Origin of the sequence: Rhodopseudomonas sp. AAP120, from assembly GCF_001295845.1 — a bacterium.
GTDB lineage: Bacteria > Pseudomonadota > Alphaproteobacteria > Rhizobiales > Xanthobacteraceae > Rhodopseudomonas.
Genome location: NZ_LJIC01000173.1, coordinates 1 through 45106 on the forward strand (window position 1 = coordinate 1; position 45106 = coordinate 45106).

Annotated in this window: 38 protein-coding genes; 30 read left to right on the forward strand and 8 right to left on the reverse strand. The window is 64.5% G+C overall.

All coding sequences use genetic code 11. The features are described from left to right. The first annotated feature begins 190 nt into the window (after positions 1–190). Both IP86_RS24100 and IP86_RS24105 read left to right on the forward strand, forming a co-directional pair. Complete coding sequence (locus IP86_RS24100; protein WP_054164974.1) at positions 191–658, forward strand: TspO/MBR family protein; 468 nt, start codon at positions 191–193, stop codon at positions 656–658. 40 nt (positions 659–698) lie between these two features. Next, entirely contained in the window at positions 699–974 is a 276-nt protein-coding gene (locus IP86_RS24105; RefSeq protein WP_054164975.1) for a hypothetical protein, read from the forward strand. Between the two features lie 108 nt (positions 975–1082). On the opposite strand, the gene IP86_RS24110 is transcribed toward IP86_RS24105, so the two are convergent. Beyond that, positions 1083–1508, reverse strand: a complete 426-nt coding sequence (locus IP86_RS24110; protein WP_054164976.1) for a c-type cytochrome — start codon at positions 1506–1508, stop codon at positions 1083–1085. 315 nt (positions 1509–1823) lie between these two features. Between IP86_RS24110 and ppsR the strand changes: the two genes are divergently transcribed. Then, complete coding sequence (gene ppsR / locus IP86_RS24115) at positions 1824–3203, forward strand: transcriptional regulator PpsR (RefSeq protein ID WP_054164977.1); 1380 nt, start codon at positions 1824–1826, stop codon at positions 3201–3203. Beyond that, positions 3204–5402 (forward strand): GAF domain-containing protein, encoded by a 2199-nt coding sequence (locus tag IP86_RS24120; protein ID WP_054164978.1) that lies wholly within the window; start codon positions 3204–3206, stop codon positions 5400–5402. Here the strand turns inward: IP86_RS24120 and IP86_RS24125 are convergent, their stop codons facing one another. Continuing rightward, positions 5403–6080 carry a biliverdin-producing heme oxygenase gene (locus IP86_RS24125; RefSeq protein ID WP_054164979.1) on the reverse strand — a complete coding sequence of 226 codons (678 nt, stop codon included), beginning with the start codon at positions 6078–6080 and terminating at the stop codon, positions 5403–5405. Between the two features lie 66 nt (positions 6081–6146). Further along, a complete protein-coding gene (locus tag IP86_RS24130) occupies positions 6147–7034 on the reverse strand; it encodes a cobalamin B12-binding domain-containing protein (RefSeq protein WP_054164980.1) in 888 nt (295 codons plus the stop codon). A 234-nt stretch (positions 7035–7268) separates the two neighbouring features. Here IP86_RS24130 and bchF point away from each other — a divergent pair, with 234 nt between their 5' ends. From bchF to hemA, 14 genes are read left to right on the forward strand one after another with little or no spacing between them, the layout of a single operon-like run. Continuing rightward, a complete protein-coding gene (bchF, locus tag IP86_RS24135) occupies positions 7269–7859 on the forward strand; it encodes a 2-vinyl bacteriochlorophyllide hydratase (RefSeq protein WP_245290727.1) in 591 nt (196 codons plus the stop codon). Beyond that, positions 7856–9142: a ferredoxin:protochlorophyllide reductase (ATP-dependent) subunit N gene (locus tag IP86_RS24140; RefSeq protein WP_054164982.1), complete on the forward strand. Its 1287-nt coding sequence runs from the start codon at positions 7856–7858 to the stop codon at positions 9140–9142. The genes bchF and IP86_RS24140 overlap by 4 nt, the downstream gene beginning before the upstream one ends. A gap of 1 nt (position 9143) precedes the next feature. Continuing rightward, on the forward strand, positions 9144–10766 hold the full coding sequence (bchB, locus tag IP86_RS24145; protein WP_054164983.1) for a ferredoxin:protochlorophyllide reductase (ATP-dependent) subunit B: 1623 nt from the start codon (positions 9144–9146) through the stop codon (positions 10764–10766). Next, the gene (locus IP86_RS24150; protein ID WP_054164984.1) at positions 10741–14487 is read left to right on the forward strand and encodes a magnesium chelatase subunit H; all 3747 of its coding nucleotides are present in this window, start codon (positions 10741–10743) and stop codon (positions 14485–14487) included. The genes bchB and IP86_RS24150 overlap by 26 nt, the downstream gene beginning before the upstream one ends. After that, positions 14484–15422, forward strand: a complete 939-nt coding sequence (gene bchL, locus IP86_RS24155; RefSeq protein ID WP_054164985.1) for a ferredoxin:protochlorophyllide reductase (ATP-dependent) iron-sulfur ATP-binding protein — start codon at positions 14484–14486, stop codon at positions 15420–15422. Before IP86_RS24150 ends, bchL begins: the two co-directional genes overlap by 4 nt. Next, complete coding sequence (gene bchM / locus IP86_RS24160) at positions 15422–16123, forward strand: magnesium protoporphyrin IX methyltransferase (protein ID WP_054164986.1); 702 nt, start codon at positions 15422–15424, stop codon at positions 16121–16123. Before bchL ends, bchM begins: the two co-directional genes overlap by 1 nt. Continuing rightward, a complete protein-coding gene (locus tag IP86_RS24165) occupies positions 16120–17553 on the forward strand; it encodes an MFS transporter (protein WP_054164987.1) in 1434 nt (477 codons plus the stop codon). The genes bchM and IP86_RS24165 overlap by 4 nt, the downstream gene beginning before the upstream one ends. 21 nt (positions 17554–17574) lie before the next feature. After that, the gene (gene puhA / locus IP86_RS24170; protein WP_054164988.1) at positions 17575–18342 is read left to right on the forward strand and encodes a photosynthetic reaction center subunit H; all 768 of its coding nucleotides are present in this window, start codon (positions 17575–17577) and stop codon (positions 18340–18342) included. Beyond that, positions 18339–19001, forward strand: coding sequence for a photosynthetic complex putative assembly protein PuhB (puhB, locus tag IP86_RS24175; RefSeq protein ID WP_054164989.1), 663 nt, complete (start codon positions 18339–18341; stop codon positions 18999–19001). The genes puhA and puhB overlap by 4 nt, the downstream gene beginning before the upstream one ends. Positions 19002–19014: 13 nt before the next feature. Then, positions 19015–19518: a photosynthetic complex assembly protein PuhC gene (gene puhC, locus IP86_RS24180; protein WP_054164990.1), complete on the forward strand. Its 504-nt coding sequence runs from the start codon at positions 19015–19017 to the stop codon at positions 19516–19518. Continuing rightward, the gene (locus IP86_RS24185) at positions 19515–19820 is read left to right on the forward strand and encodes an O2-dependent cyclase accessory protein (protein ID WP_054164991.1); all 306 of its coding nucleotides are present in this window, start codon (positions 19515–19517) and stop codon (positions 19818–19820) included. Before puhC ends, IP86_RS24185 begins: the two co-directional genes overlap by 4 nt. Beyond that, the gene (gene acsF / locus IP86_RS24190) at positions 19817–20920 is read left to right on the forward strand and encodes a magnesium-protoporphyrin IX monomethyl ester (oxidative) cyclase (RefSeq protein ID WP_054164992.1); all 1104 of its coding nucleotides are present in this window, start codon (positions 19817–19819) and stop codon (positions 20918–20920) included. The genes IP86_RS24185 and acsF overlap by 4 nt, the downstream gene beginning before the upstream one ends. A gap of 13 nt (positions 20921–20933) precedes the next feature. Continuing rightward, complete coding sequence (gene puhE, locus IP86_RS24195; RefSeq protein ID WP_054164993.1) at positions 20934–22004, forward strand: putative photosynthetic complex assembly protein PuhE; 1071 nt, start codon at positions 20934–20936, stop codon at positions 22002–22004. Next, positions 22001–23212: a 5-aminolevulinate synthase gene (gene hemA / locus IP86_RS24200; RefSeq protein ID WP_054164994.1), complete on the forward strand. Its 1212-nt coding sequence runs from the start codon at positions 22001–22003 to the stop codon at positions 23210–23212. Before puhE ends, hemA begins: the two co-directional genes overlap by 4 nt. Positions 23213–23490: 278 nt before the next feature. Here hemA and IP86_RS24205 read toward each other — a convergent pair whose 3' ends face one another. Then, complete coding sequence (locus IP86_RS24205; protein ID WP_054164995.1) at positions 23491–24462, reverse strand: LysR family transcriptional regulator; 972 nt, start codon at positions 24460–24462, stop codon at positions 23491–23493. Between the two features lie 507 nt (positions 24463–24969). Between IP86_RS24205 and IP86_RS24210 the strand changes: the two genes are divergently transcribed. The 6 genes from IP86_RS24210 (at position 24970) to cbbX (ending at position 32401) form a co-directional block, all read left to right on the forward strand. Then, the gene (locus tag IP86_RS24210; protein WP_054164996.1) at positions 24970–25656 is read left to right on the forward strand and encodes a response regulator; all 687 of its coding nucleotides are present in this window, start codon (positions 24970–24972) and stop codon (positions 25654–25656) included. A 23-nt stretch (positions 25657–25679) separates the two neighbouring features. Further along, on the forward strand, positions 25680–26534 hold the full coding sequence (locus IP86_RS24215) for a response regulator (RefSeq protein WP_054164997.1): 855 nt from the start codon (positions 25680–25682) through the stop codon (positions 26532–26534). Positions 26535–26635: 101 nt separating this feature from the next. Next, complete coding sequence (locus IP86_RS24220; RefSeq protein ID WP_245290725.1) at positions 26636–29251, forward strand: PAS domain-containing hybrid sensor histidine kinase/response regulator; 2616 nt, start codon at positions 26636–26638, stop codon at positions 29249–29251. 191 nt (positions 29252–29442) lie between these two features. Further along, positions 29443–30900, forward strand: a complete 1458-nt coding sequence (locus IP86_RS24225; RefSeq protein ID WP_054164999.1) for a form I ribulose bisphosphate carboxylase large subunit — start codon at positions 29443–29445, stop codon at positions 30898–30900. Positions 30901–31058: 158 nt separating this feature from the next. Then, on the forward strand, positions 31059–31481 hold the full coding sequence (locus tag IP86_RS24230) for a ribulose bisphosphate carboxylase small subunit (protein ID WP_054165000.1): 423 nt from the start codon (positions 31059–31061) through the stop codon (positions 31479–31481). A gap of 2 nt (positions 31482–31483) precedes the next feature. After that, complete coding sequence (gene cbbX, locus IP86_RS24235) at positions 31484–32401, forward strand: CbbX protein (RefSeq protein ID WP_054165001.1); 918 nt, start codon at positions 31484–31486, stop codon at positions 32399–32401. Here cbbX and IP86_RS24240 read toward each other — a convergent pair. Beyond that, a complete protein-coding gene (locus IP86_RS24240; RefSeq protein ID WP_245290726.1) occupies positions 32343–33497 on the reverse strand; it encodes a LysR family transcriptional regulator in 1155 nt (384 codons plus the stop codon). The two genes, cbbX and IP86_RS24240, sit on opposite strands and share 59 nt — an antisense overlap. A gap of 136 nt (positions 33498–33633) precedes the next feature. Between IP86_RS24240 and IP86_RS24245 the strand changes: the two genes are divergently transcribed. The 5 genes from IP86_RS24245 (at position 33634) to IP86_RS24265 (ending at position 39507) form a co-directional block, all read left to right on the forward strand. After that, the gene (locus tag IP86_RS24245; RefSeq protein ID WP_054165009.1) at positions 33634–34680 is read left to right on the forward strand and encodes a carbon-nitrogen hydrolase family protein; all 1047 of its coding nucleotides are present in this window, start codon (positions 33634–33636) and stop codon (positions 34678–34680) included. Between the two features lie 73 nt (positions 34681–34753). Then, positions 34754–36070 (forward strand): ABC transporter substrate-binding protein, encoded by a 1317-nt coding sequence (locus tag IP86_RS24250; RefSeq protein ID WP_054165002.1) that lies wholly within the window; start codon positions 34754–34756, stop codon positions 36068–36070. Positions 36071–36078: 8 nt separating this feature from the next. Continuing rightward, positions 36079–36954, forward strand: coding sequence for a branched-chain amino acid ABC transporter permease (locus IP86_RS24255; RefSeq protein ID WP_054165003.1), 876 nt, complete (start codon positions 36079–36081; stop codon positions 36952–36954). Next, positions 36951–38816: a branched-chain amino acid ABC transporter ATP-binding protein/permease gene (locus IP86_RS24260; protein ID WP_054165004.1), complete on the forward strand. Its 1866-nt coding sequence runs from the start codon at positions 36951–36953 to the stop codon at positions 38814–38816. Before IP86_RS24255 ends, IP86_RS24260 begins: the two co-directional genes overlap by 4 nt. Further along, a complete protein-coding gene (locus tag IP86_RS24265; RefSeq protein WP_054165005.1) occupies positions 38803–39507 on the forward strand; it encodes an ABC transporter ATP-binding protein in 705 nt (234 codons plus the stop codon). The genes IP86_RS24260 and IP86_RS24265 overlap by 14 nt, the downstream gene beginning before the upstream one ends. A 38-nt stretch (positions 39508–39545) precedes the next feature. Here IP86_RS24265 and IP86_RS24270 read toward each other — a convergent pair whose 3' ends face one another. The 3 genes from IP86_RS24270 to IP86_RS24280 all read right to left on the reverse strand — a co-directional run bounded on the left by IP86_RS24270 (position 39546) and on the right by IP86_RS24280 (position 43899). Then, complete coding sequence (locus IP86_RS24270) at positions 39546–40331, reverse strand: alpha/beta fold hydrolase (protein WP_054165006.1); 786 nt, start codon at positions 40329–40331, stop codon at positions 39546–39548. 3 nt (positions 40332–40334) lie between these two features. Next, a complete protein-coding gene (locus tag IP86_RS24275) occupies positions 40335–41630 on the reverse strand; it encodes an O-acetylhomoserine aminocarboxypropyltransferase (protein WP_054165007.1) in 1296 nt (431 codons plus the stop codon). A gap of 160 nt (positions 41631–41790) precedes the next feature. Next, on the reverse strand, positions 41791–43899 hold the full coding sequence (locus IP86_RS24280; RefSeq protein WP_054165008.1) for a S9 family peptidase: 2109 nt from the start codon (positions 43897–43899) through the stop codon (positions 41791–41793). A gap of 164 nt (positions 43900–44063) precedes the next feature. On the opposite strand from IP86_RS24280, the gene IP86_RS24285 reads away from it, so the two are divergent. Next, positions 44064–44939 (forward strand): dihydrodipicolinate synthase family protein, encoded by an 876-nt coding sequence (locus IP86_RS24285; protein ID WP_054165010.1) that lies wholly within the window; start codon positions 44064–44066, stop codon positions 44937–44939. Positions 44940–45106: the final 167 nt, after the last annotated feature.

Here is a 45106-nt window from a genome sequence, read left to right on the forward strand (position 1 = left end):
CATCCTTCGAGACGCCCGGCTTCGCCGGGCTCCTCAGGATGAGGACTCAGTGCAATGTGGAGCGGGCCATAGCGCTTCAATCGATCGATGAACCGCTCTAGTCTGAACGTCCGTTTCCGATTCTCATCTCTGCTTCTACGCATGTCGCCGTGCGAGGCGCGTGAAGCCTTCAAGTCCCTGCAGGTCCGCCGTGAACCCGATCCTCGTCGCCTTCGCCGTCGCCATCCTGGTCGGGTTGCTCGGCGGATCGCTCACCGACACCGGCGCCTGGTATCAAAGCCTCAGCAAGCCGTCCTGGCAGCCGCCGGACTGGGCGTTCGGGCCGGCCTGGACGGTGATCTTCGCGCTTGCCGCGATGTCGGCGGTCTATGCCTGGCGCGGTGCGGCGACCCGGGCACAGCGCGAGGCGGTGATCGGCATCTTCGCCGCCAACGGCTTCTTCAACGTGTTGTGGAGCATGTTGTTCTTCACCATCCAGCGGCCCGACTGGGCGCTGCTAGAGGTGCCGCTGCTGTGGCTGTCGGTGCTGGTCGGGATCGTGGCGTTCTGGCGCAGGTCGCGCGCCGCGAGCTACTACCTCGTGCCGTATCTGCTGTGGGTGAGCTTCGCGGCGTATCTCAATTGGACGGTGGTCCGGCTCAACGCGCCGTTCTCATGACCCTTGGCCGTCCGCGGTCACGCATTCCGGGATGCCCGCTATGTCGATGATGTCCGAACTGTTCGCCAGAGGCGTGCTGGTCGATGTCGTGCTGGCGTTCCTGGTGGTCGAGGCGGTCGCGATCGTCGGCTACTGGCTGTGGCGCAAACGGGGGATCGCCCCGGCCGACTTCCTGCCGGGCCTGTGCTCCGGTGCCCTAATGCTGTTGGCGCTGCGAATGGTTATCGCTGGCACCTCGTGGGTGCTGCCTTCAGTTTGCCTCATGGTTGCGGGGCTCGCTCATCTCGTCGACGTCCGGCGGCGCTGGCGGAATTGACCGCGGCCGGCATGGTGCCTTCCGCCCGGTAGTCCCCCGAATCGAAGGGCCCCGATCTGATTGCTCAGACCGGGGCCCGGGTCGATGCAGTCGCTGTGCAGGGAACGCTTAGTTCGCCTTCAGGGTCGCCAGATAGGCCGCGACGTCCTTGCGCTGCTGCTCGTTGGCGAGCTTGAAGGTCATCTTGGTCGAGCCGGTCGCCTTGTCGGCCTGGCCCTTGTCGGTCAGGAACTTCTTCAGGAACGAGTTCGGATCGGCCAGATACTCGACGACGTTTTCCTGCGACCAGACCAGACCGGCTTCGCCGGCAGCGTGGTTGAGCGGCGAATAGGTGAAGCCGGCCGCGGTGCCGGTCTTGCGGCCGATCACGCCGCCGAGCGCCGGACCGACCATGTTCTTGTCGGCGCGGTGGCAGGTCTGGCACTGCTTGAACACCGCCTCGCCCTTCGCGGCGTCCTGCGCCGAGGCGATGCCCGTCGACAGAGATCCGGCGGCAGCGGTGATAGTGATGATTGCGAGAAGTTTACGGACCACGTCTCTCTCCTAGATCTCGTCGTTTGCGCCCATGGAATGGGGGCCCTCTTGGGGCCTGGACCAACGCGCTATCCAAACTCTTTCTAAGGTAATCTGTAAAGCTGTTCTGACACTAAGTGTTCCGTCCGACTGGACGATTTTGGAAGGTATCGCCTTGATTTCGCGCAATAAAGTTACGGAATAGGCAATTTGGCGAATTTCCTTGAATATTCAGCGACGCTTCCACTTGTCATTGGCATAATGTCTGCATAATTCGTTTGGGCGCGACCGTTCGATTGCCGTCTCCCGACGCCGGAACCGCCTGCGAGTGGAGCGATGTCTGCCAAACCAGTACAGCCTGACATCACGCTGTTGCTCGATATGGACGGCGTGATCCGCGACGCGAGCCTGTCGCCAGCGCTGTCCGAGGAGAGCGTCGAGGCGTGGCTTGGTCGCGCCTGGACCGATATTGCCGGTGAAGAGGGCGGCGACAAGGTGCGCCGCATGGTCGAGGATGCGCGCACCAGCGGCATCTCGGCGTTTCGCCAGATCAATCAGCGCTTTCCTTCCGGCACCGAAATCCCGATCGAATTCACCACCATGCTGCTGGGCGATCGCACCGGCATGCTGGCGGTTGGAAAGAATCTCCAGGCGGTCACCGAACTACATTCGCGGCTGATTGCGGCGCAGCAGACCATCGAGCGCGATTACTGGCGCCTGCGCGAAATGGAGACGCGCTATCGGCTGGTGTTCGACGCCGCCACCGAAGCCGTCCTGATCGTCTCCGCCAATGATCTGAAGATCGTCGAAGCCAACCGGGCTGCGGTTCAGGCGCTGAGCGGGATCGATCGCGGCAATGAGGATGTCACCGGCCGTGATCTCTTGCTGGAGATCGCCGAAGTGGATCGCGAGGCGGTGCGCGAGATGCTGGTGCGCGTGCGCGACCGCGGCAAGGCGTTGAGTATTCTCGTTCACCTCGGCCGCGACGTGCGGCCCTGGATGGTCCGCGGTTCGCTGGTGTCGTCGGAGCGCGGCCAGGTGTTCCTACTGCAGTTCGCACCGGTGGCGACAACGTCGCGCGGTGACGACCGCTCCGAGCCGACAGTCTTGAAGACGCTGATCGACCGGGTGCCCGATGGCTTCGTGGCGCTCGATTCGGCTGGCGTAATCCGCCATGCCAATCAGGCGTTTCTCGATCTCGTGCAGATCGGCTCCAAGGGCTCGGCAATCGGCGAGTCGCTCGGGCGTTGGCTGACGCAGCCGGGCGCCGATCTCTCGGCATTGCTGTCGCATCTGCAGCGCTACAAGACGGTCCGGCTGTTCCAGACCACCATCCGTGGCGAGCTCGGCAGCGAAACCGAAGTCGAGATCTCCGCCGTCGATGGCGACGACCACAACTATGTCGGCGTGCTGATCCGCAACGTGTCGCGCCGTCTCACCGGCGGCGAAACCGACGCGCTGCGTGCGGCGCTCGGGCCGATCAGCAAGCAACTCGGCCGCTCGTCGCTGCGCAAGCTGGTCAAGAATACGGTCGGCATCGTCGAGCGCCACTACGTCAAGGAAGCGCTCGAACTGACCAAAGGCAATCGTACCGCTACCGCCGAATTGCTCGGCTTGAGCCGGCAAAGCCTCTATGCCAAGCTTGCCCGCTACGGACTCGACGACAAGGGGTCCCTGTCTCAGGACGATTTACCCGACGACGACTCTGAGGACTAATTGGCCGTTCAACCGACCAGCTTGCCCGCATTTGGAACCGCCGACCTTTCGAACTGCGAGCAGGAGCAAATCCACCTCGCGGCCTCGATCCAGCCGCACGGTGCGCTGTTGGCCGTCAGCGAGCCGGATCATCGCGTCATCCAGGCCAGCGCCAACGCGGCAGAATTCCTCAACATCGCGAACGTCCTCGGGCTGCCACTCGCGGAGCTCGAAGGCGATCTGCTGATCCGGATCCTGCCGCATCTCGATCCGAAGCTCGACGGAATGCCGGTGGCCGTGCGTTGCCGGATCGGCAAACCGAGCGTCGAATTCGACGTGCTGATCCATCGTCCTCCGGAAGGCGGACTGATCATCGAGCTGGAGCGCGCCGGCCCGCCCTTGGATTTGCAGACGACGGTCGGGCAGGCGCTCGACAAGATCCGAACATCGAATTCCATCCGCGCGTTGTGCGATGAAGCCGCGCTGCTGTTGCAGGAGCGTACCGGCTACGATCGGGTGATGGTTTACCGGTTCGATGAAGAGGGCCACGGCGAGGTCTTCTCCGAGCGCCATGCGGCCGGCCTGGAATCCTATCTCGGCAACCGCTATCCGGCGTCCGACATCCCCCAGATCGCCCGGCGGCTCTACGAGCGCCAGCGCGTGCGGGTCCTGGTCGATGTCGGCTACGAGCCGGTGCCGCTGCGACCGCGACTGTCGCCTTTGACCGGACGCGACCTCGACATGTCGAGCTGTTTCTTGCGCTCGATGTCGCCGATCCATCTTCAGTATCTGCAGAACATGGGCGTGCGCGCGACGCTGGTCGTCTCGCTGATGGTCGGCGGCAAGCTTTGGGGGCTCGTCGCCTGCCATCACTATCAGCCGCGCTTCATCCATTTCGAACTACGCGCGGTGTGCGAGCTGCTGGCCGAGGCGATCGCGACGCGCATCACCGCGCTGGAGAGCTTCGCCCAGAGTCAGTCCGAGCTGTTCGTGCAGCGACTCGAGCAGCGTATGATCGAGGCGATTTCGCGGGAAGGCGACTGGCGCGCGGCGATCTTCGATGCGTCGCAGTCGATTCTGCAGCCGGTTCGAGCCAGTGGCGCTGCGCTGGTCTACGAAGGGCAGGTGGCCACGATCGGCGAAGTTCCCGGTACGCACGACATTCGCGAGATTGCCGCCTGGCTCACCAAGCAGCCGCGCGCCTCGGTGATCGCGACCTCGTCGCTCGGCCTCGACGTCCGCGATTTTTCGCCGTTGACCGCGGTCGCCAGCGGCCTGGCCGCGGCGCCTGTCTCGAACCACCCGGGCGAGTTCCTGATGTGGTTCAGGCCGGAGCGCGTCCGCACCGTCACCTGGGGCGGCGATCCGAAAAAGCCGTTCGTGATCGGCAACACGCCGGCCGATCTGTCGCCGCGTCGATCCTTCGCCAAATGGAATCAGGTCGTAGAAGGCACGTCCGATCCATGGACGCCGGCTGATCTCGCGGCGGCGCGGACCATCGGTCAGTCCGTGGCGGACATCGTGCTGCAGTTCCGCGCGGTGCGAACCCTGATTGCACAGGAGCAGCTCGATCAGTTCTCGCGCCAGGTCGCGACGTCGGATCATCCGGTGGTGATCGCCGATATCGAAGGCAAGATCCTGTTGATCAACGACGCTTTCATCTCGATGCTGCCGCAGGGCTATCCGCCCGTGCATCGGCTCGAGGATCTGGCGCTGGCGTTTCTCGATCCGTTCGACTTCAGGCGTAATGTCGGTGAACTGATCGAACGTCAGCGCGGCTGGCGCGGCGAATTGCTGCTCAGGGGGGCCGGTGGCGAAACGAAGTCGCTCGTGGTGCGGGCCGACCCGGTGGTGCCGTCGCGTGACCGCGCGCTCGGCTTCGTGCTGATCTTCAACGACAACGCCGACCGCAGGGCCGCCGAAGCAGCCCGCGGCCGCTTTCAGGAAGGTATCCTCGAGAGCAGCCGGACCACTGGGTTGCGGCTCGATTCGCAATCAGGCCTCGTCTACCAGAACCTGCTGTCTTCGGTCGTCGAGAACGCGCAGCTCGCGGCCCTGGAAATCACCTATGGGGTCGAGACCGGGCGGATCGCCGACATGCTCGAGGGCGTCCGCGATTCCACGTTGCGCACCGCTGAAGTGCTGCAGCACCTGATGCTGCATGCTTCGCGCACCTCGGCGAATCAAAATTCTACCAAGCCCGGAAAGACCAAGAGCTGACTAAGATGGCGCAGCCTCGCCGGCGAGGCTGCGCTGAACCGCGATCGAGAGCGCGATGTTGCACTCGAATGCCAGCGCGCCTTCCGCGATGATCGCATCCGGATCGGGCGCCGCGGCGCCTGCCAATTCCAACGCTTGGCGATAGCCGGCCTTCAATGCCGCCGGCTCGGCGATCGCCGAGAAATCGTAATGCGTCAGTTCGGGCTCACCGAGCCCGAGCGATTTCTCCAGCAGACGCTTCACGATCTGCCCGCCATTCAAATCGCCGAGATAGCGCGTATAAGCGTGTGCAATGAGCCGGCTGCCGTCGCCGCCCGCGGCTTGCGCGATGGTGCGCGCATAAGCCTCACCCTCCGGCAAAAGCGGCGGCTGATCGTCGCTGTCCGGCCCGGTCAGCGCTGCCAGATCGGCTGCGATCGCGGCAGCCCGCGCCAGGCGATAGCGCGCCAGCGGTGCTAGGATTGGATTGTGGCGATGGCGTTCGAGCCCGTCTTCAATCTCGCGATAGGCGGGCTGCAGATTGCGCAGCAGCAGCGCATAACCCCGCCGGCTGGCAGCGCCGCGCAGCATGTCGGCGATGAACCCGGTGCGCTCCGCTTCGAGATGCAGTGCTTTGGTACTAACGTAAAGTGCGGTCACGACGCTGGGTGCGCCGCTCTCCGCGGTAACTGCGGCCATTTCACCTTCCCCGGCTAGACACAGCCTTATAGCAGAGCCGAGTCCGGACGGCGAATACGGGAAGCATCACCTGCGTCCCTTCAGCATTGGCAGAAGCGCACGGGCGAGCTGGGGCGCGTGCGCGCCGTCGGTGGCGCTCATATCTGCGCCGAGAGCGTTCGCAAGCTCTGGCCGGTCGACCAGGATCGGGCCGCCAACGATCACGCCGATCCGGCGATTGCGGGAATCTCGGCGCACGTCCTGGATCAGGCGCTTCAATTCGTCGAGCCGCCGATCACTGGTGACCGAGAAGCCGATCAGGTCGAACCAGCGCTCCGTCACCAGCGATGCAAGCTCGCGGCGCGAACCGAAAGGTCCGGTGCAGATATCCCAGCCGTCGTGCCGGAAGAATTCCGCCACCATCGCCAGGCCGAAACTGTGCTGCTCGCCCGGGATCGTCGTGAGCAACACCGCGCCGATGCGCTGAAGGTTGTTCGCTTCCAAATGGCTCTCGCCGACGTGGCGAAGGATTCGATGCAGCCTGCTCACGCCAAGCGTGACGTTCGCGAAGTCGGTGGTGTCCTCCTCCCACATCTCGCCGAGGCGACGCGCCACCGGGGCGAGCAGGTTGAGGAAGATCAAATCAGTTGGTGTGCCGCGCGAGATAAGATTCTCGACATAGGCGAAGGCGGCACGTTCGTCCGAGCCGAGGATCAGAAGTGTGAACTGCTGCACCTCGAACGGCGCGGCCGGATCGGCCGGAGCCGGAGTGTTCGGGAAGGACATGGAGCGCAGCGCGAGGCCAACCTGGGGGAGTATCTGAGTGTGGATCGAGCGCGCGATACCATCGCCGACCATCGGCGGCCGATATCGCCAGATCGGTTCGGGGGGCGAAAAATCCAGAGGCACCACAGGTAGCCGGGGCCGAGCGGGAGCGGTGACGTACGAGATCGAGAGCTCTTTCCGGTTGGTCATTAGATACCCCCTTCTCACCAGATAACCCGACCGGCCTCACGACCGTCAAGTTTAATTTACGTATGGTTTGGTTGACAGTCTCATCGTCGGGGACTAGCCTTTGTCGATCAGCCGCACTTAGGGAGTAGCGCGGTGCCCAGCAGAACAGCATCAGATCAAGAAAATGAGGGTCTTGGTGCGATGGTGCCTGCCTCTTCCGCGTGTCCGTCGGTATCGCATCACCGCAATGAGGATGTGTCAAACATTCTTTACATCGACAGCGTCAAAACATCTGCTGCAGCGCCGCATGGTTCGGTCGGTGCCGGAAGTGCCATTTCGGAGCCTCGGCAAGGCCTTAGGATGCTGTACACGCCCGAAGAGCGGGTTCGCCGCGACGCAACAAAATGGACCCTGGTGCAGGGCATCCTGGCGCCGGTGCAGTTTCTGGTCTTCCTGATCAGTCTCGGACTCGTACTGCGCTATCTTTGGACGGGCGACGGTTACACCGTTGCGACAGCCTCGGTCGTGATCAAGACTCTGGTGCTCTACACCATCATGATCACCGGCGCGATCTGGGAGAAAGAGGTCTTCGGCTGCTATCTGTTCGCGCCGGCCTTCTTCTGGGAAGACGTCTTCAGCTTCCTCGTGCTCGCTCTGCATACCGCTTATTTGGTGATGCTGTTCGCCGGTCTCGGCGATCCGCGTCAGCAGATGCTGGTCGCGCTCGCCGCCTACGCGACCTACGTCGTCAACGCCACCCAATTTGTCCTCAAGCTGCGCGCCGCGCGTCGCGACGAGCGGATCGCCGCGCAGGGCGCTGCTCATATCTCCGGTAGCCGCGCATGACCGTGCATGTCTCCCCTTGCGCCGCGCCTGCGGTGGATCCTGTCACGCGCGAGGTTCGCACCGAGAGCGGCCAGCGCGAAGTCTTCTGCGGTCTCACCGGCATTGTTTGGCTGCATCGCAAGATACAGGATGCGTTCTTCCTCGTGGTTGGCTCGCGGACCTGCGCGCACCTGATTCAGTCGGCCGCCGGCGTGATGATTTTTGCCGAGCCGCGGTTCGGCACCGCGATCATGGAAGAGAAGGATCTCGCCGGTCTCACCGACGCGAACGACGAACTCGACCGCGTCGTGACCCAGTTGTTGGCCCGCCGCCCCGATATCAAGCTGCTGTTCCTGGTCGGCTCGTGCCCGTCGGAAGTGATCAAGCTCGACCTGTCGCGCGCGGCGCTGCGGCTGTCGCAGCGATTCTCGCCCGGCGTACGCATCCTCAATTACTCGGGCAGCGGCATCGAAACCACGTTTACGCAAGGCGAAGACGCTTGCCTTGCCTCGCTAGTGCCGGTGCTGCCGGCCGCGGAGGATGAGGCGGCGTCGCTGCTGGTCGTCGGCTCGCTTGCCGACGTGGTCGAAGATCAATTCAAGCGGATGTTCGACGCGCTCGGCGTCGGCCCGGTGGCGTTCTTCCCGCCGCGCAAATCGACCGCGTTGCCGAGCGTCGGCCCGAACACCAAGATTCTGATGGCACAGCCGTTCCTGCCGGATACGGTGCGGGCGCTGCAGGAGCGCGGCGCCAAGCGGCTGGCCGCGCCGTTCCCGTTCGGCGTCGAAGGCACGACCGCATGGCTACGCGCTGCGGCCGATGCATTCGGCGTTGCGCCCGCGCATTTCGACAAGGTCACCGAGCCGAACCGCGCTCGCGCCGAGCGCGCGCTCACGGCCTACAAGTCCGAGCTTGCCGGCCGGCGCATCTTCTTCTTCCCCGACTCGCAGCTCGAGATTCCGCTGGCGCGTTTCCTGGCGCGCGAGCTGTCGATGCAGCTGGTCGAAGTCGCCACGCCTTATCTGCATCGCGAGCATCTCGCCGAAGAGTTGAAATTGCTGCCGCTCGATGTCGCACTGACGGAAGGTCAGGACGTCGACCATCAGCTCGATCGCTGCCGCGCGGCGCGTCCCGACATCGTGGTGTGCGGGCTCGGTCTCGCCAATCCGCTCGAGGCCGAAGGCATCACCACGAAATGGTCGATCGAACTCGTGTTCACCCCGATCCAGGGCTACGAGCAGGCGGCCGACCTCGCTGAACTATTCGCGCGGCCGCTGGTGCGCCGCGCCAAACTGGTGGCCTGACATGCAGCTCACCGTCTGGACTTATGAAGGGCCTCCTCACGTCGGCGCGATGCGCGTCGCAACCGGCATGGACGGACTGCACTATGTGCTGCACGCCCCGCAGGGCGACACCTACGCCGATCTGCTGTTCACCATGATCGAGCGCCGCGCCAAGCGGCCGCCGGTGACCTACACGACGTTCGCGGCGCGCGATCTCGGCAAGGACACCGCGGAACTGTTCATGACCGCGGCGCGCGACGCCTATGCGCGCTTTCAGCCGCAGGCGATGATCGTCGGCGCGTCCTGCACCGGTTCGCTGATCCAGGACGATCCGGGCGGACTCGCCAAGTCGCTCGGCTTTCCGATCCCGGTGATCCCGATCGATCTGCCGGCGTATCAGCGCAAGGAAAACTGGGGCGCGTCCGAGACCTTCTATCAGCTCGTCCGCGCCATCGCCGGTCCGAAGGCGCCGCCGCCCGGCACCAAGCGAGCGGAGCGCGCGCCGGGCGTGCGCGCCATCTGCAATCTGCTCGGCCCGACCGCACTCGGCTTCCGCCACCGCGACGACGTCGCCGAAATCACCAAGCTGCTCGGCCAACTCGGCATCGACGTCAACGTCACCGCGCCGATGGGCGCGACGCCGGCGGATCTCGCGCGCCTCGGCGACGCCGATTTCAACGTCGTGCTGTATCCGGAGATCGCCGGGCAGGCGGCGTCGTGGCTGCACCGTATCTTCCACCAGCCGTTCACCAAGACGATCCCGATCGGCGTCTCCGCGACGCGCGAATTCATCCGTGAAGTCGCTGCTCTTGCCGGAGTCGATCCCGCGCCAGTGCTTGCCGAGGCGGCGACGCGGCTGCCTTGGTACTCACATTCGGTCGACAGCACCTACCTCACCAACAAGCGCGTCTTCATCTTCGGCGACGCGACCCACGCGATCGCCGCGGCACGGATCGCGTCCGAAGAACTGGGCTTCAAGGTGGTCGGACTGGGCACTTACAGCCGCGAATTCGGCCGCGACCTGCGCGAGGCGGCGGCCAAATACGGCGTCGAGGCGCTGATCACCGACGATTATCTCGAAGTCGAAGCCAAGGTGGCGGAGCTGCATCCCGAGCTGGTGCTCGGCACGCAAATGGAGCGTCATATCGCCAAGCGGCTCGGCGTGCCCTGCGCGGTGATCTCGGCGCCGGTCCACGTCCAGGATTTCCCGGCGCGCTACGCACCGCAGATGGGATTCGAAGGCGCCAATGTGATCTTCGACACCTGGGTCCATCCGCTGATGATGGGCCTCGAAGAACATCTGCTGGCGATGTTCAAGGACGATTTCGAGTTCAAGGACGGCGCGTTGCCGTCTCACCTCGGCACCGGGCATGCGCCACAGACCGCGCCCGACGTGCCAGAGGTAGTAATTGCGCTGCCGCAAGGCGCGCCGACTCTCGACGATGCAGCATCCGCTCCGGCTGCTGCGAACGGTGCGGCCGCAGGGGCCGTCTGGGCTCCTGAAGCAGAAAAGGAACTGCAGAAGATCCCATTCTTCGTTCGCGGGAAAGCCCGCCGGAACACCGAGCGATTCGCCAACGAAAATGGCGTCGCAACCATTACTGTCGAGACCTTGTACGATGCCAAAGCGCACTTCGCCCGCTGACAAGACCCCGGTTCGGGTCGTCATCGTCACGCTGGACAGCCATCTGTCCGGCGCCGCCGCGCGTGCACGCAACGTGCTGCGTAAGGATTACCCTGGACTCGAACTGACCGTGCACTCCGCCGACGAGTGGGGCAGCGACGGTCCCGCGCTCGAGCGCTGTCTCGCCGATATCGCCACCGGCGATATCATCATCGCCACCATGCTGTTCATGGACGATCACGTCCGCGCAGTAATGCCGGCGCTGGTGGCGCGCCGCACGCAGTGCGACGCGATGGTGTGCTGCATGTCGGCCGCCGAGGTGGTGAAGCTCACGCATATCGGCAAGTTCGATATGAGCGCCGAAGCGCTCGGCATGATCAACTGGCTGAAGAAGCTGCGCGGCAAGAAGCACGAAGGCAGTGCCGGCAAGGGCGAGATGAAGATGCTGCGGCAGCTGCCGAAGCTGCTGCGCTTCATCCCCGGCACCGCGCAGGACATGCGCGCCTATTTCCTGACGCTGCAATACTGGCTCGCCGGCTGCGAGCAGAACATCGCCAACATGGTGCGGCTGCTGATCGATCGCTATGCGAACGGCCCGCGCAAGGCGCTGCGCGGCGTCGCCAAGGTCGAGCCGCCGATCGACTACGCGGATATCGGTGTCTATCACCCGAAGATGAAGGGGCGCATCGCCGAGACGGCCGACAAGCTGCCGGCAGGCCCCACCGACGCCAAGGGCACGGTCGGCGTGCTGCTGCTGCGCTCGTATCTGTTGGCCGGCAATGCCGGCCACTACGACGGCATGCTGGAAGCGTTCGAGGCCAAGGGGCTCCGAGTCGTCCCGGTGTTCGCATCGGGCCTCGACCAACGCCCGGCGATCGAGAAATTCTTCATACATAACGGCCGTCCGGTGGTCGACGCCGTGGTGTCGCTCACCGGCTTCTCGCTCGTCGGCGGCCCGGCCTATAACGACTCCAAGGCGGCGGAGGACGTTCTGGCCGCGCTCGACGTGCCCTATCTGTCGGCGCATCCGGTCGAATTCCAGACGCTCGAGCAATGGGCCGCGTCCGATCGTGGGCTGATGCCGGTGGAAAGCACCATCATGGTGGCGATCCCCGAGCTCGACGGCTCGTCCGGCCCGATGGTCTATGGCGGCCGCTCCGACGGCGGCGATATCGCCTGCCCGGGCTGCGACAAGTTCTGCAAGTTCGAGCGCAGCGAAACCGGCGGCGACATGCACGTCTGCGGCGAGCGCGCCGAAATGCTGGCCTCGCGCACCGCGCGGCTGATCGCCCTGCGTCGGAGCGAACGCAAGGATCGCAAGGTTGCGGTCGTGCTGTTCAACTTCCCGCCGAACGCCGGCAACACCGGCACGGCCGCGTTTCTCGGCGTGTTCGAGTCGCTGTTCAACACGCTGACGGCGATGAAGCGTGAGGGCTACACCGTCGACGTGCCCGACAGTGTCGACGCGCTCCGTGAAGCGATCATCAACGGTAATGCGTCGCGGTTCGGCGCGGCCGCCAACGTCCACGCCCGTGTCACCGCCGGCGATCACGTCAAGTCGGAGCGCTGGCTGCGCGAGATCGAAGGGCAGTGGGGGCCGGCGCCTGGCAAACATCAGAGCGATGGTTCGTCGATCTTCGTACTCGGTGAGCGCTTCGGCAACGTCTTCGTCGGCGTGCAGCCGGCGTTCGGCTACGAAGGCGATCCGATGCGCCTGTTGTTCGAGAAGGGCTTTGCGCCGACGCATGCCTTCTCGGCGTTCTATCGCTGGCTGAAGCAGGATTTCGGCGCCCACGCCGTGCTGCATTTCGGCACCCACGGCGCATTGGAATTCATGCCCGGCAAGCAGACCGGCCTGTCCGGCACCTGCTGGCCGGATCGCATGATCGGCGATCTGCCGAACATGTACATCTACGCGTCCAACAACCCGTCGGAAGGCGCGATCGCGAAGCGCCGCTCGGCGGCGACACTGATCAGCTATCTGACGCCGCCGGTCGCGCATGCTGGCCTGTATCGTGGCCTGCTCGAGCTGAAGTCATCGATCGAGCGCTGGCGCGGGCTGACGCCGGAGGAAGAAACCGAGCGCGACAATCTCGCGGTGCTGGTGCAGGCGCAGGCCGCCGGACTTGATCTTGTGCCGGCGGAGCCGGCCTGGACCGCCGAAGATGCGGGCGCCGCCATCGCCAAGCTCGCCGATGCGGTGCTCGAAATGGAGTACGCGCTGATCCCGCATGGCCTGCACGTCGTCGGCAACGTGCCGTCCGAAGAGGAGCGCGTCGAGACGCTGGAAGCGATCGCCGATGCGATGCACGGCAAGCGCCCCGACAAGGCGCTGCTCGAGGCACTGGTCCGCGGGGGGCATCCCGAACATCTGTCCGGCAACGGTCCCGAAGCACAGGCCAATCTCGACATGCTCAAAGAGCTGGCCGGGATGGACAAGCTGCTGGCCGAGGACCACGAGCTCGCCGCGATCCTGCGCGCGCTCGACGGCAAGTTTATCCGGCCTGCGCCGGGCGGCGATCTGTTGCGTACGCCTCAGGTGCTGCCGACCGGACGCAACCTGCACGGCTTCGATCCGTTCCGCATTCCGTCGGCCTACGCGCTGCAGGACGGCGCCAAGCAGGCGCAGCGGCTGATCGACAAGCATGTCACCGAAGGCAATCCGCTGCCCGAGACCGTCGCCATCGTGCTGTGGGGCACCGACAACCTCAAGAACGAAGGCGCGCCGATCGGCCAGGCGCTGGCGCTGATGGGCGCACGTCCGCGGTTCGATGGCTACGGCCGTCTCGCTGGCGCGGATCTGATCCCGCTTGCAGAGTTGGGGCGGCCGCGGATCGACGTGATCATTACCATGTCGGGCATCTTCCGCGACCTGCTGCCGCTGCAGATCAAGCTGCTCGCCGAAGCCGCCTTCATGGCGGCGAGCGCTGACGAACCGGCGGAGCAGAACTTCATCCGCAAGCATTCGCTGGCCTATCAGGCCCAGCACAAATGCGACATGGAGACCGCGTCGCTCCGCGTGTTCGGAAATGCCGACGGCGCCTACGGCTCCAACGTCAACCATCTGGTCGAGAACAGCCGCTGGGAAGACGAGGACGAACTCGCCGAGACCTACACCAAACGCAAGAGCTTCGCCTACGGCCTCAAGGGGCAGCCGGTGCAGCACGCTGACCTCCTGAAGAGCGCGCTCGCCGACGTCGATCTCGCGTACCAGAACCTCGATTCGGTCGAACTCGGCGTCACCACGGTCGATCATTACTTCGACACGCTGGGCGGCATCAGCCGGGCGGTGCGGAAAGCCAAAGGCGGGCAGGCGGCTCCGGTGTACATCGGCGACCAGACCCGCGGCGCCGGTACGGTGCGGACCCTGTCCGAACAGGTCGCGCTCGAGACCCGCACCCGGATGCTCAATCCGAAGTGGTACGAGGGCATGCTCAAGCACGGCTACGAGGGCGTGCGCCAGATCGAAGAGCACGTCACCAACACGATGGGATGGTCGGCCACCACCGGCGAAGTCGCGCCGTGGGTTTACAAGCAGCTCACCGAGACTTTCGTGCTCGATCCCGAGATGCGCGCGCGTCTCGCCGCGCTCAACCCGGTCGCCTCGGCCAAGGTCGCCCACCGGCTGATCGAAGCCCACGAACGTAACTACTGGTCTCCGGACCCGGAAATGCTCGAGGTCCTGCGCAAGGCAGGCGAAGAGCTCGAGGATCGCCTTGAAGGCGTAGGAGTGGCCGCATGAACATCCTGACTGATCCCCTCAAGCTGAAGACCTCGGGCTGCGCCGACCCCAATGCGTCGAAATGCGCCGAAGGCGACGGCGAGGGCAGCGTCCAGGTGCAGCTCGACCCCAACGTCAAGATCGGCAGCGCCAAGGTTTTCTCGATCTACGGCAAGGGCGGCATCGGCAAGAGCACGACCTCGTCCAACCTGTCGGTGGCGTTCTCGAAGCTCGGCAAGCGCGTGCTGCAGATCGGCTGCGACCCCAAGCACGACTCGACCTTCACGCTGACCAAGCGGCTGATCCCGACGGTGATCGACGTGCTCGAGGAGGTGAACTTCCACTCCGAAGAGCTGCGTCCCGAAGACTTCGTGTTCGAGGGCTACAACGGCGTGATGTGTCTCGAGGCCGGCGGCCCGCCGGCCGGCACCGGCTGCGGCGGCTACGTCGTCGGCCAGACCGTCAAGCTGCTGAAAGAGCATCATCTGCTCGAAGACACCGACGTGGTGATCTTCGACGTGCTCGGCGACGTGGTCTGTGGCGGTTTCGCAGCGCCGCTGCAGCACTCCGAGCGGGCAATGATTGTCGCCGCCAACGACTTCGACTCGATCTTCGCCGCCAACCGCATCGCCGCGGCGATCCAGGCGAAGTCGAAGAACTACGCTGTCCGGCTGGCGGGAGTGATTGCCAATCGCAGCCGCGAGACCGACCAGATCGACAAGTTCGGCGAACGCACCGGCATCAAGCGCGTCGCGCATCTGCCGGACCTCGATGTCATCCGGAAGAGCCGTCTGAAAAAAATGACACTTTTTGAGATGGATCACACCGACGAAATTCTGGCCGTGCAAAATGAGTATCTTCGGCTCGCGACCGAATTGTGGGACGCGAAGGAGCCCCCGGTCCAGGGCAAGCCGCTGAAGGATCGCGACATCTTTGATCTCCTGGGATTTGATTGATGGCGTTGGGCAGCTACATCGAGCGACGTGGAGAGCTTGAAACCTATTTCGACCGCACCGCGGCCGATACGTGGGCCAAGCTGACCTCCGATGCTCCGGTCAGCGGCATCCGCGCCACCGTGCGCGCCGGCCGCGACGAGATGCGCAACACGCTGCTGTCGTGGCTTCCGGCCGACATGACCGGCACCCGGCTGCTCGACGCCGGCTGCGGCACCGGTGCGCTGTCGATCGCAGCGGCGCGTCGCGGCGCGCAGGTGCTGGCGATCGACCTGTCGCCGACGCTGGTCGGCGTCGCGCGGGAGCGTCTGCCGGAAGACATCGATCCGGCCGCGATCGACTTCCGCTCCGGCGACATGCTCGATCCGGCGCTCGGCGAGTTCGACTTCGTCGTCGCGATGGACTCGCTGATCCACTATCTGCCGCACGACATCTGCCGCATCCTGGCCACGCTGGCGGCGCGGACGCGGCAGTCGATGGCGGTGACGTTTGCGCCGAAGACGCCGGCGCTGGCGCTGATGCATTTCGTCGGCGGCTTCTTCCCGCGCGCCGATCGCGCGCCAGCGATCGAGCCGGTCAGCGAAAAGAAGCTACTCAAGCTGATTTCGGAAGAGCCGGCGCTGCAGCAATGGCAGCCCGGCCGGACGCATCGCGTGTCGTCCGGGTTCTACACCTCGCAGGCACTGGAGATGGTTCGACGATGAGCCAGATGGCGGCAACACTGGCGAAGGGCTGGATGCGTCTCGGCACGCGCTTCCTGCCGTTTGCCGATGCCGCCACCAAGGAGCTTCCGCTCGGCCGCTTGCTGCGGCTGTCGCTGTTCCAGGTCTCGGTCGGCGCTTCGGTGGTGCTGCTCAACGGCACGCTCAATCGCGTGATGATCGTCGAGCTCGGCGTCTCGACGCTGCTGGTCTCGCTGATGGTGTCGCTGCCGCTGGTATTCGCGCCGTTCCGCGTGCTGATCGGATTCAAGTCGGATAGTCACCGCTCGGTGCTCGGCTGGCGCCGCGTGCCCTATATCTGGATGGGCACGCTGCTGCAGTTCGGCGGCTTCGCCATCATGCCGTTCGCGCTGCTGGTGCTGTCGGGCGGTGGCGAGTATCCGGCGGTCTATGGCCAGATCGGCGCCGCATTGGCATTCCTGCTGGTCGGCGCCGGGATGCACACCACGCAGACCGCGGGTCTTGCGCTCGCCACCGATCTGGCACCGGAAGAGTCGCGCCCGCGCGTCGTCGCGTTTCTGTACGTCATGCTGCTGGTCGGGATGACGGGCAGCGCGCTGATCTTCAGCGAGCTGCTGCGCAATTTCAGCGAGCTGCAACTGATCCAGGTGATTCAGGGCGTCGCCGTCGCGCAGCTGCTGCTCAACATCGTGGCGCTGTGGAAGCAGGAAGCGCGCAACCCTGCGCTGACCTCCGCAAGTCGGGAGCGGCCGCAGTTCAATCAGTCGTGGGCACGGTTCCGTGCTGCCGGCGGATCATCGCGGATGCTCGTTGCAGTCGCGCTCGGCACCGCCGGCTTCTCGATGCAGGACATCCTGCTGGAGCCGTATGGCGCCGAAGTGCTGCGGTTGTCGGTCGGCCAGACTACGGCGCTCACCGCGTTCTTCGCGCTCGGCACGTTGGTCGGCTTCGGTCTCGCTGCGCGCACGCTCGGGCGCGGCGGCGATCCGTACCGGCTGGCCGGTTTCGGGGCGCTGATCGGCATCTTTGCCTTTGCTGCCGTAGTGCTCGCGGCGCCGGCGCAATCGGCTGCGCTGTTCCGTGCCGGTACGGCACTGATTGGCCTTGGCGGCGGGCTGTTCGCAGCTGGCACGCTGACCGCCGCGATGGCGGTGGCATCGGAAAGCGATCCTGGGCTGGCGCTCGGGACGTGGGGGGCCGTGCAGGCAACGGCAGCCGGTGGCGGCATTCTGCTCGGCGGCGGTATCCGTGATCTGGTCGCTTCGCTCGCCGACAGCGGGGCGCTCGGCAGCGTGCTGTCGGGGCCGGCGATCGGCTACGGCTTTGTCTACAACATCGAGATCGCGTTGCTGTTCGCAACGTTGGTTGCGGTTGGTCCGCTCGTGCGAACGGCACGGTCGGCCGGTACGCAGCCTGCTACCAAGTTCGGCCTCGCCGAATTTCCAGGTTAACAAAGAGGAAGGGGTCCGCTCATGCAACCCGGAGCGTATTTGGACTTAGCACAGGTTACCCTGTACGTATTTTGGATCTTCTTCGCCGGCTTGCTCTTCTATCTTCGCCGCGAAGACAAGCGCGAGGGCTATCCGCTGGTCGCCGATGCAGGCAGCGGTACCCGGCTCGCGAAGATCGGCGTTCCGGCTCCGCCGGATCCGAAGACCTACCTGCTGCGCGGCGGTGCCACCAAGACCGTGCCGTCGACCAGCAACGACCGCCCGAACGTGGCGCTCGCTCCGACCGCGCCGTGGCCGGGTTCGCCGTTCGTCCCGACCGGCAACCCGTTCGCCGATGGCGTCGGGCCGGGCTCGTACGCGCAGCGTGCCGATGTGCCGGAGCTCGGCCTCGACAACCTGCCGATCATCGCGCCCCTGCGGGCCGCCAAGGGCATGTTCCTCGATCCGCGTGACCCGAACCCGGTCGGTTTCCCGGTGGTCGGCTGTGACGGCCAGGTCGGCGGCACAGTGACCGAAGTCTGGGTCGACCGCGCTGAAGTGCTCGCCCGCTATCTCGAAGTCGAAGTCGCCAAGACCAAGAAGAAGGTGCTGCTGCCGGTGCCGTTCGCGCTGATCAACAGCCCGGTCGGCAAGGTCTCGGTCGACGCGATCCGCGGCGATCAGTTCGCAGGCGTGCCTGCGCTGGCCAAGGCCGATCAAGTCACCAAGCTCGAGGAAGACAAGGTCTGTGCGTATTACGGCGCCGGCACGCTCTACGCCACGCCGCTGCGTCAGGAGCCCATCGTATGACCGACTCCCCCAGCCAGTTTCGTGAGCTTCCGTCGCCACTGCCGGAGGGAGAGCGCGTTCTCTGGCAGGGGAAGCCGACCTTCAAGGGTCTGGCGTTCCGGACCTTCCACATGCGGGCCGTGGCGATCTATTTCGTCCTGCTGATCGTGTGGAAGGCCTGGTCGAACTGGTCGCACGGTCAATCAATCGGAGAAGCGTCGGCGTCCGCGGCGACGCTTCTCGTTCCGGCGTTCGGCGGCCTCGCGCTGCTGACGCTACTCACCTATCTGTTCCGCCGCGCGAGCTGCTACACCATCACCTCCAAGCGCGTGCTACTGCAGACCGGTGTGGCGCTGCCGATCACGCTGAACATCCCGCTCAGCAAGATCGCCAATGCGGATGTCAACGTCCTTCGCGATGGCAGCGGCGATATTCCGCTGCGCATCATCGATAGCAAACGGACGTCCTATGTCCTGCTGTGGCCGCACATCCGGCCGTGGCGCCTGCGCGAGCCCGAGCCGATGCTGACGTCGATCCCCGACGTCGCCAAGGTGGCAGCCACCCTCACCGAAGCGGTCAAGGCACAGCTCGATCCCGCCGCAGTCTCTCTTGTTCAAACGGCTACCAGCGGACCGTCCCAAGGCCCGTTGTCCAATCCGGCGGCGCCTGCCGTCGCTTGAACCGGAGATCGATATGAGTGAGGCCGCCGAAAATTTCTCCGTCCCCAAGGGCGCGTTGATCGGCGCCGCCGCGATCGTACTGTTTGCGATCGGCGCCGGTGCGACCGTCCGCCTGACCGGCTACGGACATTCTCACATGACGCCGCCGGCCGTCGTGGAGAGCGTCGACTTGACGTTCGAAGATAGTCCCGACGGGCTGGTCAACATCTATCGTGCGAGCGATCACAGCCTGGTTCGTTCGATTCACCCGGGCGAATCCGGCTTCGTTCGCGTGGCGATGCGCGGGCTGGCGCGCGAGCGGATGCTCGCTGGCGTCGGCGCGGCGCCGCCTTTCGTGCTCGCCCGCCACAGCAACGGCCAGTACACGCTGACCGACACGGCCACCCGCAAGGTGCTCGACCTCAACGCTTTCGGTGCGGACAACCTCCGCGCCTTCTCCCAGCTGATGCCCGGCCCGACGGTCGGGACAGCCAACGACAAACAAACCAACGACAAGCACAAGGACGGCTCGCAATGAGCACGTTCGGGATCGGGAAACGCACAAGCTTCGACGTCCCCTGCACGGTGGAAATCGAGCAGACGTCGGAAACTCTCCATGCCCACGTGATCCTCGATGGCGACATCGAGATCGGCCCCGGCGACGAAGTGATGGTCCACGACGCGCCGACCCACGTCGAATTCGGCGAACGGCTGGTCGTTCGCCGCACCGCGACGGTGGTGCGGGCCGGCTGGCTCGACAAGATCCGCGCGCGGCTGGAAGGTTATCGCGAACTGACCGAACTCTACGAAGTCAGCTTCTCAGATGGGAGGGTTTCATGATTCCAATGGAGGGTGGCGCGCAGGGCGCGCTTCGACCGACGTCTCGGCCCGCGATCAAGGGCAGCGTCGACAGCCTCAACATCGCCAAAGAGGACACCATCCTGACGCCGCGGTTCTACACCACGGATTACGCGGCGATGGACAAGCTCGACGTCACGCTGGTGCGGTCCGAATGGAACGCGATGATGAACGAGCTGCGTGCCGACTACAACAAGTCGCACTTCAAGAAGACCGATGAGTTTCTCGAAAGCAGCCTCGACAAGCTGCCGCCGGAACTGCGCGCCGAGTTCAAGGACTTCCTGGTCTCGTCGCTGACCGCAGAGTTCTCCGGCTGCGTGCTGTACGCCGAGATCAAGAAGCGGATCAAGAATCCCGAAATCCGCGAACTGTTCGGCCTGCTCAGCCGCGACGAAGCGCGGCACGCCGGCTTCATCAACGAAATCCTCAAGGATCACGGCATCGGCGTCGATCTGTCGTTCCTGACCAAGGTAAAAAAGTACACTTACTTCCGGCCGAAGTTCATCTTCTACGCGACCTATCTGTCGGAGAAGATCGGCTACGCCCGCTACATCACGATCTACCGCCAGATGGAGCGGCATCCGGAGCGTCGCTTCCATCCGATCTTCAAATGGTTCGAGCGCTGGTGCAACGACGAGTTCCGCCACGGCGAGGCGTTCGCGCTGCTGATGCGCGCCGATCCGTCGCTGCTGTCCGGCGTCAACAAGCTGTGGATCCGTTTCTTCCTGCTCGCGGTGTTCGCCACGATGTATGTGCGCGACCACATGCGCCCCGCGTTCTACGAGGCGCTCGGCGTCGACGCCACCGATTACGGCATGCAGGTGTTCCGCATCACCACCGAGATCTCCAAGCAGGTCTTTCCGGTGATGATTAATCTCGACGATCCGCGTTTCCTCGCCAATTTGGAGCGCCTCCGGAAAGCCGCGGACAAGATCGCCGAAACCCGCAGCCAGGGTTTCGTCGGCCGGCTGAAGCGGCCGTTCTATGCGTTGTCGGCCGCCGTTGCTTTCGGCCGGCTGTTCTTGCTGCCGGCAAAACGCAACGAACTGCCCCGCGTCATCGGCCTGCGGCCGGCGTGGTGAGGAGACTGGCGCGATGGTGTCCTATCTCGGTCCACCGATCTTCGCGGCCTTCGTCTGGTGGTTCTCCACCGGCGCGGTGCTGCTGCTGGTCGGCAGCGTCGGCCGCTCGGAGCTGCTTCGGGCGGTCTGCGCGGGCGGGATGGTCACGATCGCGCTGTGCGGCCTGTCGGTCACCGCGAACGACACCAGCGTCGGCGCGGCCTATATGGCGTTCAGTTGCATCATCTTCCTGTGGGGCGCCCAGGAGATCGCGTTTCTCTCGGGCTGGCTGACCGGGCCTCGCGCCGAGCCGTGCCCGCCAGACGCGAAGGGCTTCGCGCGCTTCAGCTACGCGCTGCAGGCGATCATCTATCACGAGATCTGCCTGCTCGCTTGCGGCGCGGTGGTGGTCTGGGTCACCCTCGGCGCCGAGAACGAGGTCGGCCGCTGGACCTATCTGGCGCTGTGGGTGCTGCGGCAGAGCGCCAAGATCAATCTGTTTCTTGGCGTGCCCGTCACCAATGACGAGCTGATGCCGGACGCCGTTCAGTTCCTGAAGACCTATTTCGCGCGCAAACCGGTCAGCGCTTTTTTCCCCATCTCGGTAACTGCGGCGACGGCAGTGCTGGTGGTGATGATCCAGCGCATCGTCGAAGTCGCGGATACGCCGTTCGAAGTGGTCGGCCTGACGCTGGTATCGACTTTGTTCGCACTTGGCGTCGTCGAGCATTGGTTCATGCTGCTACCGCTGCCTGCCATCACACTTTGGAGCTGGGGCATTCGTCCAGGTTTCTCGCCGGAGAGCATCATCATGGAACAGAATCCGTCCACCATCGCCGCTGCGTCCGTGCATGCCGCGCCGACGCAGATTTCAGAGACGCCGGCCGGCGCCGAGGCCCGGACCGCTGCCGGACCGCAGCTGGTGGTCGTTCCGACCGCCCGTAACGACGAAGCGCCGAAGGCGCGGTCGAGCTGTGCCCGCCAGCGCCTCGAAGATCAATTCCGTCAGACTTTCCTCGAACAGCATCCGCGCAGCGGACTGGCCTCGGCCCGGGTCGGCATCGCTGCCGAGCCGGCCGCAACGATCAACGGGAGGACGTCATGAACTACGAAGCCTATTTCCGCAGGCAGCTCGAAGGCCTCCATCGTGAAGGCCGGTATCGCGTCTTCGCCGATCTCGAACGCCATGCCGGCGCTTTCCCGCGCGCCACGCACTACAAGCCGGACGGCACCGGCGAAGTCACGGTGTGGTGCTCAAACGACTATCTCGGCATGGGCCAGCACCCGGCGGTGCTGAAGGCGATGCACGAAGCGCTCGACAGCTGCGGCGCCGGTGCCGGCGGCACCCGCAACATCGCAGGCACGAATCACTACCACGTTCTGCTCGAGCAGGAACTCGCCGCGCTGCACGTCAAAGAATCCGCGCTGCTGTTCACCTCCGGCTACGTCTCGAACTGGGCCTCGCTATCGACGCTGGCGTCGCGAATGCCGGGATGCGTGATTCTGTCGGACGAGCTCAATCACGCGTCGATGATCGAAGGCATCCGCCACAGCCGCAGCGAAACCCGCATTTTCGCCCACAACGACCCGCGCGACCTCGAGCGCAAGCTCGCCGATCTCGACCCGCATGCGCCGAAGCTGGTGGCGTTCGAATCGGTCTACTCGATGGACGGCGACATCGCGCCGATCGCCGAGATCTGCGACGTCGCCGACGCGGCCAACGCGATGACCTATCTGGACGAAGTCCACGGCGTCGGCCTGTACGGCCCGAACGGCGGCGGCATTGCCGACCGCGAGGGGCTCAGCCATCGCCTGACCATCATCGAAGGCACGCTGGCCAAGGCGTTCGGCGTGGTCGGCGGCTATATCGCCGGCTCGGCCGCGGTGTGCGATTTCGTCCGCAGCTTCGCATCCGGCTTCATCTTCTCGACCTCGCCGCCGCCTGCAGTCGCAGCTGGCGCGCTGGCCAGCATCCGGCATCTGCGCGCCAGCTCGGTCGAGCGCGAGCGTCACCAGGATCGCGTGGCGCGACTGCGCGCCCGCCTCGATCAGGCCGGCGTCGCCCACATGGCGAACCCGAGCCACATCGTGCCGGTGATGGTCGGCGATGCCACCCTGTGCAAGCAGATCAGCGACGAGCTGATCAGCCGCTACGGCATCTATGTGCAGCCGATCAACTACCCGACGGTGCCGCGCGGCACTGAGCGCCTGCGTATCACCCCGTCGCCCCAGCACACCGACGCCGACATCGAGCATCTGGTGCAAGCCCTCAGCGAAATCTGGGCGCGGGTCGGGTTGGCTAAGGCCGCCTGAGCCCCCTCAGCGCGGTCGCTGGACGGTCGCAATCGAGCCAGAACTGCAACGCGCGCCGCGAGGCGCGCGTTGGGCGTTTTTCGTCATTGCGCGGAGTACCCGGATCGGCACTCCGCGCCGCCCGCGTACAGGCTCCGTGACGATGCAGTCCACCGCCGTATACTGCGCAGCTGGATTGCTTCGCTGCGCTCGCAATGACGTGAGACGGAGATCGCTTCAGTGACGGCGCCGGGCGGTGCCGTCCATGCAAGACGTGGCGCCAGCACTGACGGACGTTGTCAGCCTCGCTTCCCTGCCGCGGTCGATGGCCGGGTCAGCCGCAGTCGTCGGTCGGTGCGCGGCAGAAAATGCGGGCCTTCGATCTTGAGGAAGTCGAGCATCGCCCGCGCCGGCGGCAGCAGGACTTTGTCGTTGCGCGTCACCACGAACCACTGCCGCACCACCGGCAGCCCGACCACGTCCAGGATCACCAGCCGCCGCTCGTCGAGCTCGGTCGCGACCGTGTGGGCCGACAGGAAGGCGATGCCGAGGCCGGCGATCACCGCCTGCTTGATGGTCTCGTTGCTGCCCATCTCCATGCCGATGGTCGGCCGGATGCCCGCATTGCCGAACAGCTGCTCCATCAGGCTCCGCGTGCCCGAGCCGGGCTCGCGGGTCAGAAACGTCTCGCCGGCGAGTTCGGTGAGCGCGATGTCGGATTTGCGCGCCAGCCGATGCGCGGTCGGCGCGATGATGACATGGGGGTGATCGCCGATCAGGTGGGTTTCGACCTCGATGTCGACCGGCGGCCGCCCCATGATGGCGATGTCGAGCTCGTAGCCGCGCAGCGCGGCGCCGATATCCTGGCGATTGCCGATGAATAGCCGCACGTCGATCTTCGGGTTCTGTTTCAGAAATCCCGAGATCGCGAACGGCACGAAGTACTTTGCCGTCGACACCGCGCCGATCGAGATGCGCCCCGCGGTTTTGCCAGCGATCATTTCCAACGAGGTGTCGCAGGCCGCGATCGCGGCCTCGATGCGTTCGCTGAGCGCCAACACCTCGAGGCCCGCGTCCGTGAGCTGCATGCCGTCGTTGCGACGCTGGATCAGTGGGACGCCCGCCAGAGCCTGCAGGTTGCGGAGCTGCAGCGTCACGGCCGGCTGAGTCAGATGCAGCTTGTTTGCCGCCGCCGTGATGCTGCCGGTCTCGGCCAGCGCCGCGAGCGCGCGGAGTTGGCGGATCGAGACGGTTCGAAATTGACGGCTCATCGAACGAATACTGCGTGCGGGGACTTTCGTGAAGTGTCGGCTATTCCCCCAAGGCGGTCAACATTGAACAGCGCGGCGAAGCATTCGCGCCGGCGCTAGCGGCAGGCCGGTCTGGTTTTGCAACCGGACTAGGTCGCCGGCCGTCGTGAGCCGGGATGGGGCGCCCGGAACGGCGGCCAGCTACTTACCAAGTCGCCTTGCATCACCCTCCACTCCGTCAGTCGACAAGGCGCTTCCGCGACGGGGGCGCGAGCTGCAAAACGCCAATACGTAGTTCATCGTAGCCTGACCTCGTACAAATTCAGGAAATGCATCGATTGCGACGTATCCCCGTTCAATGACGAGTAACAGGCCAAATGCCTTTGTTTCCGGGGAGAATCAGCCTCATTTAAACGGTATATTAGCGTGCAAACGATCAGAGTTCGCGTAGCAGATGTATTTCTCAAACTAATCGAATTGTTTCCATCGTGCCAACCGACAGCTTCGTTGCGGACAGGGGGCTTGCCTGTGAGGAGTCGTATTCTGCATATCGATGACGACCCGGCGATGTTGAAGATCGTCGCTGCAGTGCTCTCTGTCGATCCGACTCTCGAAACAAAAGGCTGCCTCTCCGGCGAAGAAGGTGTGCGCACCGCGGCTGAATGGCTTCCGGACCTGATCCTGAGTGACGTCTCGATGCCGGGAGTCGACGGCCTCGAATTGCTCGAACGCCTACGAAACCGGGCGAGTACCATGGGCATTCCCGTGGTCTTCACCACCTCCCGCAGCCGATTGGATCATATCGATCGGTTCGTCTCGCGCGGCGCCTCGGGCGTGATCGCCAAGCCGTTCAATCTGCGCGAACTCGTCAGTAGTGTCCGCGGATATCTCGATCTTGCCGCGGCAGATCAAGAGAAAGTGGAGCCTCCGGATATCGCAATCGGCCGTCGGCTCGACGACGACCGAGCTGCTCTTTGCGAGCTACGGCGCACGTTCGCTGCGGGAGACACGGCGACGTCGATGCGCGAACTCGTGCACAAGCTCGTCGGCGTCGCGGGGCTCTACGGATACGAGGCGATCAGCGAAGCGGCGGCCCGTCTGGAGCTGGAACTCCATGGCTTCGCTTGCGGCATTGCGGCCCGTGCCGACGTTCTGTGCCGTCTCGACGAACTGCTGGAGCAGCTCGATCAACACAAAGAGGGACGGCCGGCATGATCGCACAATCTGGAGAGAGCCGAATGGATGCGCGCAGAATTCTGATTGCGGATGACGACCCGGCGATTCTCGCAGCATTGTCGGCGCGCTGTCGAAAAATGGGGTTTCAGGTCGATACCGCGGCGAACGGCCTGCAGATGCTGCTGAAGGCGCGCAGGACCTCGCCGGATCTGATCATCGTCGACGTCAACATGCCTGAGCTGGATGGGCTCACAGCCTCGTTTCACCTGCTCGAACCGGGAGGGCCACCGGTTGACGTCATCGTGGTGACAGGCATCTCGAACCTCGAGACTCTGGAGCGCTGCGAGGCGATGGGGATGTTCTACGCGTGTAAGCGAACGGCGTTCTGGCATGACATCGGCCGTGCGCTCATCCAGATTTTCCCGCAGATGGCCGAAGCGATTGCGGCCGAGACCGGGCCGCAGACAAAGACGTCCGTCGAAGTGCCGACCCGTCCTCGGGTGCTGGTCGTCGACGACGACGAGCAGATCGGCGAATTTCTCACCAGCCGACTGAGAAAACTCGGCATCGAAGTTCTATATGCGCCCAACGCGGCGCGGGCGGTGCGGCTGGCGGCGGGGCAATATCCGAGCGTGGTCGTGACGGACTATCACATGCCGGAAGGCGACGCCGGCTTTCTGATCACCCGGCTGCGCAGCAACCCGGCCACCGCGCAGACTCCGGTGATCGTCCTCAGCGGCAGAGACATCGACGAGCCGACCGAAAAGCTGCTGAAGCGCGACGTGCTGGGCTATCCCGGTGCCATCGGCATCTTCAAGAAGTCGTTCGACGTCAGCGGATTGTTCGAGACCATTCAGCATTATTGCTGCCCGGGTCCCAGGATGGAGTCGGTCGTCGAGGACAGGTCGCAGCCGTGATCCGACTGGACCCTACAAAACGCAAGTTCGAGGGCGCTCCGATGCCGAGCCGGCGACTGCCGGAGCGCAGAGGCGGGCGCTCCGTCGCACGTCTTGGCGGCGTGGCCGTCATCGTTGCGTTGAGCGTCGTGGCAGGCCGGGTCGCTTCGGAAGACGCGCCGTCGTGGGAGACGTTCGGCAGCTGGGCGCTGGACATTCCGTGGTGGATCCTCGGCAGTTCGCTGGCCGTCGGTCTGCTGATCGCCGGGCTGATCGAGCTGCATGTGACCCGGCTCGAGCGTCGCGATGTGCGAATGCGTCATTACGCGCATCTGGCCGCGATCGTCGAAAGCTCCAATTATGCGATCGTCGGCAAGGGGATGGACGGCGCTGTTCTGAGCTGGAACAAGGCGGCCGAGCGGTTGTTCGGCTATACCGCCGAACAGGCGATCGGCCGCAATGCGAGCGACCTCATCGTGCCGGAGGATCTGCGGGAGGAGGAGCAGCAGATTCTCGCCGGTATCCGAGGCGGGACATCCTTCGCCTATCTCTGGACCAAGCGGAAGAAGGCGAGCGGCGATCTGGTCGACGTCGCTCTGAGCATTTCGCCGGTCAGAGCCGACGACGGCACGTTGATCGGGCTGGCGGCCTCTGCGCGGGACATTACCGATCTGGTCCAGGCCGAGCGGGAAATTCACAATCTCAACGCCTCGCTCGAGCGGCAGGTCGCCGAGCGAACGGCGCAGCTCGAAAAGACGCTGACGCTGCAGACCGCCATCCTCGAACGCGCGGCCTATGCGGTGATCGCCACCGACGTTTCAGGCACGATCACGTTGTTCAACCCGGCCGCCGAACGGATGCTGGGCTACAGGGCGGAGGAACTGATCGGGCGGGCGACGGCGATGCTGTTTCACGATCCGGACGAACTCGCCGAACGAGCCGAGGCGATGAGGAAGGAGGGCGTCTATGTCGCCTCCAATCTCGGTGTTCTTCGCGCGCGGCTCGCCCGAAGCGATCCGGACACGGCCGTCTGGACCTACATCGACAGATACGGCAACCGCATCCCCACGCGGCTGACGCTCAGCCTGCTGCGCACGAAAGACGGCACCAATCTCGGGGTTCTGGGGATTGCTGTCGACCTGACGGAGCAGCTCAAATACGAGAACGAGCTCAAGGCCGCGCGCGCAAGCGCGGAGCAAGCCAGCGCCGCCAAAGCCGATTTCCTGGCGAATATGAGCCATGAAATCCGCACCCCATTGAACGGCATCATCGGCTATGCGGATCTCGTGCTCGAAGATCAGACGCTGGCTCCGGACACGCGCCGACAGGTGTCTCGTATCTTCGAGGCCAGCGACTCGCTGCGCGTGATCATCGACGACATTCTCGACTTCTCGAAGATCGAGGCCTGCGGCATCAAGCTGGAGAGTAAGCCGCTCTACCTCGAGGAGCTTATCGCCAATTGCGCCTCCATCATCGAGCCCAAGGCGGATGAGAAGGGCCTTCAATTGATCGCAACGGCGCGCGCGACGCCGTCGGTGCTGATCGGAGATGCCGCGCGGCTGCGTCAGGTGTTGCTGAATCTGATGAACAACGCGGTGAAGTTCACCGCGACCGGCTCGGTCGAGCTGGTCGTGTCCTGCTTGTCGCGCGCCGGCAACATTGCCCGGCTGCGGATTGCAGTGACCGACACCGGCATCGGCATTTCCGAGGAGGAGCAGAAGGGACTGTTCAGGCGATTCAGCCAGGCCGACGAGACGATCTCACGGAAATACGGCGGCACGGGTCTCGGTCTGGCGATCTCGCAACGCATCGTGCACGCGATGCAGGGGGAACTGAAGATCGAGAGCAAGCCGGGCGTCGGCAGTACCTTCTATTTCGACATCGATCTGCCGGTCGCCGACCAGATGGATATCGACCGGCACGATGCGCCGGTGGCGTGCAGCCGGAGTGCGCGGATTCTCGTCGTCGACGACGTCGAGATGAACCGCGATCTTTGCCAAACGATGCTCGGCAGGGCCGGACACGAAGTCGATCTGGCGGACAGCGGCAGCAGGGCGATCGCGATGACCGGCAGCCGCACTTACGACCTCATCTTTATGGACGTCCAGATGGGCGAGATGGACGGCTTGGAAGCGACCCGGCGCATCCGCGCGCTGGGCGATGGCCGCAGCGTGGTGCCGATCATCGCGCTCACGGCGAACGTGCTTCCCGAACAGGTCGCGCGCTACAAGGCTGCCGGGATGGACGATCATCTCGGCAAGCCGATCAATCGGGCCGAACTGCTCGCCTGCGTCGCCCGCTGGATCGACGGAGCGATCACGGATGTCCCATCGGCACCATTGGCACCCACCGGCGTCGAGGTGGCGCTGCCGGTGTGCGATCAGGATGCGCTCGACGATCTCCGGCTGTTTGCAAACGAGCAGGTGATCGCCGGCTTTGCGGCGCAGCTCTCCGAGACGATCGCCTGCATCAGGGCCCAATGGCCTCGCGATATCGACGCCAGCCGCGTCGATCACGAGGCGGCCGATCAGACGGCACGAGAGGCGCTCGGCGCCATCGCCCACAAGGCGATATCGCTGGCCGGGCAGCTCGGCTTCAGTCAGCTCGCGGAGGCTTGCCGCCGGATGGAGACGGCCAGTTGTGGTCGCGCGCAGGACTTCGCCGACGCTCACACCGCGCTCCACGCTGCGATCGACAATGCGCTGGTCGAACTCGAAGCTCTCCAGGAAATCGCCTGAGTCCAGGTTATAAGATTTACTTTGACGATATCGAAGATAATGAAATTTCTCTTATTATTGCCGTTGTGATCAAAGTCCCTCCGAACGCATTTGCGATGCCGACTGGATCTGCGGCGGCCATCTCGCCAGCCTCCGAACGGCGTCCGACCAACCTGCGGCCCTTCGCCCGTTAGGCTTTCAAGGAGGACGACATGAACGAGTCAGTCACCATCCGCGGCAAGGACCGCTATCGGTCCGGCGTGATGGAATACAAGAAGATGGGCTATTGGGAGCCCGACTACGAGCCGAAGGACACCGACGTCATCGCGCTGTTCCGGGTCACGCCGCAGGACGGCGTCGATCCGATCGAAGCCTGCGCGGCGGTCGCCGGAGAAAGCTCGACCGCGACCTGGACGGTGGTGTGGACCGACCGGCTGACCGCGGCCGAGAAATATCGCGCCAAGTGCTATCGTGTCGATCCGGTGCCGAACGGCCCCGGCCAGTACTTCGCCTACATCGCGTACGATCTCGATCTGTTCGAGCCGGGCTCGATCGCCAACCTCACCGCGTCGATCATCGGCAACGTGTTCGGCTTCAAGCCGCTCAAGGCGCTGCGCCTCGAGGACATGCGGCTGCCGATCGCTTATGTGAAGACCTTCCAGGGCCCGGCGACCGGCATCGTGGTCGAGCGCGAGCGCATGGACAAGTTCGGCCGGCCGCTGCTCGGCGCCACCGTCAAGCCGAAGCTCGGCCTGTCGGGCCGCAACTACGGCCGCGTCGTCTACGAAGCGCTCAAGGGCGGGCTCGACTTCACCAAGGACGACGAGAACATCAACTCGCAGCCGTTCATGCATTGGCGCGAACGCTTCCAGTACTGCATGGAGGCGGTCAACAAGGCGCAGGCGGCGAGCGGCGAGATCAAGGGCACCTATCTCAACGTCACCGCGGCGACCATGGAGGACATGTACGAGCGTGCCGAGTTCGCCAAGGAGATCGGGTCGATCATCGTGATGATCGACCTGGTGATCGGCTACACGGCGATCCAGTCGATGGCCAAGTGGGCGCGCAAGAACGACATGATCCTGCATCTGCACCGCGCCGGTCACTCGACCTATACGCGGCAGCGCAATCACGGCGTGTCGTTCCGCGTGATCGCCAAGTGGATGCGGCTGGCTGGCGTCGACCACATCCATGCCGGTACCGTGGTCGGCAAGCTCGAAGGCGATCCGGCGACCACCAAGGGCTACTACGACATCTGTCGCGATGATTACAATCCGATGAAGTTGGAGAACGGCGTGTTCTTCGAGCAGCATTGGGCCAGCCTCAACAAGCTGATGCCGGTGGCGTCGGGCGGCATTCACGCCGGCCAGATGCACCAGCTGCTCGACCTGCTCGGCGAAGACGTCGTGCTGCAGTTCGGCGGCGGCACCATCGGCCATCCGATGGGCATCGCGGCCGGCGCCACCGCCAACCGAGTCGCGCTGGAGGCGATGATCCTCGCCCGCAACGAAGGTCGCGACTACGTGCACGAAGGCCCGGAAATTCTCGCCAAGGCGGCGCAGACCTGCACGCCGCTGAAGGCCGCGCTCGACACCTGGAAGAACGTGACCTTCAACTACGAATCCACCGATACCCCCGACTACGCGCCGACTCCGTCGGTGTCGGTCTAACAACCTCAACAGACGCCGGCCGATCGGCCTTGACGCGTCATTGCGAGGAGCGAAGCGACGAAGCAATCCAGAGGCCTAGTGCACTGCGCTGGATTGCTTCGCTTCGCTCGCAATGACGGAGGCTTTCGGTGCACGGCGAAAATCAAGGAGCCATTTCCATGAGACTGACACAAGGCTGTTTCTCGTTCCTGCCCGATCTCACCGACGAGCAGATCTCCGCACAGGTGCAATATGCGCTCGGCAAGGGCTGGGCTGTGAACCTCGAATTCACCGATGACCCGCATCCCCGCAATACTTATTGGGAGATGTGGGGCCTGCCGATGTTCGACCTGCAGGACGCCGCCGGCGTGATGATGGAATTGAACGAATGCCGCAAGGTTTACGGCGACCGCTACATCCGGCTGTCGGCGTTCGACTCCAGCCACGGCTGGGAGTCGGTGCGGCTGTCGTTCATCGTCAACCGGCCGAAGGACGAGCCCGGCTTCCGGCTCGATCGTCAGGAGGTCGACGGCCGCAACATGCGCTACACCACGCGCGCCTATTCGGCCGACAAGCCTGAAGGCCGTCGCTACGGAGGCTGATCGTGGACACGACGACTCCCGCAGCCAGCAACGAGAGCGACGCGCCGCCGGAGCGCGTCGACCTCCGCGCCGAGTTCGATGCCGTCGGCATTGGCGAGGTGCTGGATCAGCTCGATCGCGAGCTGATCGGGCTGAAGCCGGTGAAGACCCGCATCCGCGAGATCGCGGCGCTGCTATTGGTCGAACGCCTGCGCAAGCGGATGGGGCTCGCCACCGGCAATCCGACGCTGCACATGTCGTTCACCGGCAACCCCGGCACCGGCAAGACCACGGTGGCGCTGCGCATCGCCTCGATCCTGCACAAGCTCGGCTTCGTGCGCCGCGGCCACGTCGTCTCGGTGACGCGCGACGAACTGGTCGGCCAATATATCGGCCACACCGCGCCGAAGACCAAGGAAGTGCTGAAGAAGGCGATGGGCGGCGTGCTGTTCATCGACGAGGCCTACTATCTGTATCGTCCCGAGAACGAACGCGACTACGGCCAGGAGGCGATCGAGATCCTGCTGCAGGTGATGGAGAACCAGCGCGACGATCTGGTGGTGATCCTGGCTGGTTATGCCGACCGGATGGAGAAGTTCTTCGCGTCCAATCCCGGCTTCCGCTCGCGCATCGCCCACCACATCGACTTCCCCGACTACACCGATGGCGAGCTGCTCGGCATCGCCGAGGGGATGTTGAGCGAACAGAACTATCGCTTTGACGCGGACGCGAAGGCCGCGTTCGAACGCTACATCGCGGTGCGCAAGACCCAGCCTTTGTTCGCCAACGCCCGCTCGATCCGCAATGCGCTGGACCGCATCCGCCTCCGCCAAGCCAACCGCCTGATCGCCGACCTCGACCGCTCGCTGAGCGCCGAGGATATCATGACGATTGAGGCCGGCGACGTACTGGCGAGCCGAGTGTTCGGCAAGGAAGGGTAGAATCCGGATCCATGGATAGCGAAGCCAGGTCGTGTGAGGCCGTTCCCGAAGCGCGGGCAGTGGTGCTCATGGAGATCAGGGCTAGTGCGGAATCGACACATGGTTCGGTCAATTCGCTGATCACGGCTTCCGGCCGGCGTTCATCGCGAGGTCTGCTACCATCTGAGGGTGCCGTAGATAGCCCCGCCGGCGGGGCAGCCTGCATGATCGAGTCGGATTTGAAGGTCGCTTTCAAGAAACTCGACACCGCGCGAATACGCGGCACGAACTGCAGATCGGTGTGGACATTGATCCAGACGTCTCGCGACGTCCACATTCGGTCGTGCAGCACCGGCACTAGATCGTCGCGATCCTTGGCGGCGAAGCTCGGTAGCAAGACCAGGCCGAGACCGCCGGCGGCGGCGTTCATCTGCGCAATCATGCTGTTGGAGTGAAAACTGACAGTAGGATTCTTGATGATGTCGTCCAGCCATCGAATCGAGTCGAGCTGGATGAGATCGTCGATGTAGGTGATGAACTGATGCCGAGCGAGATCCGTCGCCGACTGCGGTGTGCCGTGCTGATCGAGATAGTCCTGTGAGGCGTAGAGACCCAGCTCGAAGCATCCGATGCGCTCCGAAACCATGCCCTGGCCACGGGGCCGGAAAAAGCTGAGGAAGAGGTCGGCCTCTCGGCGATTGACCCAAACGGTCTGCGGCGATGTCAACAACTCCACCGTCAGATTGGGATGCTGCCGGCGAAGCCGCGAGAAGCGCGCGGCTAGGTAGAGCGATGCAATGCCTTCCATCGTCGCTAGACGAACGCGCCCGGCCGTTCGGCTGCTGCCGCATTGCACGTCCTCGCGCATCGCGATGACTGCGCTCTCGATCCGTTCGGTATGGCACAGCAAGCGGTCGCCGACCTCTGTTACCCGTAGTCCGGACGGAAGTCGCTCGAATAGCGCGATGCCCAGCGCGCTCTCAAGATGCGCGATCTTACGGCTGATGGTGGATTGATCGACCTTCAGGCGTTTGGCCGCACTGCCGAGACTGCCGCCGCGGGCCGCATGCAAGAACACTTTGAGGTCGTCCCAGTCGAGCGAGTTGAAGTCTTTCATGGGGTGACATTGGCAAAAGCCGTGCCAGTGGACGCCGCCGAGACGCATTGTCGCTGCATGCAAGGCGGCTTGCAGGATTGCCTCTACCCGCCGCGATCAGAAGCGACCTAGCCTGTTGCAAACAAAGGACGATGACATGCTTCCTCGATTCAAGGCGGCCGCGGTCCACGCAGCACCGGTGTTTCTCGATAAGGCTGCGACTACAAAAAAGGCGCTGTGGCTCATCCGTGAGGCAGCCGCCCAAGGTGCTGCTCTGGTTGCATTCCCCGAGACTTTCATCCCTGCGTTTCCGATGTGGGCTGCCCTCTGGGCGCCAATCGACAACCACGACCTGTTCGTGCGGATGGCCGAACAGTCGGTGCTCGTCGATGGACCGGAGATCAAAGCCATTCGCGATGAAGCGCGAACTCTCGGCATCATCGTATCGATCGGGATCAGCGAGAAATCCTCGGCCAGCGTCGGCGGCATCTGGAACAGCAATCTGCTGATCGGCGAGGATGGAGAGATTCTCAATCACCACCGCAAGCTGGTGCCGACGTTCTATGAGAAATTGATCTGGAGCGGCGGCGACGGTGCCGGCCTGCGCGTGGTCGACACGCGGATCGGAAAAATCGGCCAGCTGATCTGCGGTGAGAACACCAACCCGTTGGCGCGCTATGCGCTGATGGCGCAGGGCGAGCAGTTTCATATCTCGAGCTGGCCGCCGATCTGGCCGACGCGGCGTCCTGCCGATGGTGTCAACTATCAGATCGCCACCGCGACGCGCATTCGCGCGAGTGCGCATTGCTTCGAGGCGAAGGTCTTCGGTTTGGCCACCGCCGGGATGCTCGACAAGGCTGCGCGCGACATGCTGGTGGCGCGCGATCCGTCGATCGCTGCGGTGCTCGACGGCACGCCGCGCGCGGCGACGTTCTTTTTGGATCCGACCGGCGAGCAGATTGGGGACGCGCTCTGCGAGGACGAGGGCATCCTGTATGCCGACATCGACCTCAACCAATGTGTCGAGCCGAAACAGTTTCACGACGTCGTCGGCTACTACAATCGCTTCGATATTTTCGAGCTCGCCGTCAATCGCCGACGCCTGGTGCCGGCGACCTTCAATCACGACGAGATGCCGGCCGCTGCCGACGGAGTCGAGGCGGATGCGGTCCGCGCACCGCAGGCCTCGCGGATCGGTTTCTAGCTTCCCTGGGCCCCTTTCCATAACCCTGTTCACCGCCAATGGTGGTGGTGATCGAACTCGATGAGGTTGTGACATGCAGTGTGATCGCAGGCAGCTTTTGCTCGGAGGAGTCGGCGCTGCAACCGGCCTGCTGCTACCAGGGCGTGGATTTGCTCAGTCGCCGGCGACCATCGGCACGTTCCCGGACGGGGTCTTCGCGGACTCGGTCTTCGTCGGCCTGACCATCCCGCTAACCGGTGTGTTCTCCGGCGACGGCAGCGATCTCAAGCTCGGCTACGATCTGGCCATCGCGCAGATCAATGCGGGCGGTGATATCGCCCAGAGCTGGGGACTCAAAGGGAAGGGCGTGCTCGGCCGGCAGATCCGCTACAAGATCTCGGACACCGAGGGCAAGCCGAACCTCGACGTGCAGAGCGCCACGCAGTTCATCCAACGCGACAAGGCCATCATGGTGGCTGGCTCGGTGTCGAGCTCGAGCGCGATCGCGCTCGAAGAACTCGGCTCGCGCGAGAAGGTGCTCTACATGGTCGGCATTGCCGGCTCCAACGACATCACCGGCAAGAACTGTCAGCGCTACGGCTTCCGTTCTCAGCAGAATGCCTATATGGCCGCCAAGGGCCTCGCGCCGGTCGTCGCCAAGGCGCTCGGCAAGAACATCAAGATGGCGTTCCTTGTGCCGGACTACAGCTACGGCCACAGCGTCTACGACAGCTTCTCCAAGTTTGCGACGGAGCAGGGCTGGAAGCAGGTCGCCAAGGAAGTGGTGCCGCTCGGGACAACCGACTACTCTTCGGCGCTGCTCAACATCGCCAACAGCGGCGCCGACGTATTCGTCAATATTGCCTTCGGCACCGACTCGGTCGCGTCGACCAAGCAGGCCGAGCAATTCGGCGTGCTCAAGCGCATGAAGCTCGTCGTGCCCAATCTGTCGTCCTTCCAGGACAAGGAGCTCGGCGCCGAGCTGATGCAGGGCGTCTACGGCAGCTGCGATTTCTGGTTCGGACTGCAGGACACCTTCCCGCTCGCCAAGACCTTCGTCGAGAGCTTCGTCGCACAGAACAAGTACCACCCGCGCTGGGGCGCCCATATCGGCTACATGCAGACCTATCTGTGGGCGTTGTCGATCGAGCGCGCCAACACCTTCAATCCGGTCGAAGTCATCAAGGTGATGGAAAGCTCCAAGTCGCAGCCTTATAACACGACGATCGGCAAGGTGTATTATCGCGCCGAAGATCATCAGATGGTTCGGCCGATCCCGATCCTGCGCGGCAAGAAGCCCGCGGAGATGAAGCACAAGGAAGACTTCTTCGACATCGTCGAGATCGTCGATGGTGAAAGCGTGATGAATTCACCCGACTTCTTCGGCTGTAAGCTCGGCCCCTACACCTGAGGATCGTCATGCCGAGTTGGCCCGTTCTCGTTTCGCAGGCCTTCAACGGCTTGGCTCTCGGCACGCTGCTGGCGCTGGTCAGTAGCGGGCTGACGATCATCCTTGGCACGCTCGGCGTGCTCAACTTCGCCCACGGTGCGCTATTCGCCGTGGGTGCCTACGCGGTCTTCCTGCTGCTGCAATACACCTCGTCTTTCGTGCTGGCGATCGTGCTCGGTTGCGGCTTCATGCTGGTGCTCGGCTTTCTGCTCGAGCGCGTCATCATCCGCTACTTCTACGATCGACCGCATGAGGACCAGATCCTGGTCACCTACGGCATTGGTATCGTGCTGGTCGAATGTATTCGTGCGGTGTTCGGCGGTAACGCTCAGCGCGTTCCCGTACCGTCCTGGGGGCAGGGCGCCACGCAGCTCGGCTTTCTGATCTATCCGACCTATCGGCTGCAACTGATTGCGATCATCGCCGGATTGCTGCTCGCGCTCTATCTCGTGCTCTACCGCACATCGATGGGCTTGGTGGTGCGCGCCGGTATCGAGAATCCGGGCATGGTCGGCATCCTCGGAATCAACGTCCGCCGCGCTTTCTTGCTGGTGTTCGCCATCGGCATCGTCGCCGTGGGGCTCGCCGGAATGCTCTATGCCCCGGTGGTCGCAGTGTCGCCGGACATGGGCGCGAACTTCATGGCACAATCGTTCGTCGTCATCGTACTCGGCGGCCTCGGGTCGTTCCCGGGTGCGATCGTCGGCGGCCTGATCGCCGGCGAGATCATCAGCCTGACCAGCGCTTTCAACTCTTCCTATTCGGAGGTCATGCTGTATGCGCTGATGGCGCTGTTGCTGGTGATGCGTCCGCAGGGCCTGTTCGGCTCGGAAGGGCGGTCATGAAACGGGCGAGGACATACATTCCCGAGCTCGTGGTCCTGCTCACGTTGGTCGCGGCGCCGGTGGTGCTGAAGCCGTTGGGTTTCTCGACCGACCTGCTCACGCGCGTGTTGAACTGGGGGCTGATCGGCCTCGGCTTCGATATCCTGTTCGGTCTGACCGGCCTGCTGTCATTCGGTCAGGCCGCGTTCTACGGCGTCGGCGGGTTCGTCACCGCCTATCTGCTGGTGTCCGGCGCGCTGGGGAGTGTCTGGCTCGCTCTGCTCGCGGGAACGGGGGCGGCCGGTGTCTTCGGCCTTGTGGTCGGTTGGTTCGCCGTGCGCCGGATCGGCATCTACTTCACGATGATCACGCTGGCCTTCGGCCAGATGGCGTATTTCGTCGAGAACTCGATTCTGACCGACTACACCGGCGGCGAGAACGGCATCGCCGGCGTACCGGTCCCCGTGCTCGGTTTCGGCGACCATGCCTTCCGCATCACCGCCGGGCTGCCGATGTACGTGCTGTTCGCGGTGATCTTCTTTCTCGGTTACGTGCTGGCGCGGCGGATCGTGCGTTCGCCGGTCGGCGCGGTCTTGCTGGCGATCAAGGAGAACACCGGCCGCGTGGCGATGCTCGGTCACAATGTTCGGGCCTACAAGTTGACGGCCTTTGTGCTTGCCGCGCTCTATGCAGGTCTCGCCGGCGGACTGCTCGGCTCGTTCCAGAGCTACATGCCGCCCGACGCATTCTCGCTGGAGACATCCGGCCAGTTGGTGGTGCAGACCATCGTCGGCGGTGCCGGCACGCTGATCGGACCGTTGGTCGGCGCCACCGTATGGCTGTGGCTACGTGACAATCTGCAACTCATCCCCGGCTTCGCCATGCTGTGGAAGCTGGTTCTGGGCATCGCTTTCATCGTGCTCGTGATCGGTCTGCGTCGAGGCATCTGCGGCGAAATCGTACACTGGTGGAACGAGCGCCGTAACCAAGCCGCACTGCGCGCGGCCGAAGCGAAGACCGAGGCGATCGAGGCCCACAATATCGACGCCGCCACCGGCGACGTGACGAAGCGTGCGGATGTGAATCTGCCGCTGGCCGAGCTCGCGACGGGCGACAGCGAGACAGCGCTCGAAGCCCGATCGCTGGCTCGCTACTATGGCGGTCTGAAAGCCGTCGACGGCGTCTCCTTCAAGGTGCGGCGCGGATCGATCCACGCCGTAATCGGCCCCAACGGAGCCGGCAAGAGCACGCTGTTCAAGATGCTGCTCGACGAGGTCAGCCCGACGGCCGGCGAGGTGCTGTTGTTCGGCGAGAAGGTCACCGGCTGCGGCGTCAGCCGTGCCGCGCAACTCGGCATCGCCAAGAGCAATCAGCTCAATCAGCTGTTCCCCAACCTGTCGGTGCGGAAGAATCTGCGGATCGCGGCGTTGGCCCGCAGCCGCGGTCCACTGCGCTTCGATCTGCTGCGGCCGGCGGACAGTCTTGCGGAAGTAGAAGCGCAGATCGCCTCGATCCTGGCGATGCTCGACCTCGTCGAGCGGGCCGATACGCCGGCCCATGTGCTGGCTTACGGCGAGAAGCGCCGGCTCGAAATCGGGATGGCGTTGGCGACCAGCCCGAACGTGCTGCTGCTCGACGAGCCGCTGGCCGGCATGAGCCCGGCGGAAAGGGCAGCGACCTGTGCGTTCATCCGCCACATCGCCCGCGCCCGCACGGTGGTGATCGTCGAGCACGATCTCGACGCCATTTTCGGTCTCGCCGAACGCATCACCGTTCTGTACGAGGGCCGGCTGCTGGCGGACGGCACGGCCGATGAAATCCGTCGCAACCCGGCTGTCCAGGACGCCTATCTCGGAGGGTTGCACGCCCATGAGCCTGCTTGAAGTCGACCGCATCAACACGCTGTACGGCGATTCCCATGTGCTGTTCGACCTGTCGCTCCGGGTCGAGCAGGGCGAGGTGGTGGCCTTGCTGGGCCGCAACGGCGCCGGCAAGACGACCACGCTGCGTTCGATCATGGGTGTGCTGTCGCCGCGCAGCGGCGCTATCCGCCTCGATGGCAAGCCGATCGCCGGAATGCCGCCATCGGCGATCGCCGCCATGGGCGTGCAACTCGTGCCCGAGGAGCGCGCGATCTTCGGCGGCCTCACGGTCGAAGAAAACTTGCGCATCGCGGCGCTGACCGCGCCGAACGCCTGGACGTTCGAACGGATCTACGAGGTGTTTCCGCGGCTCAAGGAGCGGCGCAAATCGGCCGGCCGTTCGTTGTCCGGCGGCGAGCAGCAGATGCTGGCGATCGCTCGGGCGCTGATCCGCGACGCGCGTATCATCCTGCTCGACGAGCCCTTTGAAGGCCTCGCGCCGTTGATCGTGCGCGACCTGGTCGCGGTCGCGCGTGATCTTGCCGCGGAAGGTCGTACCATGATTGTCGTCGAGCAGAACGTTGCCGCGGCGCTCAGCTTCGCCAACCGTGTCTATGGTCTTAACAACGGCCATGTCGTGTTCGAGGGCACCCCGGCGGACCTGAACGCCAACCCCGGGATGGCCCGCGATTTTCTGGGGGTGGCGTCCTGACCAGGGCGCGTACGGCTCTCGATGGCGCCGCCAGCACTTCAGCCCGTCTGCAGCGCCTTCAGCACCTCGTCCGGGCGCTCGACCATCATGGTGTGACCGGCGCCTTTCAGGATCACGGTGCGTGAACCCGCAATCGCGGCGGCGAGCGTTTTGCCGTTCTTGGTCGGGGTCATCATGTCGCGTTCGCCGAGGATCAGCAGCGTCGGCACCGTCACCTTCGCCGTCGCCGCCAGAGCGTCCTTGTAGTCGTTGCAGGCGGAGAGATCATTGAAGATCACGCCGGGCTTGTTGGCTTCGAGCACCCGCACCGAGCCGCCGTGCATCCACAGACCGGGGGCGAGGTTGCCGCCGATCTCCGCATCCGGGCCGAGGCCCCAGATCGTCATCATCGCAACCGCGGCAGGGTCGTCGGCCTCGGCGGCCTTCAGCAGATCGGGCCCGACCGCCATGGTCGAGGTGGTGCCGATCAGCGCCAGTGACGCCACCTTGGCCGGGTGCCGCTCGGCGGTCTCCAGCGCGATCAGCGAGCCCATGGAGTGACCGATCAGCCTGGCCGGCTGCGCGCCGACGGCGTCGAGCAGCGCGGCGATCCAGTCGGCCATCTCGGCGATCGTGGTCAGCGGCTCGCCGCCGGAGCGGCCGTGGCCGGGCAGGTCGGGCGCCAGCACGGCGTAGCCGTGATGCGCGAACCAGCGCGTCTGCAGCGCCCACACCGAATGATCGAAGCCGGCGCCGTGAATGAAAACCGCAGCGGGCAGCGCTGCATCGAACGGCTGGCCGCCGGTGGCGACGAAGGTGTCAGTCTCGTTGACGTTGATCTGCATGGCTCAGCCCTTCTGGGAGACGCGCAGCGCCTGCGCCAGGTCGGAGATGATGTCCTCGGCGGTCTCGATGCCGACCGACAGCCGGATCAGTTCCTCGCCGATGCCAGCAGCGGTGAGTTGCTCCGCGCTCATCTGCTGATGCGTCGTCGAGGCCGGGTGGATCACCAGCGTTTTGGCGTCGCCGACATTGGCGAGATGGCTGGTCAGCCGCAGCGCTTCGATGAATTTTCGCCCGGCGGCGCGGCCGCCTTTGATGCCGAACGAGATGATCGAGCCGGCGCCCTTTGGCAGCAGCTGCTGCGCCAGCGCGTAGTCCGGGTGGCTCTCCAGGGTCGGATGCAGCACCCAGTCGACCGCCTTGCTGCTGCCGAGGAAGTCCAGCACCGCCTTGGTGTTGGCGACGTGGCGATCCATCCGCACCGGCAGTGTCTCGATGCCCTGCAGCAGTTGGAACGCATTGGTGGGCGACAGACACGCGCCGAAATCGCGCAGCCCTTCCATCCGCGCGCGGATGACGAAAGCCGGCGGGCCGAACTGCTCGTCGAAGACGACGTCGTGGTAGCCCGCGTAGGGTTCGGTCAGCGTCGGGAATTTGCCGGAGCCGCGCCAGTCGAACCGGCCGCCATCGACCAGCACGCCGCCGATCGCAATGCCGTGGCCGCCGAGCCATTTGGTCGCCGAATGCATGACGATGTCGGCGCCGAGCTCGATCGGCTTGCTGAGATACGGCGTCGCGAAAGTGTTGTCGATCAGCAGCGGGATCTTCGCGTCATGGGCGATCGAAGCGACTTTCGGAATGTCGAGCACTTCCAGGCCGGGATTGCCGATGGTCTCGCCGATCATCAGCCGGGTGTTTGGCTTGATCGCAGCCTTCAGTCCGGCGTGATCGCGCGGATTGACGAAGCTTGTGGTGATGCCGAAGCGCGGCATCGTGTGCGCCAGGAGGTTGATCGTGCCGCCATACAGCGATGACGAGGCGACGATGTGGTCGCCGGCATTGAGCAGCGTGGCGATCGCCAGATGCAGCGCCGCCATGCCGCTCGCGGTCGCCACCGCGCCGACGCCGTTTTCCAGCGCGGCGATACGCTCTTCCAGCACGGCGATCGTCGGGTTGGAGATGCGGGTGTACAGATGCCCCGGCCGCTCCATGTTGAACAGCGCGGCGGCGTGGTCGGTGTCCTGAAATACGTAGGACGTCGTCTGATAAATCGGCACCGCGCGCGAGCCGGTCAGTGGATCGGGATGTTGCCCGGCGTGCAGGCTGAGGGTTTCAAATCCGGGCGGTTTGGGTGCGGCCATGATGTGCTCGGGTTGTTTCCTGATGGCTTGTTAGTTGGGATCCGTCATTGCGAGCGAAGCGAAGCAATCCAGAAGCTTGGTGCATGGAGCTGGATTGCTTCGTCGCTGCGCTCCTCGCAATGACGAGGGAGAGGGCGGTGTTAGAGCTCTTATGCCACGCTCACGCCGTCGCGTCAGCCAGGCCGACGGCCCACAGCGCGAACGCATAGACAATGGCGACTTCGTCGAGGCGGCTGAAGCGGCCGGAGGCGCCGCCGTGGCCGGCGCCCATGTTGATGCGCAACAGCACCGGCCCGCCGCCCGTCATGGTGGTGCGCAGCTTCGCCACCCATTTGGCCGGCTCCCAATAGGTGACGCGGGGATCGGTGAGGCCGCCCATCGCCAGGATCGCCGGATAGTCCTTCGCCGCGACATTGTCGTAGGGCGAATAGGAGAGGATGGTGTTGAAGTCGGCTTCGCTCTGAATCGGGTTGCCCCACTCCGGCCATTCCGGCGGCGTCAACGGCAGCTTGTCGTCCAGCATGGTGTTGAGCACATCGACGAACGGCACTTCGGCAACGATGCCGGCGAACAACTCGCCCGAGCGATTGGCAACCGCGCCCATCAGCATGCCGCCGGCACTGCCGCCGTGGGCGACGATGCGCTTGGCGCTGGTGTAGTTCGCGGCGATCAGCGCGCGGGCGCTGGCGGCGAAGTCGTCGAACGAGTTGGTCTTCTTCTCCCGCTTGCCGTCGAGATACCAGCCCCAGCCCTTGTCGGCCCCGCCGCGGATGTGCGCGATGGCATAAACGAAGCCGCGATCGACCAGCGACAGCGCGTTGGTCGAAAAGCCCGCCCCCATGGCGTGGCCGTAGGAGCCGTAGCCATACAGCAGCAGCGGTGCCTGCCCGTCGAGCGTGAGGCCGGCCCGATGCAGGATCGACACCGGCACCTCGGCGCCGTCGTCGGCCTTCGCGAAAATCCGCGTGGTGACGTAGTCGGCCGGATTATGGCCGGATGGGATCTCCTGGCGCTTGCGCAGCACGCGTTGGCGCGTCGCCATGTCGTAGTCGTACACTTCCGACGGCGTCGTCATCGACGAATAGGAGAAACGCATCGTCGTGGTATCGAATTCATAGCCGCCTGAGGCCGACAGCGAGTAGGCGGCTTCGTCGAACGCGATGGCGTGCTCGTCGCCACTGGTGAGATCGCGGATGGTCACCGACGGCAGCGCGTTGGCGCGCTCCAGCCGCATCAAATGGCCGGAGAACAGATCGAAGTCGATGATGTAGATGCCTTCGCGATGCGGGATCAGGTCGCGCCAGTTGGCGCGCACCGGATCGGCCAGCGGCGCGGTGACGATCTTGAAGTCTATCGCGCCGTCCGCATTGGTGAGGATGAACAACTCGTCGCCCCGGTCACCGATCGAATATTGCACGCCGAGCTCGCGCGCCGCGACCAGCCGCGGCGGCGCGGTCGGATCGGCGATGTCGATCAGCCGCTGCTCCGAGGTCTCGTGGTCGCCGCCGGCGATCACGCAGAACCGGCCGCTGGTGCTCTCGTGAATATGGGTGAACCAGCCGGAGTCCTTCTCCTCGTACACCAGCAGATCGTTGTCCTGCGCGGTGCCAAGCTTGTGCAGCCACACCTGCATCGGGCGGTGGTTGTCGTCGAGCTTGACGTAGAAGAACGCCGACGAATCGGCGGTCCACACCACGCCGCCGTCGGTCTCTTCGATGACGTCGGGCAGGTCCTGCTTGGTCGCCCAGTCTCGCACCCGGATGGTGTAGTACTCCGAGCCTTTGGTATCGGCGCTCCAGGCCTCGAGCCTGTGGTCGAGCGAGTGCCGCCGGTCGCCGAACTCAAAGTATTCGAGCCCCTTGCCCAACTCGTCGCCATCGAGGATGACGTCGAGCTCGCCGCCATCCCGCGGCGTGCGACCGTACAACGGATGCTGGCCGCCGTCGCGATACTTGCGCAAATAAGCGTAAGGCCCGTCCGGCAGCGGCACGCTGGAATCGTCTTCCTTGATGCGGCCGCGCATTTCCGCGACCAGCTTCTTCTGCAGCGCGTCGGTGTGGCCGAGCACGCTCTCGGTGTAGCCGTTCTCGGCCTCGAGATAGGCCCGAATGTCCGGCTCCAGCAGCGACGGGTCGCGCAGCACTTCCTGCCAGTTCGGGTCCTTCAGCCAGGCATAGTCGTCGGTCAGCGTGATGCCGTGGGTGGTGAAGCTGTGCGGACGGCGCGGTGCGACCGGGGGCGTCTGGCTGGTGCGGGAAGGCTGGGTCATGGGCAGGTCTCGGGCAGGTCTCGTTGCATGCGAAGGCCGTGGGTTGGCCGAGATGGGCTTAGCAGAGTTTGGCCCTTGCGGCGCGCGCCGCTTTGCGGTCGAAAGGACGCGGCCGGTTCCGTTGCTGGCCAGGACCATTGCGGAGCGTGCAAGTGGCTGAGACCATAACTGAATTTCACGGGGTCTTTCCCTATCTGGTGTCGCCGCTCGATGCGGGTGGACGCGTTCGCACCGACGTCCTCGGCCGGCTGTGTGACGACCTGATCAAGGCCGGCGTACACGGCCTAACGCCGCTGGGGTCGACGGGCGAGTTCGCCTATCTCGGGCCAGCGCAGCGTGAAGCCGTGGTGCGCGCCACGATCGAGGCTGCGGCGGGCCGCGTGCCGGTGGTCGCCGGCGTGGCGTCGACCTCGACGGCCGATGCGGTGGCGCAGGCGAGGGCGTATCAGAAGCTCGGCGCGACCGGCATCCTTGCGATCCTCGAAGCGTATTTCCCGCTCAAGGATGCGCAGATCGAGAGTTACTTTCGCGCCATCGCCGACGCAGTCGATATCCCGGTGGTGATCTACACCAACCCGCAATTCCAGCGCTCGGACCTGACGCTCGACGTCATCGCACGGCTCGCCGAGCATCCGCGCATTCGCTACATCAAGGATGCCTCGACTAACACCGGCCGGTTGCTGTCGATCATCAACCGCTGCGGAGAGTCTTTGCAGGTGTTCTCGGCGTCCGCGCACATCCCGGCCGCGGTGATGCTGATCGGCGGCGTCGGCTGGATGGCCGGCCCCGCCTGCATCGCCCCGCGCCAGAGCGTTGCGTTGTACGAGCTGTGCAAAGCGCAGCGCTGGGATGAGGCGATGGCGCTGCAGCGCAAATTATGGCGCGTCAACGAAGCCTTCGCCAAATTCAACCTCGCCGCCTGCATCAAGGCCGGCTTGACGCTGCAGGGCTACGACGTCGGTGACCCGGTCCCGCCGCAAGCGCCGCTGACCGCGGAAGAGCGCAAGGCGGTGCAGCAGGTGCTGCAAGAGATCGCTTAGCCGCCACCCCGGGCGGCGGCGCGCCCCCTCCCCCTTGCGGGGAGGGGTAGGGGGTGGGGGTCCCCAGGCACGGCTTTTTTGCAGCGTCCCCCGGTTGCGGCGCAGGCTGTCGCACACCACTGCGGTCTCGCTCTTGGCACCCCCACCCCCGACCCCTCCCCGCAAGG

Excerpts from the sequence above, each read along its gene's own strand:
- IP86_RS24250 (WP_054165002.1), top strand. The coding sequence starts at position 34,754 with ATGCAGTGTGATCGCAGGCAGCTTTTGCTCGGAGGAGTCGGCGCTGCA.
- IP86_RS24260 (WP_054165004.1), top strand. The coding sequence starts at position 36,951 with ATGAAACGGGCGAGGACATACATTCCCGAGCTCGTGGTCCTGCTCACG.
- puhE (WP_054164993.1), top strand. The coding sequence starts at position 20,934 with ATGGTGTCCTATCTCGGTCCACCGATCTTCGCGGCCTTCGTCTGGTGG.
- bchM (WP_054164986.1), top strand. The coding sequence starts at position 15,422 with ATGGCGTTGGGCAGCTACATCGAGCGACGTGGAGAGCTTGAAACCTAT.
- IP86_RS24280 (WP_054165008.1), bottom strand. The coding sequence starts at position 43,899 with ATGACCCAGCCTTCCCGCACCAGCCAGACGCCCCCGGTCGCACCGCGC.
- IP86_RS24130 (WP_054164980.1), bottom strand. The coding sequence starts at position 7,034 with ATGACCAACCGGAAAGAGCTCTCGATCTCGTACGTCACCGCTCCCGCT.
- IP86_RS24150 (WP_054164984.1), top strand. The coding sequence starts at position 10,741 with ATGCCAAAGCGCACTTCGCCCGCTGACAAGACCCCGGTTCGGGTCGTC.
- IP86_RS24215 (WP_054164997.1), top strand. The coding sequence starts at position 25,680 with ATGGATGCGCGCAGAATTCTGATTGCGGATGACGACCCGGCGATTCTC.
- acsF (WP_054164992.1), top strand. The coding sequence starts at position 19,817 with ATGATTCCAATGGAGGGTGGCGCGCAGGGCGCGCTTCGACCGACGTCT.
- bchB (WP_054164983.1), top strand. The coding sequence starts at position 9,144 with ATGCAGCTCACCGTCTGGACTTATGAAGGGCCTCCTCACGTCGGCGCG.
- hemA (WP_054164994.1), top strand. The coding sequence starts at position 22,001 with ATGAACTACGAAGCCTATTTCCGCAGGCAGCTCGAAGGCCTCCATCGT.
- IP86_RS24230 (WP_054165000.1), top strand. The coding sequence starts at position 31,059 with ATGAGACTGACACAAGGCTGTTTCTCGTTCCTGCCCGATCTCACCGAC.
- IP86_RS24185 (WP_054164991.1), top strand. The coding sequence starts at position 19,515 with ATGAGCACGTTCGGGATCGGGAAACGCACAAGCTTCGACGTCCCCTGC.
- IP86_RS24125 (WP_054164979.1), bottom strand. The coding sequence starts at position 6,080 with ATGGCCGCAGTTACCGCGGAGAGCGGCGCACCCAGCGTCGTGACCGCA.
- ppsR (WP_054164977.1), top strand. The coding sequence starts at position 1,824 with ATGTCTGCCAAACCAGTACAGCCTGACATCACGCTGTTGCTCGATATG.
- IP86_RS24255 (WP_054165003.1), top strand. The coding sequence starts at position 36,079 with ATGCCGAGTTGGCCCGTTCTCGTTTCGCAGGCCTTCAACGGCTTGGCT.
- IP86_RS24275 (WP_054165007.1), bottom strand. The coding sequence starts at position 41,630 with ATGGCCGCACCCAAACCGCCCGGATTTGAAACCCTCAGCCTGCACGCC.
- IP86_RS24265 (WP_054165005.1), top strand. The coding sequence starts at position 38,803 with ATGAGCCTGCTTGAAGTCGACCGCATCAACACGCTGTACGGCGATTCC.
- IP86_RS24245 (WP_054165009.1), top strand. The coding sequence starts at position 33,634 with ATGCTTCCTCGATTCAAGGCGGCCGCGGTCCACGCAGCACCGGTGTTT.
- IP86_RS24140 (WP_054164982.1), top strand. The coding sequence starts at position 7,856 with ATGACCGTGCATGTCTCCCCTTGCGCCGCGCCTGCGGTGGATCCTGTC.
- puhB (WP_054164989.1), top strand. The coding sequence starts at position 18,339 with ATGACCGACTCCCCCAGCCAGTTTCGTGAGCTTCCGTCGCCACTGCCG.
- IP86_RS24225 (WP_054164999.1), top strand. The coding sequence starts at position 29,443 with ATGAACGAGTCAGTCACCATCCGCGGCAAGGACCGCTATCGGTCCGGC.
- IP86_RS24240 (WP_245290726.1), bottom strand. The coding sequence starts at position 33,497 with ATGAAAGACTTCAACTCGCTCGACTGGGACGACCTCAAAGTGTTCTTG.
- puhA (WP_054164988.1), top strand. The coding sequence starts at position 17,575 with ATGCAACCCGGAGCGTATTTGGACTTAGCACAGGTTACCCTGTACGTA.
- IP86_RS24105 (WP_054164975.1), top strand. The coding sequence starts at position 699 with ATGTCGATGATGTCCGAACTGTTCGCCAGAGGCGTGCTGGTCGATGTC.
- IP86_RS24165 (WP_054164987.1), top strand. The coding sequence starts at position 16,120 with ATGAGCCAGATGGCGGCAACACTGGCGAAGGGCTGGATGCGTCTCGGC.
- puhC (WP_054164990.1), top strand. The coding sequence starts at position 19,015 with ATGAGTGAGGCCGCCGAAAATTTCTCCGTCCCCAAGGGCGCGTTGATC.
- IP86_RS24205 (WP_054164995.1), bottom strand. The coding sequence starts at position 24,462 with ATGAGCCGTCAATTTCGAACCGTCTCGATCCGCCAACTCCGCGCGCTC.
- bchL (WP_054164985.1), top strand. The coding sequence starts at position 14,484 with ATGAACATCCTGACTGATCCCCTCAAGCTGAAGACCTCGGGCTGCGCC.
- IP86_RS24270 (WP_054165006.1), bottom strand. The coding sequence starts at position 40,331 with ATGCAGATCAACGTCAACGAGACTGACACCTTCGTCGCCACCGGCGGC.